Source organism: Massilia rubra, from assembly GCF_011682065.1.
Lineage (GTDB): Bacteria > Pseudomonadota > Gammaproteobacteria > Burkholderiales > Burkholderiaceae_D > Telluria_A > Telluria_A rubra.
In genome coordinates this window covers 171,973-229,643 of sequence record NZ_VUYU01000001.1, presented here as the reverse complement: position 1 = coordinate 229,643, position 57,671 = coordinate 171,973, and the positions used below count along the sequence as shown (strand labels likewise).

General features: G+C 61.5%; 37 protein-coding genes and 1 pseudogene (1 of these 38 running past the window's edge). 25 read left to right on the top strand and 13 right to left on the bottom strand.

What is annotated here, in order from left to right; genetic code table 11:
• The 3 genes from F0185_RS00975 to F0185_RS00965 form a co-directional block, all read right to left on the bottom strand.
• On the bottom strand, positions 1–1,452 hold the 5' portion of the coding sequence (locus F0185_RS00975) for a type I secretion system permease/ATPase (RefSeq protein WP_167220771.1). The gene continues 372 nt to the left of window position 1, outside the view; the window shows 1,452 of its 1,824 coding nt (coding positions 1–1,452); its start codon is at positions 1,450–1,452; the stop codon falls past the left edge of the window.
• A 347-nt stretch (positions 1,453–1,799) separates the two neighbouring features.
• A complete protein-coding gene (locus F0185_RS00970; RefSeq protein WP_167220769.1) occupies positions 1,800–6,113 on the bottom strand; it encodes a DUF4214 domain-containing protein in 4,314 nt (1,437 codons plus the stop codon).
• 525 nt (positions 6,114–6,638) lie between these two features.
• Positions 6,639–8,006, bottom strand: coding sequence for a FecR family protein (locus F0185_RS00965; protein WP_167220767.1), 1,368 nt, complete (start codon positions 8,004–8,006; stop codon positions 6,639–6,641).
• A gap of 358 nt (positions 8,007–8,364) precedes the next feature.
• Between F0185_RS00965 and F0185_RS00960 the strand changes: the two genes are divergently transcribed.
• The 7 genes from F0185_RS00960 (at position 8,365) to F0185_RS00930 (ending at position 19,662) form a co-directional block, all read left to right on the top strand.
• Positions 8,365–10,128: a CHASE2 domain-containing protein gene (locus F0185_RS00960; RefSeq protein ID WP_167220765.1), complete on the top strand. Its 1,764-nt coding sequence runs from the start codon at positions 8,365–8,367 to the stop codon at positions 10,126–10,128.
• Positions 10,125–11,432 carry a tetratricopeptide repeat protein gene (locus F0185_RS00955; RefSeq protein WP_167220763.1) on the top strand — a complete coding sequence of 436 codons (1,308 nt, stop codon included), beginning with the start codon at positions 10,125–10,127 and terminating at the stop codon, positions 11,430–11,432. Before F0185_RS00960 ends, F0185_RS00955 begins: the two co-directional genes overlap by 4 nt.
• A 77-nt stretch (positions 11,433–11,509) precedes the next feature.
• Positions 11,510–11,839 carry a VanZ family protein gene (locus F0185_RS00950; protein WP_167221292.1) on the top strand — a complete coding sequence of 110 codons (330 nt, stop codon included), beginning with the start codon at positions 11,510–11,512 and terminating at the stop codon, positions 11,837–11,839.
• Between the two features lie 12 nt (positions 11,840–11,851).
• Entirely contained in the window at positions 11,852–12,628 is a 777-nt protein-coding gene (locus tag F0185_RS00945) for a Crp/Fnr family transcriptional regulator (RefSeq protein ID WP_229476650.1), read from the top strand.
• Between the two features lie 266 nt (positions 12,629–12,894).
• Entirely contained in the window at positions 12,895–14,112 is a 1,218-nt protein-coding gene (locus tag F0185_RS00940; protein ID WP_167220761.1) for an alginate O-acetyltransferase AlgX-related protein, read from the top strand.
• Between the two features lie 92 nt (positions 14,113–14,204).
• Positions 14,205–15,623, top strand: coding sequence for an MBOAT family O-acyltransferase (locus F0185_RS00935; protein WP_167220759.1), 1,419 nt, complete (start codon positions 14,205–14,207; stop codon positions 15,621–15,623).
• 232 nt (positions 15,624–15,855) lie between these two features.
• Positions 15,856–19,662 carry an Ig-like domain-containing protein gene (locus tag F0185_RS00930; protein ID WP_167220757.1) on the top strand — a complete coding sequence of 1,269 codons (3,807 nt, stop codon included), beginning with the start codon at positions 15,856–15,858 and terminating at the stop codon, positions 19,660–19,662.
• 36 nt (positions 19,663–19,698) lie between these two features.
• Here the strand turns inward: F0185_RS00930 and F0185_RS00925 are convergent.
• Positions 19,699–21,048 (bottom strand): annotated as a pseudogene (locus F0185_RS00925) (IS4 family transposase).
• A gap of 526 nt (positions 21,049–21,574) precedes the next feature.
• On the opposite strand from F0185_RS00925, the gene F0185_RS00920 reads away from it, so the two are divergent.
• The 18 genes from F0185_RS00920 (at position 21,575) to F0185_RS00835 (ending at position 47,189) form a co-directional block, all read left to right on the top strand.
• Positions 21,575–22,759 (top strand): type II secretion system F family protein, encoded by a 1,185-nt coding sequence (locus tag F0185_RS00920; protein WP_167220755.1) that lies wholly within the window; start codon positions 21,575–21,577, stop codon positions 22,757–22,759.
• Positions 22,756–24,444: a GspE/PulE family protein gene (locus F0185_RS00915; RefSeq protein WP_370663953.1), complete on the top strand. Its 1,689-nt coding sequence runs from the start codon at positions 22,756–22,758 to the stop codon at positions 24,442–24,444. Before F0185_RS00920 ends, F0185_RS00915 begins: the two co-directional genes overlap by 4 nt.
• Positions 24,425–25,240: a hypothetical protein gene (locus F0185_RS00910; protein WP_167220751.1), complete on the top strand. Its 816-nt coding sequence runs from the start codon at positions 24,425–24,427 to the stop codon at positions 25,238–25,240. Before F0185_RS00915 ends, F0185_RS00910 begins: the two co-directional genes overlap by 20 nt.
• Positions 25,237–25,806, top strand: coding sequence for a hypothetical protein (locus tag F0185_RS00905; RefSeq protein ID WP_167220749.1), 570 nt, complete (start codon positions 25,237–25,239; stop codon positions 25,804–25,806). The genes F0185_RS00910 and F0185_RS00905 overlap by 4 nt, the downstream gene beginning before the upstream one ends.
• A 106-nt stretch (positions 25,807–25,912) precedes the next feature.
• Positions 25,913–26,476: a hypothetical protein gene (locus tag F0185_RS00900; RefSeq protein WP_167220747.1), complete on the top strand. Its 564-nt coding sequence runs from the start codon at positions 25,913–25,915 to the stop codon at positions 26,474–26,476.
• Positions 26,473–27,018 carry a hypothetical protein gene (locus F0185_RS00895; RefSeq protein WP_167220745.1) on the top strand — a complete coding sequence of 182 codons (546 nt, stop codon included), beginning with the start codon at positions 26,473–26,475 and terminating at the stop codon, positions 27,016–27,018. Before F0185_RS00900 ends, F0185_RS00895 begins: the two co-directional genes overlap by 4 nt.
• A gap of 8 nt (positions 27,019–27,026) precedes the next feature.
• Positions 27,027–29,276, top strand: a complete 2,250-nt coding sequence (locus F0185_RS00890; protein ID WP_167220743.1) for a secretin GspD/PilQ domain-containing protein — start codon at positions 27,027–27,029, stop codon at positions 29,274–29,276.
• Positions 29,277–29,292: 16 nt separating this feature from the next.
• A complete protein-coding gene (locus F0185_RS00885) occupies positions 29,293–29,757 on the top strand; it encodes a type II secretion system protein (protein ID WP_167220741.1) in 465 nt (154 codons plus the stop codon).
• Positions 29,757–30,140, top strand: coding sequence for a type II secretion system protein (locus F0185_RS00880; protein WP_308622550.1), 384 nt, complete (start codon positions 29,757–29,759; stop codon positions 30,138–30,140). Before F0185_RS00885 ends, F0185_RS00880 begins: the two co-directional genes overlap by 1 nt.
• The gene (locus F0185_RS00875) at positions 30,137–30,607 is read left to right on the top strand and encodes a type II secretion system protein (RefSeq protein ID WP_167220737.1); all 471 of its coding nucleotides are present in this window, start codon (positions 30,137–30,139) and stop codon (positions 30,605–30,607) included. Before F0185_RS00880 ends, F0185_RS00875 begins: the two co-directional genes overlap by 4 nt.
• Positions 30,608–30,610: 3 nt before the next feature.
• Positions 30,611–30,931: a hypothetical protein gene (locus F0185_RS00870; protein ID WP_167220735.1), complete on the top strand. Its 321-nt coding sequence runs from the start codon at positions 30,611–30,613 to the stop codon at positions 30,929–30,931.
• A 767-nt stretch (positions 30,932–31,698) separates the two neighbouring features.
• Entirely contained in the window at positions 31,699–34,704 is a 3,006-nt protein-coding gene (locus F0185_RS00865; protein ID WP_167220733.1) for an FG-GAP-like repeat-containing protein, read from the top strand.
• Between the two features lie 87 nt (positions 34,705–34,791).
• Positions 34,792–38,484: an RHS repeat-associated core domain-containing protein gene (locus tag F0185_RS00860; protein WP_167220731.1), complete on the top strand. Its 3,693-nt coding sequence runs from the start codon at positions 34,792–34,794 to the stop codon at positions 38,482–38,484.
• On the top strand, positions 38,484–38,837 hold the full coding sequence (locus F0185_RS00855) for a hypothetical protein (protein ID WP_167220729.1): 354 nt from the start codon (positions 38,484–38,486) through the stop codon (positions 38,835–38,837). The genes F0185_RS00860 and F0185_RS00855 overlap by 1 nt, the downstream gene beginning before the upstream one ends.
• Before the next feature lie 1,119 nt (positions 38,838–39,956).
• Complete coding sequence (locus F0185_RS00850; protein WP_306667689.1) at positions 39,957–40,757, top strand: ABC transporter permease; 801 nt, start codon at positions 39,957–39,959, stop codon at positions 40,755–40,757.
• Positions 40,757–41,977, top strand: coding sequence for an ABC transporter ATP-binding protein (locus F0185_RS00845; RefSeq protein ID WP_167220727.1), 1,221 nt, complete (start codon positions 40,757–40,759; stop codon positions 41,975–41,977). The genes F0185_RS00850 and F0185_RS00845 overlap by 1 nt, the downstream gene beginning before the upstream one ends.
• Positions 41,974–43,410, top strand: coding sequence for a class I SAM-dependent methyltransferase (locus F0185_RS34265; RefSeq protein WP_187362408.1), 1,437 nt, complete (start codon positions 41,974–41,976; stop codon positions 43,408–43,410). Before F0185_RS00845 ends, F0185_RS34265 begins: the two co-directional genes overlap by 4 nt.
• Entirely contained in the window at positions 43,410–47,189 is a 3,780-nt protein-coding gene (locus tag F0185_RS00835; protein ID WP_167220725.1) for a glycosyltransferase, read from the top strand. Before F0185_RS34265 ends, F0185_RS00835 begins: the two co-directional genes overlap by 1 nt.
• 77 nt (positions 47,190–47,266) lie before the next feature.
• Here the strand turns inward: F0185_RS00835 and F0185_RS00830 are convergent, their stop codons facing one another.
• The 9 genes from F0185_RS00830 to F0185_RS00790 form a co-directional block, all read right to left on the bottom strand.
• On the bottom strand, positions 47,267–47,689 hold the full coding sequence (locus F0185_RS00830) for a hypothetical protein (RefSeq protein WP_167220723.1): 423 nt from the start codon (positions 47,687–47,689) through the stop codon (positions 47,267–47,269).
• Between the two features lie 122 nt (positions 47,690–47,811).
• Positions 47,812–49,011: an alginate O-acetyltransferase AlgX-related protein gene (locus F0185_RS00825; protein WP_167220721.1), complete on the bottom strand. Its 1,200-nt coding sequence runs from the start codon at positions 49,009–49,011 to the stop codon at positions 47,812–47,814.
• A gap of 1 nt (position 49,012) precedes the next feature.
• Entirely contained in the window at positions 49,013–50,428 is a 1,416-nt protein-coding gene (locus F0185_RS00820) for an MBOAT family O-acyltransferase (protein WP_167220719.1), read from the bottom strand.
• A 100-nt stretch (positions 50,429–50,528) separates the two neighbouring features.
• A complete protein-coding gene (locus F0185_RS00815) occupies positions 50,529–51,731 on the bottom strand; it encodes a hypothetical protein (RefSeq protein ID WP_167220717.1) in 1,203 nt (400 codons plus the stop codon).
• Position 51,732: 1 nt separating this feature from the next.
• A complete protein-coding gene (locus F0185_RS00810) occupies positions 51,733–53,163 on the bottom strand; it encodes an MBOAT family O-acyltransferase (protein ID WP_167220715.1) in 1,431 nt (476 codons plus the stop codon).
• A gap of 133 nt (positions 53,164–53,296) precedes the next feature.
• Positions 53,297–54,499: a hypothetical protein gene (locus F0185_RS00805; protein ID WP_167220713.1), complete on the bottom strand. Its 1,203-nt coding sequence runs from the start codon at positions 54,497–54,499 to the stop codon at positions 53,297–53,299.
• On the bottom strand, positions 54,496–56,241 hold the full coding sequence (locus F0185_RS00800) for a hypothetical protein (protein WP_167220711.1): 1,746 nt from the start codon (positions 56,239–56,241) through the stop codon (positions 54,496–54,498). The genes F0185_RS00805 and F0185_RS00800 overlap by 4 nt, the downstream gene beginning before the upstream one ends.
• Before the next feature lie 20 nt (positions 56,242–56,261).
• Positions 56,262–56,654 carry a GtrA family protein gene (locus tag F0185_RS00795; RefSeq protein WP_167220709.1) on the bottom strand — a complete coding sequence of 131 codons (393 nt, stop codon included), beginning with the start codon at positions 56,652–56,654 and terminating at the stop codon, positions 56,262–56,264.
• 48 nt (positions 56,655–56,702) lie between these two features.
• On the bottom strand, positions 56,703–57,647 hold the full coding sequence (locus F0185_RS00790; RefSeq protein WP_167220707.1) for a glycosyltransferase family 2 protein: 945 nt from the start codon (positions 57,645–57,647) through the stop codon (positions 56,703–56,705).
• Between the last annotated feature and the right edge of the window lie 24 nt (positions 57,648–57,671).

Below are 57,671 nucleotides of genomic sequence, written 5' to 3'. Positions count from 1 at the left end.
GCCATACAGGGCGCGGGCCAGGCCCAGGCGCTGCTTCTGGCCGCCGGACAGGCCGGCGCCGCCGTCGCCGAGCACGGTATCGTAACCGTTCGGCATTTTCAGGATCATGTCATGCACGCCGGTGCGCTTGGCGGCCAACACCACCTGCTCCGGATCGATCTCGCCGAAACGGGCGATGTTTTCGCTGACCGTGCCGCCGAACAGTTCAATATCCTGCGGCAAATAGCCGAGGTGAGGGCCGAGCTGGTCTTTGTTCCAGTGGTAGATGTCGGCGCCATCGAGGCGCACCTTGCCGATCAGGGCCGGCCACACGCCGACCATCAGGCGCGCCAGGGTCGACTTGCCCGAACCGCTGGGGCCGACCACGCCGAGCACGTCGCCCGGAGCAATCGCGAAACTGACGCTTTTGAGCACAGGGTGGGTCGCGCCCGGAGGACCGGCCGTGATGTTGTCGATCAACAGGTTGCCGACCGGTGGCGGCAGGGGCATGCCTTCCTTGCGCTCTTCATTTTCTTCCAGCAAGGTGGTCAGGCGCTCGTAGGAACTGCGCACGCCGGCCACCGATTTCCATACGGCAATCACTTGCTGGACCGGCGCCATGGCGCGGCCCACCAGAATTGAAGCGGCGATCATCATGCCGGGCGTCAGTTTGCCTTCGATCACCAGCAAGGCGCCGAGGCCGAGAATGAGCGATTGCAGCGAGGTCTGAAAGAATTTGGTGACGGCGCCGACAGTACCAGCTTTTTCACTCGCTTCAGCCTGCAATTGCAGGAATTTGCTGTGGACTTTGTACCAGCGCGCCTGCAACTGCGGCAGCATGCCCATCGCTTCGATGACTTCGGCATTGCGCAGGTTGTTGGTGGCCAGGTTGCCGGCCACGATAGACATGGTGCTCGCTTCGGCCAGCGGCTTGTGCGAGACGCGCTCGTTGATGATCGCCAGGATCACCAGGATCACGGTGCCGCCCAGGGCGAACCAGCCCAGCAGGGGCTGGAAGAAGAAAATGACGACCAGATACAGCGGAAACCAGGGCGCGTCGAAGAAGGCGAACAGGGCGCTGCCGGTGAGGAACTGGCGCACATTGGTCAGGTCGCTCAAGGCCTGGCCGGCATTGCCGCCGGCCTTTTTCAGGTTGCGCTCGAACGCGGCGGTGTACACGCGTTTATTCATCTTCATGTCGAAGCGCGCGCCGACCCGCACCAGGATCATGCTGCGCATGAATTCCAGGGCGCTCATGAGCACATAGGCGCCCAGCATGAGCAAGGTCAGCATCAGCAGGGTGATTTCGTTCTGGCTGGCCAGGACGCGGTCATACACCTGCAGCATGTACAGGGACGGCACCAGCATCAGCAAATTGGTGATCGCGCTGAACACGCCGACCGTATAGAAGGTGCCCTTGAACGCGAGCAGTGCCTGCGCAATTTCGTTCTGCTTGTCGAGAAGTTTTTTCATTAGAGACCAACACAATTCATTAGTAATTCACGAGGGGACAGCGCGGACGGCGGCAACTTCCCGATCCTGGTGAGCGCTACGCCAGCCGGTTTCACAGCGAAACTCGGCAAAGGCGACAGGATGTCAAAAAAATCCGCTTGGAAATGTGATGTGGATCACAAGTTCGAAAGGTTAGCATAAAGCAGGTTTTTACACCAGAGAAGATTAACTGAACGCGGCACTGGCGCCGCAGTTTTCGCCGGCACGAACGGCGGCGGATGAAAAAAGGCCAGGCGGTGAAGCCTGGCCTTTCGGTTGCATCGAACCACAGGCCGAAGCCTGCGGTTCTTTGCTACTTATAACAACAATTAAGCAGCGATTACCAGCGAACCTGCACCGAAAGCGGTGTTGAAGGTTGCGACGGTAGCAGCTGGGTTGGCGCCGATAGCAACATCAGCACCACCAGCAACACCGGTCAGGTGAATCGTGGTGGTGGTAGCACCGTTCACAGCAACGATGTCAACGATACCGTCAGCGGTGCCGACGTTGTTGATGGTCACAGCGCTGCCGTTGATGAAGCTCAGGATGTCGCCAGCCGCGAAGTTCGCCACGTTAGCGGTGTAGGTACCGGTTGCAACGTTGAACTGGAAGTTGTTGTTCAATGCATCGAAGTTCAAGTTGCCGGAGTTGACTGCAACAGCCGTCGTCGAATTGTCAACCAGCGAACCAGCGCCGAAGAACGCATTGAATGCAGCAGTACTGTTCAATGGGCTAGGGAAGACTGCTGGGCTCTGAGTCTGAACGGTAACGGTCGAGGTGAAAGCACCGTTCACGCCCGTCACAGTGACGACATTGTCGCTAGCGACGCCGTCAGCCACGGTTACAACCGTACCTGGAGCGAATACCAGCTTGTCGCCGGCAGCGAAATTGCTGATTACCGACGAGAAGTTCTGGTTCGATGCAGCCGTGAACGTCACGTTGGTGTTGTTACCAGCGTTGTAGCCAGGAACCGTGTTGTTCAGTGCAACAGCGACGCTAGCCGTTGGGAGGGTCACGACCGTAGGTACGAAGCCCGAAGCGCCTTCCAGCAGGTAGTAGTTAGCAGCCGACGAGTTGACGAAATGAGCCTGGGTCAGACCGGCCCAGTTGTTTGCGCCAACCAGTGCATTACCGGTCGAGGCCAGGTCGATCGTGCCTTCCAGGGTAACCGTTGCGTTCGCAGCACCGATCGCGTCAGCGATCGAGTACACGGTACCGACGTGGGTCGTCGAATCAACAGCAACGTACACGTGGGTCTGTGCAGCAGCGTTGTCAGCGGTGTACAGGGCAGCGATAGCGGTCGTAGCCAGTGCGGTAGCTGCGGTCGTAGGCGCGCCGATCGTGATCGACTTGTTGGTCGTCACGGCACCGGTCAGGACATTACCACCGATAGCGGTGAAGTCCAGGTGATCGATGCCAGCACCGATGACGTCGAAGTTGACGATCGTGTCGTTGCCGAAGCCAGCAGCGTAGACAACGGTTTCGTTATCCGAAATAGCGTAGTCAGCAACGGTAGGAGCCAGGATCTGAGCGCCAGCGTTCAGAGCTTCGTGGTTGCCCAGAGCGATAACGTCATTGCCCGAACCTGGGGTGATGATGTTGTCGCTGACTGCGGTGCTTTCAGCGCCGGTCAGTTGACCCAGGGTGATCAGGGTGTTGTCGGTGTAAGCAGTTGCAAAGTTCGAAGCGTAGTCACCGTTGGTGCCGTAGGTGGCCAGTGCAGCGACCATTGCTGCGTAAACACTGCTACCGTCAGCTGCTGGGCTGGTGATGCCGTAAGCGGCAGCAGCAGCGGCCAGGTCGCTGATCGACAGGGCGTTCAGCGCGCTGGTTGGAGCAACCAGACCAACGGTCAGGTCACCAACAACGTGCAGGCCGTCGGTCAGTGCGGTAACGGTCAGGGCGCCCGATGGGGAGTCCGTCGCGACCAGCAGCTTGCTCAGAACTGGGCTGTCGGTGATGATTTTCTTGATAGCCTGGTTGATCTGCAGATCGGTCGTTTTGTACGAACCATCGGAGATCAGCAGCGAGCTGGTGATACCTTTGTACGTGACGTTGACGGTCGTGTTGTACAGGAAGTAGCTGTCGTTGAAGTCCGAACGCATGTTGCCTACGAAACGGTCAGCAGGAGCCACGGCAACTTGGTCGGTCGTGTTGAACGCCCAGGTTGCAGTGGTGCCGGCAGGGATCGCACCAATACCAGGAACCGCAGGCACGCCTGGAACAGCAGGAGGACCAACCACTGGTGGAACAGCAGGGATACCTGGAATAGCAGGGGTACCGTAAGCAACGGTGTACAGGTTGGTCGCGCCGGTGTTTTCGCTGTAGATGGTGTCATCGCCAGCGCCGCCGTCGATGCGGGTGTCGCCATCGCCCAGTTTGCGGATGGTGTCGTTGCCGTCGCCGCCGCTGATCGAGATGTTGTTGTTCAGATCCTGATTGCTGTTCCAGAAGGTACCGCCACCAGCGACAGCAGGAACGATGCGCAGGGTCAGCGCGTCGTTACCCGAGTTGCCGTTCAGGTTGAACGTGAAGTCTTCCAGGCCGCTGATGATCTGGCTACGGCTGCCTGCAACGCCTGCGTCGAGGTCAACGACGATGGTGTCGTTGTTCAGGCCGCCGGTGTACGAGAAAGCAACGTTGTCAGCTGCCGAGTTCGATTGGGTATCGATCTTGTTGATGTACTTGGCAACCGAACGGTCGGTGATGACAGCGGTCAGGGCCAGGTTACCGACCAGGGTCGATGCATCGATCAGGCGAACGTCATGGAAACCATACTGGTCGCCGTGCTGTTTGCCGCCGTTGGTGGTGTCGGTACCTGGCAGTGGGGTGTCCACGCCGAGGCCTGGCAGGGTCACCTGGCCGCCGCTAGGAGCGGTACCACCGATCGAAACTGCTTTCAGGTTGGCATTGCCATTGACGTACAGGTCGCCTTTGGTGGCGCCGTTAACCAGGATAACTTCTTGCAGGAAGTTGTCGGTCGAGTTGATGGTTTGCAGGCGGCTGGTGCGCTCAACGGTGATTTCGAAACGCTCAACGCCTTTCGAGGTCGAGGTGTCGCCGATCGACAGGCCACCGATGACCAGGTCGCCACCGTTCGAACCACGGCCCACGTCGTCCAGGATGACGGTGCTGGTGATTTTCGAAACGACAGCGGTTGGGTTGCCTTGCAGAATCGCGGTGTGCAGACCCGAATCAGGTGGAACTGCAGCTTCTGCAACCCAGCCCGAACCTTTTGGCAGGGTGATGGTGCCTGCGCCTGGGTTGGTGATGACGATTTCGTTACCGGTTTGTGGCTTGCCGGTTTTGGTATCCGCAACGATGAACGCATCGCCGAGCCTGACCGTGAAGTTTTCGATGCCTGGGGTCAGCTTGATTGCGGTTTGCAGTGCGGTAACCAGTTCAGCGTACGACTGAGCTTGGTCGATTGCTTGCGAAGCGACTTTGATTGCTTTGCCGTTGAAGCTGAAGATGAAGCCGTTGTACGGATTGTCCAGCAGCTTGGCCAGGCCTTGCTCACTAGCACGGGTGTCCATCAGTTGCAGGCGCAGGGTGGCGCCCGACGCTGATACCGGCGCTGCGCGCAGGGAGTGCTGGTCGAACAGGACGCCGAAGTCGACGTTACCGGCATCGGTTTGCACCATGGCGATGGTGATGTCTTTGGTGATCTGCGAGTCGAGGATACGGATATCTTCGATGACCAGGTCAGCGCGGCTGTTGCTGTCTTCGAAACGGGTAACGCCTTCCATGCGCTCTGCGTCGATCTGGACTTCAACGGTGCGTGCGGTGTTGTTGTCGGTTGCGTCAGGGCCGATGGTCTGTGCGCTGATGATGACGTTTTCAACGCCGGTGGTTTCTGCACGGAAAGCGAACAGCTGCGATTTGCCCACGTCAGCGCGCAGGGTGTCGTTGCCGCCGCCAGCTTCGATGCGATCGCCGCCTTGCAGGGTGTTCTGGTTGTCGAAGATGGTGCCCTGGAAGATGTCATTGGCATCGGTGCCGATCAGGGTGTCACGCTGTTCGGTCAGGCGCTGGGTGGTACCTGGGGTCGAACCCAGAGCCAGGCTTGCCAGTACCGAGTTCACGGTTGCCTGGTAGACGGTTGCGTCGGTGTTCGCGTTAACGTTCGACAGCAGCTTGCGTGCTTCGGCAGCGGCGAAGTTGCCGTCGTAGCCTTTGACTTCAGCTGGGGTGTCGATAGCGGCGGTGAAGGCGCTAGCGATGACAACTTTCTTGGCCACGGTCAGTGCGTCAGCACCTTTAGCGTCGATAGCGCCGGTCAGGATGTTGTAAGCAGCTGCGCCTTTGCTGACGACGCCGGTGTCGATCTGCTTGGTCCAGTAGGCTTGGCCTTCTGCATCAGGAGCGCGACCGAACAGGTTCAGGTAGACACCTTTCAGGAAGTCGGCGGTCGAGCCTGGGTACAGAGCTGCGGACTCGGCGCTGTTGCCGAAGTTGTCCATCAGCTGTTTCACAGCTGGGTTGGTGTTGTAAGCAACAGCCAGGCCAGCCGTGTCCGTAGGAGCTTTAGCAGCGGCCAGGGCTTCGGTCATGCTTTTCAGACCGGTCGAATCAGCTGGACGGCCAAAATAGGAGAGGTAAAGTTCTTGTGCTACTTTTGTGTACTCGGTTGCTACGGCCATGATTGATCCTTTAGTTGAACTTAGATATAACCAAATTTCTGCGGCCCGGCGGGGTTAAATAACCCTCGCCTGAGCCCTTTTTTGCAGAACAGGGAGTATATTGCCACATCGTGGGGCGCGGGTTGTGATCACCATCACAAATCGCGGTTTATTCCGCTTTTTTTCCGACTATTTGATGAATTTGTTTTGATACTGAACATGTTTCTGCCTGTTTCTTGAGCACCTGCCGCCGAATTGGGCAATATTCCTCAGGATTGGCTTCTGGCGCTTGAATGAGGAATCGGGACAATATGCGCGGCCCGATTATGTCCGCCGGCATCCGCTTTTACCGGAAAGCGCGCCGCCCCCTAATCCAGGGCCGGCGCGGCGCCATGCAACCTTATATATGTCTATATATATGCACGGTGCGCGCCGCGCGCGCCCCAAAAGAAAACGGCCGCCATGCCGGCAGCCGTTTTTTACAGATCATCGCTCCCCTACCGGCGCCGTTTGCATGGGCGCCGGCGCAATGGCATTACAGCGGCATTAACGGGTCCAGCGCGCATAGCCCTGCGCGGTCCAGCCCTGCGCATTCCAGATGTCGCCATTAATGCTCTTGAAAATGAATTCCGCGCCATTGACTTTATCGCCGCCGGTCAGGTAGCCGCTCAGGGCGGTGTTAGAGTCCGGACCATGGGCCAGGGTGCCGTTGGACCACACCTGGCCGACGGCGCGCACCAGCAATTCACCTTCATGGCTGCGCACCAGCATCTTGGTCTCGAAACTCTGGGCGCCGAAGTTCACGTTCAGGCTGCCTTCCTTGATGGCGGCGGCCTGGGCGTCCCCCCCCTTGCGCGTCAGGCTGGCCGTTCCCTCGGCCAGCGCGAACGAAGCCTGTCCTTCGGACGGCAGGACCATTTTGGCGTCGAGGCGGCGCTTGATCGCATACGAGCCGACGAAGTAACCCTCGTCATAGGCCGGGTTCTTCAATTTGGCGACCACCTCCGGATCCGACACCGTGCCGGCGATGCGCTCGTAGCGCCCCCACAGCACTTCCGGGCCTTTTGGCACTTCCGGCACCGGCACCACCGGCACCAGGACCACCGGCGGCACCGGCGGCAGCACAGGGACCAGCGGCGGCTTGCTGATCTGGTTGATGGCGTCTTTTTTAGGGTCCAGGTTAACGGTCGTGCCGGGCAAGGCCGGTACCGTCGTGGCGGCCCCGACTGCGCGCCCGCTCGGCTCGTCGCTGCGCGGAGGCACCGCCTGGTCCGGGCTGTTGCCCGGATTGTTCAGCAACTTCGGCACCAGCTGGCCCTTCTCGACCTGCAACAGCATGCCCGGCTGGCCGGCGAACAGTTCGCGGCTGCTGCGCCCTTCGCACGGCCCGCCGCCTTCCGGCCCGCAGGCGCCGGCAAAGCCCGAGACCACCACGCCGCCGGAAACCACGGCCACGCGCGTGGTCAGCTGGTCGGTCGAGACGATAAAGTCGGTGCCGCGCACGCCAATGGCCGCCACCGGCGTATTGAAGCGGTAGTTCTGGCGCGACAACTTGACGCCCTGCCCCGAAATGCTGCGCGCCACCCCGTTGAGCAGCTCGAGCTTGACCCGGGTATTGGCCGGATTGTCAGCGTCGATCTTGTAGGCGATGATGCGGGCACGGCTGTTCGGACGCAAGATCAGGAAGCCGCCGTCGACGGTCTTCATATACACGTAACCCTGGGCGCCGGTACTGAGCTCGTCGCCCTCCTGGACCGCCGAATCGAGCACGGCCGCCTTGCTGGCGACCTGCACCTCGCCGGTGACGAACACGATGCGCCCCGCCTCGGCGGCGCCAGCCTGCCCGGCGGCGGCGAACGACAGCGCCAGTGCGAGGGGCAGATAGCGGAATGTGGCAATGGATTGATTAAACATAAATTCTCCCTGATGCCGGATTATGCGCCCGCAAAACCCTTCAAAATGTGTTGCTCGTCACATTATTGCATTCTGATACAAATCTTGGACGGTTCAGCAACATCTCTTGCGCCCTTTGCGGCCTATGATGAAGCTGCACCCTCGTACGTACGCGACATTGCGTTGAGAGTAATGTTGCAAAAAAACTTGCTTTGGTAGTATTACTGCCACTCTGGCGTTATACTTGCGTCATTTTCCAGGTCGCGCACCTGCGTCGGGAGCACCAATCCCGTCGGTCGGCGCGCCATACTCATTGGTCCACTTGCGCTCCTTCTCTCCCCCTCCCCTGCTGCACCTGTCGATTCCGTTGGCGGCGCTGATGCTCGCTGCCTGGGCACAACTGCCGCGCGGCGCCTCGGGGCTCGACGCCGCCGACGAATGGCTGCGCGACCGTTTCGTGGTGGCGCAGGCGGTCGATACGCCCGAGCAGCGCATCCTGGTGGTCGATATCGACGAGACCAGCCTGGCCACCCATCCCTGGCCCTGGTCGCGCGAGCGCCTGGCCACGCTGGTGGAAACCCTGATCGGCGACGGCGCGCGCGCGGTCGCGCTCGACATTTTGCAAGGCGAACCGGGCGACCCCGCCGGCGACATGCGCCTGGCCGTGCTGGCCGGGCAAGGCCCGCTGGTGCTGGCCCAGCTGTTCGACTACGAACAGCGCCCGCAAGCGCTGCGCTTCGGACGCCCCGCCGGCGGCGCGCCGTCGGCGGCGCCCGGCGCCGCCGTGCCGGCCTACGGCTTCATCGCCAACCATGCCGGGCTGGCGCAGGCGCCGCATGTGGGCAATATCGGGGTGCGTCCCGATTCCGACGGCGTGCTGCGCCGCGTCCCTATGTATACCTGGTTCGAACAGCGCCGCTTTCCAACCCTCTCGCGCGCGCTGCTCGACTGCTGCGCCGCAAGCGCGACGGCGACGGCGCCGGACCAGCGCGACGGCTACCAGCGCGTGCCGTTCAGCCGCTCGCTCGACGCCTACACCGTGGCCAAGGCCGGCGAGATCCTCGACGGCCGGCTCGACCCGGCGATGGTGGCCGGGCGCCTGGTGCTGATCGGCTCGTCATCCCTGAGCATCGGCGACCGCGTCGCCACCCCGCTCGGGCGTTCCAGCCCCGGCTTGCTGGTGCACGCCTCGATGCTCACCACCCTGCTCGACCAGCAGGCCGGCCTGGCCCCGGCGCCCTGGCCCGGACGCCTGATGGCGGTGCTGTTCGCCAGCGTCGTCGTGGTGCTGGCCGGCTACACCTTCGCGCGCCTGTCGGCCGCCGTCAATGTGCTGATGCTGGCGGCAGCCTCGCTGACCTGGCTCATGCTGGCCTACGGCCTGTCGGCCCACGATCCGGATTTTTCGGTGAGCGGCCCGCTGCTGTCGATCGGGTTCTTGCTGGCGGTGGGCGTGCCCTTCCACTGGCAGTTGGCCCAGTCCGGCTCGCGGCGCCTGCTCGACACCATGCGCCGCTACGTGGCCGGGGAAGTGGTCGATGAATTGCTGCGCAGCGGCCTGAAAGACCCGCTCGCCCCGCGCCAGCTGCAAGTGACCACCCTGATCGCCGACATGCAAGGCTACACCACCCAGGTCGAAGCGCTGCCGGTGGAAGAAGCGGCCAGGCTGACCACCGATTTTCTCGATTGCCTGACCCGCCCTGTGCTGGAAAACAAGGGCACGCTCGACAAATACACGGGCGACGGCCTGGTCGCCTTCTGGGGCGCGCCGATTCCGAACGCGCAGCACGCCGACCTGGCGCTGGACGCGGCCGCACGCATCCTGCGCGAAGTCGCCATCCTGAGCGCGCGCCGGGTGCGCGCCGGCGGCCAGCCGCTGCGCGTGCGCATCGGCATCGAAAGCGGCCTGGCCATGGTGGGCGACTACGGCACCTCTTTCCGCAGCATCTATACGGCGGTCGGCGACAGCGTCAACACCGCGTCGCGCCTGGAACAGGCGGCGCGCGACTTCCCGCACGATGTGATCATCGGCCAGGGCACGGTCGGCTACGCCACGCGCCACCGCTTCCTCAGCCTGGGCCGGCATGCGCTGCGCGGCAAGGAGCATCCGATCGAACTGTTTACGCTGGAGCAGCCGGCATGAGGCGCCCGACCCTGGCACTACTGCTGGCGCTCGGCGCCCTGGGCGCACTGGCCCCGGCGCGCGCCCAGCAGGGCGATGCGCCCGAGACGGCGGCGGCCGAGACGACGGCGGCGGCGGAGGCCCCGGCCCCGCTCAGCGACGAGCAGGCGGCCGAGGAAGAAAAACTCTACCTGGAAGCGCTGCGTTCGCTGTCCGAAGGGCGGCCCGACGAAGCCACCACCAAGCTTGGCCGCCTGCTGGAAAAGAACGCCCTGCACGCCGGGGCCTGGCTCGACCTGGCCATCAGCCATTGCGAACTGGGCAACAAGGCCGAGGCCGAGCGCCTGTTCGGGCAGATCGTGCAGCGTTTCCATCCGTCGGACGCGATCCTGGAACTGATCGCGCACTACCGCACCTCGGGCTGCAAGGGCCAGCGCGCCCATCCGCGCTCGATGTCGTTCAAGCTCGGCGCCGGCTACGACACCAACGTCAACCAGGGCTCGAGCAGCAGCGTGGTGCAGATCGGCGGCGCGGGCAATCTGAAAACCTACGATCTCGGCCCCGACTCGCTGCCGCGCGCCGATCATTTCAAGGTGCTCTCGGGCGACTTCAACCAGCCGATCGGCAGCCGCGGCATGCTCCTGATCGCCCAGCTGCGCGCCTTGCGCTACAACCAGGTCAAGAGCCAGGACACCGATTCCGTCCTGCTGGGACTGGAGAGCCCGTGGAGCGGCGCCGGCTGGACCGGGCGCGCCACCGCCGCCTACGGCCTGGTGCGCCTGGGCGAGGAGCTGTATCAGCGCCAGGCCCAGGTACTGCTGCGCGCCGTGCCGCCGGTCGACCTGGGCGAGTCGCTCGGCTGGTCGCTCAGCGCCGGCTACAGCAGCGCCATCTATCCGACCCGGCGCTATTACGATGCGCGCACGCTCGACCTGGGCACCAGCCTGGCGATCCGCAGCAAGCGATCGACCGTGGTCCTGTCGGCCGGCCTGCTGGCGGACCGGGGCAAGGAAGCGCGTCCCGGCGGCGAGCGCGACGGCTGGTACGGCGGCGCCAACCTGGTCGCGCTGATGGGCGATAAAGCCATCGGCGAACTGGGCGTGTCGCGCCAGTCGTGGCGCGGCGATCGCATCTATTCGAAAGACTTCATCGAAATCAAGCGCCAGCAAGACACCACCCAGCTGCGCGCCAGCCTGCTGTTCCCGGTCGGCACCCACAGCGCCGTGCAGCTGGAAGTGCGGCGCACCTTCAATCGCGAGAACATTCCCCTGTTCCAGTACGACAGCCGTTGGTTCCAGTTCAGCTGGCGCACCGACAACTGGTAAGATACCGCTCCAGCACGTTTGCTGGCGCTGGTACGGTACACGCCGGCGCCGGCGGAACGACTGTTGATGTGGATAAGATGACTTGGGAATTGATTGTGTTTTTACTGGCCACGGCCGGCATCGTGGCGGGCTGCCTGGTACCGAACGAATGGCTGCCGCCATTGCCGAACGATAAGCTCATGCATTTCCTGGCGTTCGGCCTGCTCGCCCTGTTGCTGGCACGCATGGTTCCGGGCGGCTGGTTCCTGCAACTCTGCCTGCTGGGCTTGCTGGGCGCCGCCCTCCTCATCGAAATCCTGCAAAATTTAGTACCCGGAAGAAAGTTTTGCTGGCGCGACATGGCGGCCAATGCCGCCGGCATCGCCACGGTGGCGCTGTGCGCGCCGCTCGCGCATGCCTATTTATGACGGAAACAGTGCATGAGTACAAATAATTTCATCGTTACCGCGACCAAGAACGGGGTCCCGCTCGGCCCCGAGGATGCCTCGGTGATGCCGGTGCCCAAGGATTCGCAGAACAAGGTCAGCGTTCAGATCCACCTGCGCAAGATTCCCCTGCTGGCCCAGCTGAGCGAGGATGAAATGCGCCAGGTCATGACCGACCTGCGCATCCGCACCTACGCCAAGCGCGACGTGGTGCTGCAAAAAGGCGCCAGCGGCGACAGCCTGCTGTTTTTGCTGTCGGGCCAGTTGCAAGTGATCGACGTGACCGAGGACGGCCGCGCGATCGGCTTGCGCATGCTCGCGCCGGGCGACTTCTTCGGCGAAATCGCCGTCATCAACGGCTCGACCCGCTCGGCCTCGGTCGTCGCGCTCAGCCCGGTGATGGTGGCGCTGCTGCCGCGCCTCACCGCCCTGCACCTGTTTTCCCATTCGCCGTCGGTGGCCAAGCACATGCTGCGCTTCCTGGCCGAAAAAGTGCAGCGCGACTCGCAATTTCGCGCGCTGCTGAGCATCCACAACACCGCCAAGCGCATCTACACCTTCCTCGAACTGATGAAGGAAAAGAAGGAAGGCGATGTGGAAGTGGTGGAAAACCTGCCGACCCACCAGGATATCGCCAACATGATCAACACCAGCCGCGAAACGGTGACCCGCACCCTGCTCGCGCTGGTGCAGCAAGGCATTGTCGAAAAGGGCACGCACCGCCTGATCATCCTCAACCCGGCCGAGCTGCACAAGCTGGCGCAGAACTGAGGCGCACCAAGGCCTGGCGCGATGGCGCCGCCGCCGCCGGCGCCAGCTTTGACTGGCTACCGCGAACTGAAATATTGTATACTGCGTATCGTTTTATCCGGTACATCAGGCGCAAGCGGCAGCGCGACCGAGCGCCGCCCACCCTGGCCAGGACGGCGCAACGCTTCCCGGCGGGCCAGCCATCGATGCGGGTCCACCAGGGCGCGTGCGCCACAGCAGCCGGGCCATCCCCCTGCCCGACCAACCCGCAAGGAATCGCAGCACCCATGAACGACTCTTCTTCCCCAGCCGTCCAGCCTGCGCGCGTGTCGCCGGGACGCGCCCAGTTGCCGGCATGGCGCCGGCGCAGCCGTGGCGCGCGCCATCTGCTGCGCCTGCTGCTGGTGGCCCTGGTCTTTACCGTCAGCCTGGTGCCGGCCCTGCCGAAACTGGCAGGCTGGCACAGCGCCAAAATTCCTCCAGTGGAAGAATTGCGTCCACTGGCGGCCTACCCGACCACCTGGGAAGGCGGTCTCTTCGATACCGACAAGAATTACGCGCGCTTTGAAAAAGCCTTCGCCGATCAACTCGGCTTGCGCAGCCTGATGATCCGCGTCAAGAACGAAATCGACTATCGCCTGTTCCGTACCTCGCGCCGCGTGTATTACGGCAAAAAGGGCGAACTGTACGGCCGCAGCATCGCCGAGGTCGAATTGCCGCTGACCGAGAAAATCCTCGGCACCCAGGCCGCGCAGGACGCCGCCCACGAAGGCGTGCTGGGCCTGGCGGCGCGCCTGCGCGCGGTGGGCGTCACCATGGTCCTGATGACGCCGGTCCAGAAACAGTATTTCACGCGCGAGCGCTTGCCCTTCTTCGCCCCGCGCGTGCCCGACGACTCGCATTTCATGCACTTTTACCAGCGCCTGAAAAGCACGCCCGAGCTGCATTTTGTCGATGTCGTCGGCTTGATGCGCGCCAACGAGGACAAGTTCGCGCCGTTTTTCAAGCAGGATTTTCACTGGTCCGAACCGATGGCCATGGCCACGGCGGCCGACGCGGTGCGCGTGATCGCCGAACTGGAAGGCTCGCCCGTGCGCTGGCGCCACCGGCTCGAACTGGACGTCAAGCCCTTCGTCGGCGTCGAAATGCGCTTTGCCGGACGCCTGAACATGCACAAGGACGTGCTCGAGCCGCAACTGAAGACAACGTGGACCGCGCTGCACCAGCGCCGCCAGTTCGATCCCGCCGCCACCGGCCTGGAATTCGATACCGCCACCGTGGAGCGGGCCGACCTGCTGCCGCCGACCTGCATGTACGGCAACAGTTTCAGCGACGGCATGCTGGTCGCCGGCCTGATCGAGCATTTCCAGAAATTCACCAAGATCAGCCGCGCCCAGGAGCTCAAAGAGGTCGCGCCGCTGATCGCGGGGCGCTGCAAATACCTGATCGTCCAGGTGCTCGACATCCAGGCCGACCGCTGGGCGGCGTTCACCGTCAAACGCTGACACCACGACCGGCCTTTCCCTTCGGCGCACAAAGGCGCTGACCGATAACTCTTTTGCCGCGCGGGCCACAGGCCCGCGCCCACGGATCACCCATGGTTTTTTCTTCTCCCGGCTTCCTGTTCCTGTTCTTCCCGGTGTTTTTCGCCTTGTACTTCGTGCTGCCGAGGGCTGCCCGCAACAGTTACATTTTGCTGGCCAGCTTCGCCTTCTACATCCTGGGCGCGGGCGCGCTGACCGTGGTGGCGCTGGTGCTGCTGCTGCTGAACTTCATGCTGGGCCAGCTGATCGGACGCCTGCGCCGCGCCGCAGCGGAGCGCGCCGCCACACTGGCGCTCGGCGCCGGCATCGTGATGAACCTGGCGCCCTTGATCTTCTTCAAATACCTGCTGTTCCTGGCCCAGGTGCTGCACGACATCTCCGGCGCGGCGCCGTTCGCCACGGCGGCCACCTGGAAGATCATCCTGCCGCTCGGTATCTCTTTCTACGTGTTCCATTTCCTCTCTTACCTGCTGGACGTGCATGCGCGCCGCATCGAGGCCGAAACCAGCATCCAGAAGTTCGCCATCTACATCTTTTTGTTCCCCCACCTGATCGCCGGCCCGGTGGTGCGCTACGCCGAGGTGCGCGAGCAGCTCAACCTCAAGTACCGGCGCCTGGTCGGCAGCGACGTATTCTGGGGCATGGTGATCTTTTGCATCGGCCTGTCCAAGAAAATGCTGATCGCCGACCCGCTCGGCGCGGTGGTGGACGTGGTGCACGGCCCCACTGTGGCGATGAGCACCTACGCCGCCTGGCTCGGCGCGCTGTGCTACTCGTTCCAGATCTATTTCGATTTTTCCGGCTACACCGACATGGCCATCGGCATGGCGCGCATGATGGGGTTCCGCTTTCCGCGCAACTTCAACCGCCCGTACGCGGCGGCCAGCATCACCGAATTCTGGCAACGCTGGCACATGACCTTGTCGCGCTTTTTCCGCGACTATGTCTACATTCCGCTGGGCGGCAACCGGCGCGGCAACCTGGCGACCTACCGCAACAGCTTCATCGTGTTCGGCCTGTGCGCGCTCTGGCATGGGGCCGCCTACACATTCCTGATCTGGGGCCTGGGGCACGGCGCACTGCTGGCGCTCGAACGCGCGGGCGTGCTCAATTCGGCGCGCTGGCGCCTGGGCAGCCTGCCGGTGTTCGTGCTGGCCACCTTGCTGTGGGTGCCGTTCCGCGCGGTCGACCTGGGCCAGACCGGCAAGCTGCTCGGCGCCATGAGCGGGCTCGATCCGGCCGTGCCGCTGTGGCAGGACGCCAACCGGGTGCTGGCGGACCCCAAGGTGATTTTCCTGCTGGCGCTGGCCGGCGTGATCTGCCTGCTGGGCGACAAACCATTCCAGCGCCTGCGCCGGCGCAGCCTGCGCCAGCCCTTGATGATGGGCCTGTACGCCTGCCTGCTGTATGCGCTGTCGTGCCTGGCGGTGGTCGAAGGCGGCTTCAATCCGTTTATCTACTTCCAGTTCTGAGCGGGGCGGCGGCGCGCCGCCACACGCCGCATTCTGAACTTGCAGAGAATCAATGTCCGTGGAAAACGAGAAAGCCGGCTTGTGGCGGGAAAACATCGTCCATCCACCCTGTTCAATTGTGCGGAGAAAGCAACGGTTTTGTCGGGTGTAAGATGAATTTGCATCTCAACCCCGCTGGAGAACCATCAGCAGTGCGCGGGGCGGCCTTACTCACAAGCAAGGAGACCGTTCAATGCCTCAACCGACCTATGCCAGCGCGAATGGCTATATCAGCGAAAATTTTTTCAGCATCATCTTTGACACCGAGCTCGATGCTGCCAATCCGCCGCCAACGAGCGCCTTCCTGGTCCAGATCAACGGTAGCGGCGCCGCAGTATCGGCGGTGTCCGTCGACAGCGCTGCCAAGATGGTCAGGCTGACCTTTACCGCAAACGCCCTGACCGCCGGCGACATCATCGAGTTCAGCTATACCGACCCGAGCGGCGGCAATGACGTCAACGCCGTGCAAGGCCTCGATGGCACCGACAGCGCGACCTTCTCCAACACCACCATCGTCTTCGGCGGCCGTCCCGGTCCGGCCGCGCCGCCCCTGCCGTCGCTGGCGAGCGCCAGCGACAGCGGCAGCCTCGGCGACGGCATCACCAATATCGGCACGCCGACCCTGAACGGCACCGCCCTGGCCAACGCCACGGTCAAGCTGTACGACACCGACGGCACCACCCTGCTGGGCAGCAGCACGGCCGACGGCAGCGGCAACTGGAGCATCACCAGCAGCCTGCTGGGCGACGGCAGCCATACCTTGAAGGTGACCCAGACCAACGGCGCCAACGAGACCTCGGCGCTGAGCGCCGGCCTGAGCCTGACCATCGACAGCGGCGCCAATGCACCGGCGCAACTTGCGCTGCAGGCAGGCAGCGACAGCGGCACCATCGGCGACGGCATCACCAATGCCGGCACCCCGGTCATCACCGGCACGGCCGAGGCCAACGCCACCGTGCGCCTGTACGACAGCGACGGCAGCACCGTGCTGGGCACGACCACAGCCAACGGCGCCGGCGCCTGGAGCATCACCAGCAGCAACCTGCTGACCGGATCGCACACGCTCAGCGCCAAACAGACCGACGCCGCCGGCAACGTCTCGCCCGCCTCCAACGGCTTCGCCTACATCCTCGACACCATCGGCCCGGTCGGCATGGCGCTGAGCACCACCTCGGTCGACGCCAGCAGTGCCACCAACGGCAGCACGGTGGCCACGCTGTCGTCGACCGACATCACCAGCGTACAGTACGGTTTTGCGGTCGGCAACGGCACCATCGACGCCGACAATGCCAAGTTCAGCATTTCCGGCACCAGCCTGGTGGCCAGCCAGAACCTGCCCATGGGCGCGTACCACATCTACCTGAAGGCGACCGATGCCGCCGGCAACGACGCCTTCCAGATCTTCACCATCAACGTCACGAACACCCCCAGCGTCAGCGCCATCGTGCGCGCCGGCGGGGCCGCCGTGGCGGTACCCGCGGCTGATACCGCGGTCAGCTACGCGGTTACCTTCAGCCAGAGCGTGACCGGGGTCGACGCGAGCGACTTTACCCTGGTCACCAACGGCACGGCCGCGGCGGGCATCACCTCGGTCACCGGCAGCGGCGCCAGCTACACCGTGACGGTGGGCGGCCTCGGCGGCGACGGCAGCGTGCGCCTCGACCTCAATCCCAGCGGCACCGGCATCGAGAATGCCAACAATGTGGCCATTGGCGGCGGCTACGACGGCGGCGAAACCTATGTGCTCGACCATACCGCCCTGGCGCCCACGGTCCCGGCCATGACCAGCGCCACCGACACAGGGGTCTCGGACAGCGATGCGATCACCAGCAACGCCACCCCCGTATTCGAGGGCAAGGCCGAGCCGGATGCCACGGTCAGGCTGTACGATACCGATGGCACCACCCTGATCGGCACCGTCATGGCCGACGGCAAGGGTAACTGGAGCATTCCCAGCAGCATGCTCAGCGCCGGCCAGCACACCGTTACCGCGCGCCAGACCGATCTGGCCGGCAACGTGTCGTCCGCCAGCGGCGCGCTGACCGTCGTCATCGATACCGGCGCGGCGCCACTCGGCGCGCCGCTGCTCACGCCCAAGAGCGACAGCGGCGTCGCGGGCGACAACCTGACCCGCTTCGCCACCCCGACCCTGAGCGGCAGCGCCGAAGCGTATGCCAGCGTACAACTGTTCGACAGCGACGGCACCACCGTGCTCGGCACCGCCATTGCCGATCCGAATGGGGTCTGGAGCATCCCCACCAGCGTACTGGGCGACGGCAGCCATACGATCACCGCCAGGCAGACCGATGCGGCCGGCAATATATCGGATGCCAGCGCCGCGCTGACCTTGATGATCGACACCGAAGCGCCGGCCGCGCCCGCCGCGCCCAGCCTCGCCCCAGCCAGCGACAGCGGCACGCCGGGCGACCTGGTGACCAATGTGAGCACCCCGCGGCTGACCGGCAGCGCCGCTCCCAACGCCAGCGTCACCTTGTACGACGGCGATGGCGTGACGGTGCTGGGCACCGCGCTCGCCGACGCCGGCGGCCAGTGGAGCATGACCACCCTGCCGCTCTCGCTCGGCTACCACGCGCTCACGCTCAAACAGGGCGATGCGGCAGGCAACCTGTCGCCGGCCAGCCCCATCATGGGCCTGCTGATCGAGGCGCCGCCGCTGCCGCCGGTCATTCCGGTGCCGCCCACGCCAACGCCACCGGTGCCCGTGGTGGCGACGGTCGATGGCGTGCCGGTCTCGACCGTTGCAGTGACCCTGCCGGGCGGCGCCAGCGGAACCCAGACCGTCATTCCGGTGGTGAGCGGCGAGCGCGCGGAATCGAATGGCGGCGCCAGCACGGCCGACATCGCGCTGGCCACCAGCAGCGGCGGCAACCTGCTGCTGGCCCAGCTCGCAGCCGGCGTCGGCCTGACTGCCAGCGGCGGCCCGAGCCAGGCTGCCGGCAATTCGACCGAGCACCTGATCCAGGCCATCCTGGCGTCCACGCCGGGTCATCCGGCCGCCGACCAGTCTCACCTGACCGGCAACGGCGTGGTCTTCCTGGGCAAGCTGGGCGCCAGCCTGCCCTTGCTGGTCGAAACCATCGTGGCCGTCGGCGGGGCCAACAGTGCATCGGGCGCCCTGACCCTGACCGGCACCAGCAGCGCGACCCAGGCGACGGCGCTGGTGGTGGACGCCACCAAGCTGGCGGCCGGCAGCCAGATCGTCTTGAATGCGGTTGACTTCGCCGCCATCGTCGGCGCCGCCAATGTCAGCGGCAATACCGAGGGCCAGATCCTGACCGGCGACGCCGCCAGCCAGACATTTAGCACCTCGGCCGATACCGCCTATATCTTCTCGGGAGGCGGCAGCGACAGCCTGCGCCTGAACTGGGCGGTGGGCAGCGCCACCCGGGCGGCGGCGGCCGAGCCGGCGGCCACGCCCTTGCCCACCATCCTGCATGGCGGACTCGATGCGGACGCCGGGGTCTTCATGGGCAACAGCGGCGACTACACCATCGCGCGCCACGAATCGTACGTGGCCATCACGCCCAAGGACCAGCCGCAGCACACGGCCCTGGCGATCAACCTGGAAAGCCTGGTGTTTGCCGACACCACCATCGCGCTCGAGCACCGCGGCGAACAGAGCGCATTGGCCGGACTGTACAAAAACGTGCTGGGACGCCAGGCCGACTACCAGGGTTTCGAGTTCTGGGCCCAGGCCGAGAAGAGCGGCGTAACCCTGGGCCACATTGCGCTGGAGATCATCAGTTCGCCCGAAGCGCAGTTGCTGAACAAGGCGCCCTTCAACGGCTTCATCGAGCATGATCTCAATCTGCTCTACCAGAGCATCTTCGGCCGCCAGAGCGATGCGCCCGGACTGGCCTTCTGGCGCGCGGCCATGGAGCAAGGGGTGAGCCTGGAGCATGTGGCCGACGAGTTCCTGCATTCGCCCGAAATCGCGGCGCATGTGGTGGCGCCGCTGCAGTGGGACTTTATCGTGTAGGTGCCGCCATTGTCCGAGGTGGGTAAGCCCATCTCGTTATACACAAGTCTCCTGACCTCCTGATCGGCGCATGGCACGCATCATTTTTACCGCAACATGGACGTCCTTCAGTCCGAGCCAGATTGTTTTGACGCCGGGCTCCCCGTCGCCTTTGCGAGCAAGAAAGCCGCCGATGCATGCGATCCGACGCAGGACCTCGTTGAGCGTCGGCTTGGCCGGCGGGACTTTATCGTGCAGCAGGTAGGCAGCTTGAATTTCGTCGGGATCGAAGAACAGTTCCGCATCCAGATCAGGGCAGGTTCTGCCCAATCTCATCAGATGGGCGATTCGCCATGCCACCACCATGAACAGTGCCAGAGCGCGTTCCAGCTTTTCCATCGAACCGAGCTGAAGTGCTTCGACCTTGCAGGCATTTTTCAGGACGTTGAACAGGATTTCGATTTCCCACCGGGCACGGTACCAGTCGATCAGTTCGACCACAGCGGCCAGCGTGCCGGCTTCCCGGTTAGTGAGCAAGCGCCATTCAATCGCTTTGGTGCCTTGCGGCGCATCGGTTTCGCGTGCGATCAGGCAGGTTGCGCTGACCGTTTTGCCTTTGCCGGCGGGAAGGTCGACCTTGCGTACCCACAGTTGCTGGCGCACCGTCCGGGCCTTGACGCCGTGGCGCGCCGGCATCGCAAACGCTATCTCGCCGATCGGCTCACCGGCGCCAGTGTGCTGCCAGAGCTTCTCGCCATCGGCCAGGCAGCGATTGTGCGAGGCACGCACCAGTCAATCCGCTGGCGTGCCCAGTTCCTGCGCCCGCAGCATCAATGGCATTAGATCTGCTTCCCGGTCTGCCACATACACCAAGCGCGTTTCCGGCAAGTGTGCGGCCATCTCGGCGATACGCTCGTACCCCTCGATCCAGCGCAGGCTTTCTTTTGGCCCGCCACGAATCCCGGACTTATCCTTTTTTTCGCGTGCCCACATCCATGCATCCATGATGCCCAGCGGTTCGCGCTCAGGCGTGACTGCGTAGGTCGGGTGCAAGTACATGCCACGCTGCGCTTCGTAACTCAACGGTCCGAGGCCAAAGGCGTCCTGACCGTTGAAATCGAGTTCGGTCGTGTCCTGCAAGCACAGCACTACCGGCTGCGCCGCCATGCGCTGCTCGGTTTGTTCCCAGTGTGGCGCCATGATCGCGCGCCAGTCGATGCTGGCGTTGTCGAAGAAGCGGTATGCCGCCATCGTTTCGCCCCAGCCCCGGCACGCCTTCGGTACACTGGCCGTCGGATCGGCCGTAAATCGCTCCATCAAGATCCTCGCTCGCTTGTTCAGGCGCGCATCACCCAGGTCGAGTTTTGCAAATTCTGTCTCAGTCCAGGGTGCCGGTGCGGTAGCCAATTCGTTCACTCAAAAGACGAGAGTAAACATGAAACGGCCTCAGTTTACAAGAGCTGCGGTAAGTTGTTGAATGTGAACGAGTTTTTCCAGGTCGGTCGGCGGTCAGTCGGACTTGTGTATAACGAGGTGGGGTAAGCCGGCCTCGCTCAGAGCGAGGCTGCGCCAGCAATGGCGAGCGCCCCTTTGCGCCGGATCCACTCCGGCGTAGCGCTCTCTCCGGACTCACGTGCATCTGTACGGCACCGGATTAGTCGCGGCGCACCCACCATCGAACCGAGTGGCGATTCGTCAGACGTATCTGCTCCCATGTCGACTACATCGATGCCAAGATGTGCCTGCAATGGCCCCTATTCAAAGCGCAATGCGAGCCTACCTCCCATGGCTGCCGGCGTTTTGCGCATTCTCGCAAATGAGAAATACGCGAAGACGCATCCCGGCCTCCAGATGGTCAACATCACAAAAATATGCCGCCTAACACCGTATAATACTCAACTTGTCTCTGCGAAATCCTACAATAGCTATCCTGATGTACATCGATCTAAAAGTTTTCGCATCCAACAATGGCGTAACGCTCCTTCGTCTTGAAGCCCGGAGCATCGAAGAGGCTCGGAAAAAAGCGCTTGCACAAGGATTTCAGGTCATTAGTGCACGTCGCTCATGGGGGCGCCTTGCGACCAGGACTCCCGTGTTTTCCGTCCCTCTCTTCACACAGGAACTGGTGTCGTTGCTGGACGCAGGCTTAAGCTTGATTGAAACGATCGACATCCTGACGCGAAAATCCAAACACGCCGATGGCCGGACTGTACTCCAATCGATATCCCGGCATCTTCAGGAAGGCTTGTCGTTTTCGAGGGCCTTGGAAGAATTACCGAAGATATTTCCCGTTCTATACATTGCCACAGTACGCACATCTGAACGAACTGGCGATTTAACCGAAGCGCTAAAGCGATTTTTGCTTTATCACAGACAACTCAATACTGTGCGCGAGAAGGTTGTTGCTGCGGCCATCTATCCGGCGCTCCTCCTCGCAGTCGGGTTCATCGTCGTTCTCTTTTTGCTGGGCTACGTCGTTCCACGATTTAGCCTAGTTTATCAAGATCTTGGTGAAAACCTTCCCTGGATGTCGCAGGCGCTCATGATCTGGGGCCAATGTATATCGCAGTATGGGTGGCAAATGTCCGGTGGACTGGTCGGCGTGAGTGCATGTCTTTGCTACGTCGCTACCCGCCCGCTGCTGATGGCGCGCTTCCTCCAGTTACTGTGGTCGATACCGGCTGTCGGTGAAAAACTGCGCCTGTATCAATTGGCGCGCTTTACGCGCACGCTTGCAATGCTATTAAAAGGTGGCATTCCATTTGTCATGGCACTGGACATGGTAGGTGATCTTTTGAAACAGCCGGCGCTGCAGTCAGGCTTGCTTCAAGCCGCCAGCCTGATTCGCGAAGGACGAACCGTATCGGAGGCGTTTTCCGCACATTCGCTGGCGACTGAAGTGGGAGCGCGACTGATCACGGTCGGCGAACGCTCGGGCGAAATCGCGCAAGCGATGGAACGCATCGCCACGCTCTACGACGATGAAATTTCCAGCTGGGTGGACTGGTTTACAAAACTGTTCGAACCCATCCTCATGATCATCATTGGCGTCGTCATCGGTGCGATCGTTGTGCTCATGTATCTACCTATCTTTGAACTCGCGAACAGTCTCCAATGATTCCCGCACCCGTTATGGCGCCAAGCGAAGCGATTCCAACAGAGCTCCTAAAAAATGCGCGCCTGCATGCAGCTTCCGCAGGCCGGAGCATGGCCGATATTCTGGACGAAGACCTGTCGCTTCCTCCTGACCAATTTGTGGCATGTCTGGCGCGAACCTTGCATCTCGATATTGCAACAATGGACGTCCTGTATAGCTTGACGCCGGCGTTCGAACTCTTGTCGTTCCGCGACTCTTACAAGCGCGGCTGCTTCCTTGCGTGGGATGGTGCCGTACTGGTCTGTGTGGTGGCCGATCCTTTCGATCTGGCCTTGCAAGCCTATGTTGACGCGATCGATCAAACGGTGTCGTGGCGCCTCGCACATCGGCATGACCTGTCCGCGTTTTTCGCAGTACATGAAGACAGTCTGCGTGCGATCGACACTGCCATTCACGGTGCCGACCAGGATGCCGTGGTTGCCGAAAAGTTTCAAGACCTGTCCCTCGCATCGATTGACGAAGACACCAGCCCGGTAGTTAAATTAGTCAATTCTACTATTTACGATGCCCTAAAAATAGGTGCAAGCGATATTCATCTCGAAACGACAAACACTGGCCTGCAAGTCAAATATCGGATTGACGGTGTGCTTGCGAGCATTATTAACGTGACCGGTAACGCGATGGCCGAGCAAGTGGTATCGCGTATTAAAGTGATGGCCGAGCTCGACATTGCTGAGCGCCGCATTCCGCAGGACGGCCGCTTCAAACTTTCGGTCAAGGGACAAGAGATCGATTACCGGGTCTCGATTATGCCGAGTTTGCTCAGCGAAGACGTTGTCATTCGTATCCTCGACAAGCGCAGTCTGACTGACCAGATTCAAGGTTTGCGCCTGGACCTGCTGGGATTCGATCCCGCGTCCTTGCTGAAAATACGTCAACTCGCCACCAAGCCCTATGGGATGCTTCTTGTGACCGGTCCCACTGGAAGTGGCAAGACCACCACGATGTACGCCGCCCTCTCGGAAATCAACAATGGGCAAGACAAAATCATCACCATTGAAGACCCGGTCGAGTACCAGTTGCCTGGTGTGCTGCAGATTCCGGTAAATGAAAAGAAGGGCCTGACGTTCGCACGAGGACTGCGGTCCATTCTTCGCCACGATCCGGACAAAATACTTGTGGGCGAGATTCGCGATCCGGAGACTGCGCAGATCGCCGTCCAATCAGCCCTGACCGGGCACCTGGTTCTCACAAGCGTGCACGCAAATAACGTACTCGACGTATTAGGCAGATTTTTACACATGGGAGTCGACACTTATAGTTTTGTTTCTGCGCTTAACGGTATTCTTGCGCAGCGTCTGGTGCGCTTGATCTGCACGCATTGCAGCGAACCCCATGCACCCGCCCAGGACGAATTGCAGGTGTCAAAAATTAGTATCGAATTGGCCTCGACAATGGCGTTCAGAAAAGGCCGCGGCTGCGCTCACTGCCGCGCCAGTGGATACAAGGGCAGGCATGCAATCGGAGAAGTCCTCATGCTCAACGACGAATTGCGGGAACTCATCGTTTCACGTGCCCCCATTCGCAGCATTAAGGAGGCTGCGCGCAGTAACGGGACAATTTTTCTGCGCGAATCGGCGATCGCACTGGCTGCAGCTGGAAGAACTACATTGGAGGAAATAAATCGTGTTACGTTCGTTGACTAGCCAGTTGGAGGTTCACTTGCATTCTCATTGCGTGGCCATCGCGACAAAGCGCCTTGGCAAGCGCGCCGAGGCGCGTCAACTTATTGCTGTCGCGCCTCCTTCGGGTGCGCACGTTGCAGGGTGGGTCGCATCGCTCACCGTGCTAGATGCCTGCCTGGATGCCGCTCCCCAGAGCGGAGCGAGCGTGGAATTTGTCGTCTCCGATCACTTTGTCCGTTATGGATTGATCCCGTGGTCTCCCGACGTGCAGTCATCCAATGAATTCAATGCCCTGGGGGGAGCAGCATTGCATGCGATATATGGTGCCATGTCCGCCGAGTGGGAAATTCAGGTCGAGCACGGCGGTTACCGTGCAGCCGGCCTTGCGTGCGCGATGGAACAAGCGCTGATCTCGAAAATAGCCCAGTTATGCGACAAGCACGCGCTCAGATTAAGAAAAATGCAGCCATTATCGACGCAGATATTCAATCGTTTGCGTCGGACGACGGGGAATGACGGGCTAGTTGCGGTTGTCGAGCACAATAGATGCATACTGGCGTGCATTCGCAATGGCGCCTGGCATAGCATCCGCGCCTTATCGGTCGGTCTTGGCGCAGCGAACGCACTCGATGTCTTGATCGAACGCGAACTCGTTCTTCAAGGCCTGGATCAGGATATCCCCATCCATGTTCACGCCGTGGCCGGGACCGATATTTCGGCGACATCGAGGTTTTTCAACGCCGTGCTGACGCAAGATTTGCACTGGCAGGTTCCGGCCGCAGCGCCAGCGATGGATGCACAGTCGGCGCAAGCATGATGCGCCTATTGCACTTTAATTTTGCGCCAAAGCCGCGCCAGCCTTATATTGCTTATGCTTTTCTGGCCGCCGCTCTTCTTCTCGCTTCCTACACCGGATGGTGCTATTTGACCGGGGCTGCGGCGCAAACATCAGCCGATGCACGGTTAAGCAGAGGAGTTGGTGCGTTATCCGCTGGAACGGTCGAATCTGCCGCCAAGCCAATCGCCGCCCAGGAATCCAGCGACGACCTTGCCTATGAACGCGATGTGAACGACAGGCTTTCAGTCCCCTGGGACGCGTTATTCAGAGAGATCGAATCATCCGTCGACGATGAGGTGGTCCTTCTTGGCGTTGAATCGAACAGCGGGCGCGGCACTGTCAGCTTTATTGCCGAGGCGCGCAGCTTGAACGCCATGATCGCGTATGCGCGCCGGCTTCGAACGGGAAACCTGTTATACGAAGTGGAAATAATGAGCCATAAAATCATAGTCCAGGATTCGCTGAGACCGGTGAGATTTGTTGTCAATTCGCGCTTGCGAGCGCGTGCCCAGACGCGACCTGCCGCGCCAACAGCGCCGGATTAAGGGCGGCGATTATTAATCATGGCGTCGGGCATTCGGTTATAATCGTGCGCTCGCGATTAACTCCTCCACCAACGCGAAACGTAAGATATTTGCGACCGGCGTTCCCATGACCCCTCCTACATTCGCTCAAATTCTTTGGACAGTCAAGCGTCTTGTCTTGTCACAGAGCTGGGCTACTGTTGCGGCGGCCATCGTGTTGCTGGGGTGTGCCATGGTCATGGGCACGCTCGTGATACCGGCCGATGGCAAGCTGCGCGCTACTGAATTGAGGATCGCTGCCCTACGCGCCGCGCCGGCAATGGGCCTAACGCCGCTGCAACAGGGCAAAATCGATCGTCAGAACGACGCCGCCGAGTTCTATCGGATGTTCCCGCCACGTGATGCGGAACTCGATGCGATGGGCAAGATCTACAGCGCCGCCGAGTTTTGGAAAATTGAACTGCACGAGGGAGAATATCGCCGTATTCCAGAGAAATCGGGCAGATTGAGCAGGCTGGAAATCGTCTTGCCGGTCAAGGGTAACTATATTGAAATCCGAAAATTTCTCGCACAAACGATGACCGACGTTCCCACCTTGTCCCTCGATAGCGTCAATTTTCATCGCGAAAAAATTGATGATCCAAACCTTGAGGCGACATTGCGGTTCACTCTTTTCCTGAGTAATCAGTGAGCCCAGGCCGTCGTCGCGTCGCATTGTACGGGGTACTGCTGCTGTGCCTTGCTGCCGCGCGCTTGCTCGTGCCTGATCCGGCGCGGGAAACAAGCCTCACCGCGCCGTCGAGCCGCTCTGGCGAGGAGCGTGCGCGCCAGCGACCGCTTGACCATCGATCGACGAACGTGAACGAGCTCCAGGCAATGGCGTGGCCAGACCGCTCGCGGGGTGCGCTAGCGCGCGACGACAAAAATCCCTTCGACGTCAAAACATGGGCGGTGGGGCCCAGCGCAGCAAGCACCCGAGACGCGTCCCCACCGCCTGCCCTTGCTCCCCAGCCAACCGCACCGGCGCTGCCATTTTTATTCGCAGGAAAACTTGAACTCGCACCAGGCAAATGGCTGGTGTATCTCACTAAAGGTGAGCAATCGATTGCGGTGGAAATGGGAGAAACCTTCGAGGGTATTTATCGATTCGAGGGGATCGAGAACGATCACATTGTCATCGTCTACTTGCCGCTTCAAACAAAACAATTACTGCCGATGGGTAGTGCATCATAGGGATACCGATGGGCCGATTTGAAATGGTCGTGCTAGCCACGGCAGTGACGCTGATGACGGCATGCACCGGCAGCAGACTGCATAGCCAGGGATTGAACTTGCTCGAGGATGGGAAAGTCGAAGAAGGCATTCGCCACCTTGAGCAAGCAGTGATCGCCGAACCTCGGAATGCCGAGTTCAAGACGGACCTGATACGGCGCCGCGCCGAAGAAGTCAACCGGCTGCTGGTCACGGCGGAGGCGGCGCGGGCCGCTGGCCAGTTCGATGCATCCCTGGGCTTTTACAAGCGCGTGCAGGAGGTGGAGCCAGGCAATATGCGTGCGGCCCAGGGTAGGGAGGCGGTCGAGCGCGAGCGGCGATCCGGATCGTTGCTCGAGCAAGCGCAAGCGGCATTCAAACAGGGAGAGATTGAAGCTGCCCGCTTTCAGGTGAGGGCCATTCTGGCCGAACATCCGAACAATGCGGCCGCACTCAATTTGAAGCGCGAGATTGACAATCAGGCAGTCAAGCTGCAGGCAGCGGAGGTGCCGCTCGTCAGCTCCACCAACCCGATCACGCTCGAATTCCGGGACGCCAGCCTGAAAATGGTCCTCGACGGCCTGTCGCGCGCGACGGGCATCAGTTTTATGCTCGACAAGGATGTCCAGCCGGATCTGCGCACGACCATCAATTTGCGCCAGGCTTCACTGAGCGACGCGCTCGACACCATCTTGCAGAGCACGCGGCTGGAAAAGAAGGTCATCACGCCCACATCGATTTTGCTCTATTCCCGTACCCCGGAAAAACTGAAGGAGCATCAGGAATTGCTGGTAAAGGGGTTTTATCTGGCAAATGCGGATGTGAAGCAAACGCAGGCAATGTTGAAAGAATTGTTGAAGGCCAAGGATGTGTTTATCGATGAAAAACTCAACTTGCTGGTCATGCGCGACACGCCCGATGCCATCCGACTTGCCGAGAAATTGATCGGCATGCAGGACTTGAGCGAACCCGAAGTCATGCTGGAAGTCGAGGTGCTGGAAGTAAAACGTTCGCGCTTGACGGAACTGGGGGTTAAGTTGCCAAACCAGCTGACCTTGACGCCGCTGGTGGATGGGGCGACGGCGACCCTGAACGAACTGCGCCGTCTCAATTCGGACAATATCGGCTTAGGCCTGCCCACCGCGACCCTGAATCTGCGCCGCGAAATTGGTGACGTCAAGATTCTTGCCAATCCGCGCATCCGGGCGCGCAACCGGGAAAAGGCCAAAGTCATGATTGGCGATAAAATCCCGGTCGTGAGCATCACGACGACGTCGAATGGCGTTTCCTCGGAGAGCGTGCAATACCTCGACGTCGGCATCAAACTCGATGTCGAGCCGAATATCTATCTGCAGGATGAAGTAGCGATCAAGGTGGGGCTGGAGGTCAGCTCGCTGGTGCGCGAAATTCGCACACCGGCCGGCTCGCTCGCTTATCAGATCGGATCGCGGGCGGCTTCGACCGTGCTGCGCTTGAAAAATGGAGAAACCCAGGTATTGGCTGGCCTGATCAATGATGAGGAGCGGCGCACGGCCAGTCGCCTCCCCGGGGTCGGCGATATTCCCGTGCTCGGCCGCTTGTTTTCGAGCCAGAAGGACGAGTCCGAGCAGACAGAAATCGTGTTGTCGATCACACCGCGCCTGGTGCGAAATATCAACAAGCCGGAGGCGATCGACCGCGAATTCTGGTCCGGCACGGAGGCATCGCTTCGCTCCAAAAAACTCGCTACCGCGCTCGCTGATGGCGCAGCGGAGCCGCTGCGCGCTGCCGGCCCAGCGCCAGCTGCGGCGCCGGTCAAGGATGCCAGCAATCTCGCGCCGACCGCCTTGTCCCTGAGTTGGCAGGGGCCGGCACAGGCGAAGGTTGGCGAGCTGTTCAAAGTCGCCATCATGCTCAAGGCCGATGGCGGTGTACGCAGCCTGCCGTTTCAACTCGGTTTCGATCCGGCGGTCCTGCAAATTATCGAGATCACCGAGGGGAATTTTTTCAAGAAAGGTGGCGCCAGCACGAGCATGTCCAACAATGTCGACCAGACATTGGGCAAGGCGTTTGTGAGCGTCATTCGCTCCGGTGCCGACGGCGCTTTCGGTGAGGACACCGTGGTCACGCTGACCCTGCGTCCGCTTGCCGTCAAAGCGCAGTCCGAGCTGAAGTTTCTGATGAGTTCACCAATTTCGATTGGCGACAAGCAACTCGTACTAGCGCCCCCAGCTCCGCTGACGATTAACATTGTCAACTGAGCGTGACGTTCCTCACATGAAAAACGGTTTCACGATTGTCGAATTGCTGGTTACCATCGTTATCGTTTCCATCCTGGCGACGGCGGCCGTTCCAATGGCGGAACTGGGGATCCGCCGCAGCAAGGAACAGGAGCTGCGCCTCGGATTGCTTCAAATCCGCGAGGCGCTCGACGCGTACAAGCAGGCCAGTAATCAGGGACATATTCAAGTCAAGTCGGGCAGTTCTGGGTTTCCGCCCAGCCTGGACGCACTGGTGGAGGGGGTCGATGACGCTAAGAATCCGGCCGGTGCGAAAATATTCTTTTTGCGCCGCGTGCCGCGCGATCCGTTTGCTGCAAAAGGCCTCCCGCCGGCGGCGACCTGGGGAAAGCGTAGTTATGCCTCGACAGCGCAGGCCCCCAAGGAAGGCAGCGATGTATATGACGTCTACTCCATGGCCAGCGGCCATGGCGTGAACGGAATTTTGTACCGTGAATGGTAATGACTAGACATCGACGACCTGCCGGTTTCACCCTGATCGAACTGCTTGTGGTGATGGCCATCATCGCGGCGCTCTTGTCCCTGGCGGCGCCGCGCTATATCGGCAACGTCGACAAGGCACGCGAGGCGGTCCTTCGTTCCAACCTGGCCAGCCTGCGCGACGTGCTGGACAAATACTATGCAGACAATGGCACCTATCCGATGAAGCTCGACGACCTGATCCAGGGCAGATATCTTCGCAGAATCCCCCAGGATCCATTTACCGAGAGCGAGTCGACATGGATCGTCTTGCCGCCTGCAGATAAAGAAAAAGGCGCCGTTTTCGATGTTCGCAGCGGCGCTCCCGGCAAGGGGGCTGACGGCAAGCCGCTGCGTGAGCTGTGACGGCCATACAGCGCTCACAGGGCGGATTTACCTATCTCGCGCTGCTGTTCATGATTGCCATCATGGGGGCGGTGTCGGCTGTTACCGGCGTACTCTGGTCGACCTCCCAGCAGCGAGCCAAGGAGCGCCAGCTGCTTTTCATCGGAAATGAATTTCGCAAAGCGATCGGCGACTACTATGAGCGCTCGCCCGGTGCCGTGAAACGCTACCCTGCAGATCTCAAGGCGCTGTTGTTGGACGAACGTCACGTGGGAACTGTGCGTCATCTGCGCCGCATTTACATGGATCCGATGACATTGGATCAGGAATGGGGGTTGGTGCGCGCGCTCGATGGTACCGTGATGGGCGTCTACAGCACCTCAAGCCTAAGCCCCATAAAAAAGCGTTTTTCAGAACACAATGCCGGTTTCGAAAACGCCTCGGCTTACTCGGAGTGGAAGTTTGTTTATGTCCCGCGTGAGCGCTAAGGCATGCCATTCACCGTATCCGTCAGCGCTTTTCGCCGATTGACCAATAGCGTCGTTCGCTTCCCGCTTGGCGCGCCAGGATCGGCGCCGCCGTCACCGCTGTTGCGCATGCGTGAGGCGTGGCGCTGCGATACACGCCCGTCGCGCCGCGCACTTCTGGCTAGACCGGCCGGGCTACCACCTCCTGCCATCCTGGGGAAATCCCCTGATCGACGCCGCACAAGCGTGAATTTCGAGCTAAAAATGGCGTGGCGATTAAAACACAATAGTCAAGAAAATAATATTTTGAAACATTTTTTCCGCGTGGAATTTTTTCGCGCCTGATATATTCCCCACAAATTTCCTGAATACCTTGAACCGCACGCGCAATCGTCGGATGAACCGGCCATAAACAAGCCGCCAGCGGCGCCGCGACCACTCACTACGCTGGTCCGAGTCTGACCAGCACCGTGAGCAGTGACGGTATAGGGCAATCCACCACGCTGACCTATTGGCCGGCGGATCTGAATAACTGGATTGTCGGCGCTTGAAACGTTCGGTGGGCACCAGCAGCAGTCCTTAATTGCGTCGGTTGATCTACACCGGTCCTGGAACGGCGTTCCAGAAATCAGCTGCAAGCGATGAGAGCAAGAAAACGTATGTATTCATGACGGCCGTCGGCATTACACAGTGCCCTTTGCTCTCAGAGCAGAGGACGCATGCCAAGCAATCGATCGTTGCGACAACGCGGCGATTTAAGAGTAGCAAACTCGTCGTGTCCTTAACGTACCGTCCACACTATTAGATGGCCTAGGGCCAGCTTTGCCAACAAAAAATCGAGCGATATTTACGAGCAATTTCATTGCCTGGGGCTCAGTCGATCCGAGCCCGGCTGTGCGGCATAAAGACATCGAAAAATAGTCAAGAAATTAATTTTGATTTTAAAAGATATTTTACTTGGCGCAACTTTTACAATTTGATATATTTTCGCAGCAATATTTAGGTTTTAAGGCTGTTTCCTCGCATAGGAAAACGGCAGGACTTGGCATTGCTTCTGCAACTTCAAAGCAAAGCTGCCTCTCCAGTTGAGCAACCCCGACATACGAATTTCGATGGTAGGCATCGAAGCTTTTAACAGTAATCTTGATCGATCGGCGAAAAGAACCATGCTTCAAGTAAGATATCCCATTCGCGCACGGACGCGCGATCAATTGTCCCGTGCAGTGGCGTTGGCTTGGGCGGTCGTTGTACCCGGTGCCGCTTTCAGCGCTCAGTCGCAAACGATTGGACTGGCGACGCCACCCGGTCAATTCGCGGTTTCTCAAGACGGGGGCGCGTCTTACTTCCTCCCGTTGAAAGTGGGGCCAGGTTTGGCGGGCATCGCTCCGGAGCTCGGCTTAAGCTATCAGAGCCAGTCCTCAAGCGGAGACGGCTTGATGGGCATGGCCTGGAATCTGACCGGATTGTCCTCCATTGAACGCTGCGCGAATACGATGGTTCATGACGGTCTGCAAAAACCGGTGCAGTTTCTGGACTCCGACAAGTACTGTCTCGACGGTCAGCGTTTGCTGCTAGTCAGCGGAACCTATGGCCAGGACGGTGCCCATTATCGAACCGAGATTGATTCGTTCAGCAAAATAGTTGGCGTTGGACGCGCGGGCAATGGAGCGGCTTCATTCAAGGTATGGCCCAAAAACGGGACGGTCAGGGAATATGGCAGCAGCACCGACTCCCGCATTGAAGCAAACTTTCGACCAGGTACCGCGCCTTCGCCATCTGCTTCCACAGTTCGGGTCTGGGCGTTAAACAAAATTTCCGATGCAAAAGGTAATTACCTCACCGTCAGCTACAACAAGGATACTGTCAACGGCGTATACAGTCCCGCGCGCATCGACTATGCAGCTAATAATGTGGCCAATACACAGCCGCAAAGTTCGGTGGTGTTCAGCTATATTGCACGGGTGAATAGCATACCGAAATACAATGCCGGCACCATGTCGAAGCGAATCACTACATTAAGTGAAATCAGCACATATTACCAGGGCACCACCTTACTCAGCAAGACGAAATTGGCCTACCAAAACGCTGGGCCAACGCTGACTCCCCGGCTGAACTCCGTCCAACATTGCGATGCCGCTGATAATTGTTTGCTTCCGTTAAATATGCAGTATGCAACCCAGTTAAACGGGTTCGCCAGTACAGGCACGAACTGGCCTTTGCCTCTTGGGCATGCGCAAGGGGAATCCAGTTTTACTGAAACCAACGGTACAGCGACGACCGTTAGTCTTGAGGATATGAACGGCGATGGACTACCGGATCTATACACCACGAAAAATACTTACGAAAATGGCGTGATGGTCGGTCCCAGAGTCTATCTGAACTCGGGTAGGGGCTTCTCCAGCCCGAAAAACTGGCCATTGGGGCAAGGAGCATTTGCACAAGGCGAGGCATCTGTAGGAATTTACGCTGGATTGACGACGAATTACACCACTGTGGATCTAGTCGATCTCAATGGCGATGGCTTACCCGATTTGTACGTCTCCAAACAGACTTATGAGAACGGGGTGCCGGTCGGCCCGCGGGCCTATCTGAACTGGGGCGGCGGCTTTTCCGCAGCAACGAATTGGCCATTGGCAGGGATAGCTCAAAGCGAGTCCAGTAGTTCATCAAATGGAAGTCAGACAGCAGTAGGACTACATGATTTCAACGGCGACGGTTTGCCAGACCTGTATATCACGAAAAACGGCGTCGACGCCAACGGTACTCCGGTAGGCCCGCGCGTGCATTTCAACAGCGGCGCTGGGTTTTCCGGCGCTGCGACGGCTTGGCCATTGCGGCCAGGGGTTTACGCGCAACATGAGTCCCACAATGGCGCTACGATGGTAAGTCTGGTCGATCTGAACGGGGATGGCTTGGCGGACTTGTATCTCACGAAAAGCGGCGTTGACGAAAACGGCACCACCTTAAGGCCAAGCGTCTATTTCAATACCGGAAATGGATTCTCCACCGTATCGACAAGCTGGCCATTGCAGGCTGGCGCGTTCGCTCAAGGGGAGTCTTACTCTGGCAATACCACGACAAGTCTGGTGGATCTGAATGGTGACGGATTGCCGGACTTGTATGTGACAAGAAGCGGCGCTAACGAAAACGGTACCGCGTACACCCCTGTGGTTTATTTCAATACTGGTAACGGTTTTTCCGGCATCGCGACGCCTTGGACTTTGCCAGGTGTAGTCGCGCAAGGTCAAACCCTTACGCAGACTAGCGATGAAGTAAGCAATAGTACGACGACGGTGAGCCTGAGGGATTTCGACGGGGACGGCATGCCGGACTTGTATGTCAGTACGGCCGGTGTCAACGAGAGTGGCATCCCCGTTAGCCCTAAGGTTTTTTTCAATCAAAGCCGACCGTTGCATCTGTTAACCCAGGTTGGCTCAAGCATCGGCGCCAATACCACCATTTCCTACGGCACCCTGGCCAATTCTGCTCTGTACACGAAGGATAGCGGAGCTAGCGCAGCGGCCTTCCCGAAAATCGACATGCTGAGTGCTGCTCCTGTCGTCGCCACTGTGGCATATGACAACGGCATCGGTAGCGCCAACACCATTGCCTATACTTACGGCGGCTTGAAGAAGGATGTCGGGCCGCGGCGTGGAACACTCGGTTTCCGCTGGATCAAGAGCAGGAACGTCGCGACCGGGGTTGAGCAATACAGCGAATACCGCCAGGATTTCCCCTATATCGGGATGCTGGCCAGGAGCGAAATGCGCCTGGCAGCCGCCGGTAACTCGGGCGTGCTGAAACGTACTACCAACACCGCCGCGTGCCATATCGCCTCCACTGGCGCGGCCTGCACGCCCGCCACTGGCGTTATCTACCATCCATATTTGGCCAGCGTGGTGGAAGAAAACTGGGACCTGAACGGCGTAAGCATGCCCGGATTTACTCACACAACCCAGTACACGAGCTTCCCTCATTACGGCGATCCGAGTCAGACCAGCACCGTAAGCAGTGACGGTATCGGTAAAACCACCACGCTGACCTACTGGCCGGCGGACCTGAACAACTGGATTGTTGGACGTTTAAAAAGTTCGGCTGTAACCAGCAGTAATCCATGATTCAGGGTATCTGAACTGCTACGCCCCTGGAAGGGGCATGGAATCCATTCGCAGTAGCCTATAACGACACAACAAAATAGAGCCTTTATGCCGTCTTCTATCAATTTACAGCGCCGCCTACGGCCCTTTATGTACACGGCACTAAGCGGTTTATTCCTCGCAAGCATGGCGCATGCGGGAACAACCACGCGCACTACAAACTACGAATACGAGCAGGCCACGGGATTAATGACTGCGCAAGTGCAGGAACCCGAAAATGCACAACTGAATTTGCGCACGCAATATACGTATGGACAATTCGGCAATTTGTTAACGACCCAAGTATCGTCAAGCGCAACCGGTTTAGGCGCTATTCCGGCACATACCACCAACACGCTACAGTACGATGTCAACGGCGTGCTGCCGACGAGTACTACAAACGCTTTAGGCCATGTCGTCCAAGCGGCCTTCACGCCGTCCAGTCTCCCGCTATCCCATACGGATTCAAATGGCTTATCGACGACATGGCAATACGATAGCCTGGGTCGTAAGACGCAAGAAAAGAAGGCTGACGGAACGATAATGCGCTGGCAATACCTGCTGTGTGGAGCTGGCGCAAGCTGTACAGGACAGGCAAGATATCTCGTGCTGGTGAGCCAATTCGCGGCTGACGGTTCGACCACGAATGGCCCATGGGTCAAGACCTACTTCGACCGCCTGGACCGGGTTGTTCGTGTAGAGACAGACGGTTTCTCGGGCGTGAGCATTGTAGATACCGAATACGACGGACAGGGGCGTATCGCGCGCGTCAGCCGTCCTTATTTTGCAAACGCCCCCATTCAGTGGGCTGTCAACAGTTACGACGTGTTGGGGCGATTGCTCAGCACGACAAGCCCTGACAATAGCGTTATCAGCAAATCCTACAACGGATTGACGACCACGACGACCAACGCCTTGAAGCAAACTCAAACCTGGCTAATCGATAGCCAGGGGAAGGTTCTTAAGGTCACGGATGCACAAAACAATGTGCTGAGCTACAACTACGATCCGCTCGGCAACCTGACGAAGACGACCGACCCCAAGGGCAACACGATCGTCATTGTGTATGACGCGCTCGGTCGTAAGACGTCGTTGTCCGATCCTAATCTGGGAACGATGTCTTTCTCTTACGATGCCTTAGGCCGGGTACGCCAACAGACAGATGCGAAGAGCAAGGTCACAAGTATGACCTATGACCTTCTCGGCCGCATGCTAACCCGGGCGGAGGCTGATCTGGTCAGTACATGGACGTACGACAGTTGTTTCATGGGCAAGGGGCGCATGTGCAGAGCAAGCGCCGACAACGGATATAAAATCGACTACACGTTTGATAGCGCAGGGCGACAGACTCAGAGCACGACCAAGATTGATAGCGACTACGTGTCTGCGGTAACTTACGGTACCGATGGCCGCGTTGCTACCATCGTGTATCCTACCGGCCTGACTCTGAAACACCTTTATAGCCCTTCCGGCTATCTAAAAGAGATCCGAAACAACGCAACCAACGCCATGTATTGGCAAGCAAATGCCGTTGATGCACAGGGACACCTGCTTCAGCAAACCTATGGTAACGGAGTGGTTGTACAGCAGATTTTTGATATCGCTACGGGTCGAACAAAGAACATCTACGCGGGCCCTGGAAACGCGGTCCAGAATTTGTCGTTCACCTACGATCCACGCGGGAACATGTTGACGCGTAACGACGCGAATCAAAACCTGTCAGAAACGTTTTTATATGATCCGCTCAATCGCCTGACGAGCAATACCGTTAACTCGCTCGGTGCTGGCGTGTCGACGCAAACTTATGGCTATGACAGTATCGGTAACATTACTTCACGTTCAGACATGGGTAATTACACTTATGGTGCTGTGAACGCGCGCCCGCATGCGGTCGCAGAGATTAGCCTGGCGGGCGGCGGCAAGCGTCTGTACACCTATGATCAGAGCGGCAACGTGATCAAAGAGGAGCAACGCGACAGCGCTGGAACAGTACTCGCGTCGAAAGGCCGTAGCGCGTCGTATACCAGTTTCGACATGCCTACTACGCTGGCTAACCCCGCTACTACCATCAGCTTCGTGTATGGCCCAGACCACCAGCGCGTTAAACAAGTATCGCCAGCAGCCACGACCATATACGTGCATCCAGATAATAATGGGGGGCTGGCATACGAAAAAGATATCAAGTCCGATGGCAGTATAGAACACAAGCACTTCATCACAGCGCCCGATGGCGTTGTCGCACTCGTCACACAGACGACTTCAGGAACCAACACGCTGTATATGCATCGCGATCAACTGGGATCAACCAGTGCCGTAACCGATGCGGCAGGCGCAGTCGTGGAGCGAATGGCTTACGAACCGTTCGGCAAACGCCGTGCACCTGCAGGAATAATCGACACAAACAACACCATTGTGGGCAAACTGACAGACCGTGGCTTTACAAACCACGAACACTTGGACGAACTCGGCTTGATCCATATGAACGGGCGTGTGTATGACCCTGCCATCGGCCGTTTCATGTCAGCCGATCCATCTGTACCGTACCCCACCAATATCCAGTCATACAATCGCTATTCCTACGTTCGAAATAATCCGCTGGTAATGATTGATCCGAGCGGTTTCTGCGACACAATAGGGAAAAACCCGTGTGATGAAGATGCCTTCAGTGGAGATGGCGGTGGCGGCACGCAGGCGGACGCGAATCAAGTTGTCGGCGCTACTCAAACTACCCCCGAAGGCTACGGAATCGTTATTATCAAGGCAAGTGATCAAAACCGGGAACCAGAACTGCCACGAAACTCACCATCAGACTTCGGACCGTCGGCGTTAAATTACAGCCCTAGCGATAATCACATCAGCATCGGTGGAGGTTCAGGCGGCCCATCGCCAGCCGAGAGGGACCTCGGCACCATGGCGGAGATTGCGTCAAACGGCCTTCCGCTGCCTGGACTCAAATTTGGCAAACTCTTGGGATTTTTCAGAGGAGCCGAGAACGTCATCAACGCATGCTGCTGCTTCCCTGCTGGAACGCCAGTGGAAACAGAATTCGGCCCCGTGCCAATCGAGCAGATCCGCGTAGGGCAGATGGTCTATGCGCGCGATCCGGACACTGGTGAAACGCGGTTGAAAGCAGTAACTCAGGTAATGATCACGCAACCGAAGGCACTGTACGAGCTGGTCACCCTTGATTCCAAAGGAAATCAAGAACGTGTGGAAGTCAGCGATAATCATCCGTACTGGGTCCTGGGCAAGGGATGGGTTGACTCCAAAGATCTTACCACTAGCATGACATTGCAGAATCTGTCTAATGAGCAACTGATAGTAGTGTCGCTGCGCCCACTCGGCAAGAACGAAGTTACGTATAATTTCACTGTTGCTGACTTCCATACTTACTTTGCCGGGAAGCAGAAGGCATTTGTTCACAATTGTGCTTGTGCGGTTGTAGCGAAAGACATTGTTACGGCAGCAAGATACACCCAACCGGGTTGGATACAGAAAGATTTGTTCTCGACGCTCACTAAAATGGCCGATAAACATGAACTTCCAAAAGGCGCGCTTGATAAAATGACCAAAGCCTTGAAAACGTTCACCAGTGGCGAAGGTGGGCAGGGCATTAAACACCTGGGGGGAGGAAAAACGGTCGGCGGCACCAAGTATCTTTATGAGCTAAAAATTTTGGGAGATTCGGGTGGGTACAGACTCTATGGAAATATGGGGGAAGAAGGGCAAGTTATTTTCGAAGCTATGAGAAAGGGCCATTAATGAAAATACATGATTTAGAACATCATATAAATCAGTCGCTTTCTGTTGAAAAAATCACTAGCGATTTTTATGTACGGGCTGAATTTTGCGGCATGAAAAGTGGCTCCAATATAATTTGCTCAATTGATGATGAAAATTTTGAGGTTCCCATCGGCACCCCTCTCGAAATTATTGCTCGAGTTATTCAATTCAATTATTTCCCTACATTCGTGGAAATAAGGGTAGTAGCAGCGGTGGGTGGAATTATTGACGAAGGTAAGGTTTATGTACCGCACGCAAAATATTTTTTCGCCAAGATGTACTACAATGAAGACTTAGAATTATGCAGCACAGACTTGGAGAAATTTCAGTAACTATCTATGATTTAAAATAGTAGCGAAATGAGAGCTTCAAGTCGTTGGGCGATTAATATTCATTGGAGATATCGTTTACAACGATGAAATCGATTGATGAATGCTCTGCGGCCAGGATAACGAATACATACTGGCCGCAGGTTGCATGAATACATAATGGAACGTTATCGAGAGAGTTCAAAAATCCAATCGACACCCTCGTGCGCTTTGATGAGCGACTAGTGTTAAATCGGCATGTGGTCAGGAAATTTTGCTATCTGGCTATGGGCGAGCAAACCGGAACCAGCGAACCGCTTTTGACCAGCCGGATGAGCGCAAGCTTTTATACGGTGGTATCTTAACAGCGACATGCCATTTTTTGAAAGCCATGGCGAATCGCAGGCAACTGCCCGACACATATTCCAGCTGTCACCGCCAAGTCTTCGCCAAGCTGCGCAAGTTGCCATCACAGGTGGCAAAAGCAGCCGCAGCGCCAAGTAGATTTTCTGACGAAGTGGTAGATCGATCGGTGGGGTTTGCATATCGACGGCATACACGGGCCCCGGTCAGGCGCGGGAATTTTGCGGAACAAGAGGTGCTGCTAATGCTAGAACAGCACCGCCAGCGCACCTGCGAAACGCAATAGGTCGATCCCCGCTATGTTGATTGGCAGCGGGTGGAAAAGCGTTCATGTGATTGCCCATCACAGAAAATATGCTAAGTAAGTGTGCAGAAATTATTGTGATTTATAGCGAACAGAAGCGGATGCCTTGCAAGGCGCACGCCGCGACGCAGTGCGAGCACTGCTAGCGGTGGGCAACACAGCAAGGCGCCGCTTATGGAAGCTAGAAATTACAAGAATTTATGCGCACTTACTTAGTCATTACACAGTCCCATCACTGCACCATCGCCCTCCCCACCCTCCTTTTTGCCCCGTTGTGGTCCAAAACCTGCATGCTATAATCTTCCGCCCCGCAGCCCCGGCAAGCCAAGTTAACTTCCAGGCGCGGCGCGGCCGCTTGCGGCCCCGAGCTGTTATTTCCCAACTGCCTGATAAACGACCCACACCATGACCTTGCCGTTCGCCGCCCGTGCGCCTGCGCTTCCCACCAGAGACCACGCGCCCCGCGCCCCGCGCGCATGATCTCGCTGTCGATGTTCCGCGGCGTCTGGCGCTACCGCGGCTTCGTGCTCGGCAGCGTCAAGCGCGAATTCCAGTCCAAGTACCGCAATTCCCTGTTCGGCGCGCTCTGGACCATCCTCAATCCGCTGGCCATGATCACCGTCTACACCGTGATCTTTTCCGAAGTCATGGGCAGCCGCCTGCAGGGCGTCAATTCGACCTTCGCCTACAGCATCTACCTGTGCGCCGGCGCGCTGACCTGGGGCTTGTTCGCCGAAATCACCACGCGCGCGCAGACGGTGTTCATCGAAAACGCCAACCTGATCAAGAAGCTGCAGTTTCCGCGCATTTGCCTGCCGATCATCGTGGTGCTCAACGCCTGCGTCAACTTCGCCATCATCTTCGGCCTGTTTACCGCCTTCCTGGTCTGGTCCGGCACCTTTCCCGGCGCGGTCTACCTGCTGCTGTTCCCGGTGCTGGCGCTGCAGATCCTGTTTTCGATCGGCCTGGGCATGGTGCTCGGCGTACTGAATGTGTTTTTCCGCGACGTCGGCCAGTTCTTCGGCATCCTGCTGCAATTCTGGTTCTGGTTCACCCCCATCGTGTACCCGGTCACGGCGCTGCCGAAACCGATCCGCGAACTGCTGGTGTTCAATCCCATGGCCGCCGTGATCGCCTCTTACCAGACCATCCTGGTGCATGGCCGCGCGCCGGACTGGGCCAGCATGCTGCCGATCCTGGTCCTCACCGTGCTGTGCTGCCTGATGGGTCTTTTACTGTTCCGCAAGCGCTCCGGCGAAATGGTGGATGAACTCTGATGGGTACCATACGCGTCAATCAACTGGGCAAGGCCTACAAACAATACGGTAACCGCTGGGGCCGCCTGGTGGAATGGGTCCTGCCCTTCCTCGGCCAGCGCCACCGCCTCAAATGGGTGATCCAGGATGTCAGCTTCCAGCTCGCGCCGGGCGAAGCGGTCGGCATCATCGGCATCAACGGGGCCGGCAAGAGCACCCTGCTCAAACTGATCACCGGCACCACCACCCCGACCACCGGCAGCGTGCAGATCACCGGCCGGGTGGCGGCCCTGCTCGAACTGGGCATGGGGTTTCATCCCGATTTCAGCGGACGCCAGAACTGTTTCATGGCCGGCCAGCTGATCGGCCTGACCGTCGATGAAATCAGCGCCCTGATGCCCGAGATCGAAGCCTTTGCCGACATCGGCGAGTACATCGACCAGCCGGTGCGCGTGTATTCCTCGGGCATGCAGATGCGCCTGGCCTTCAGCGTGGCCACCGTCAAGCGGCCCGACGTGCTGATCGTGGACGAAGCGCTGTCGGTCGGCGACGCCTACTTCCAGCACAAGAGTTTCGAGCGCATCCGCCAGTTCCAGAAGCTCGGCACCACCTTGCTCATCGTCAGCCACGACCGCGCCGCGATCCAGTCGATCTGCGAACGCGCCCTGCTGCTCGACGGCGGGCGCCTGGCTTCCCAGGGCAGCCCGGAACAGGTGATGGACTACTACAACGCCCTGATCGCCGCGCGCGACGGCGCCGGGGTCGAGCAGGTCGTCACCGAGGCCGGCCGCACCCAGACCAGCTCCGGCACCGGCGAGGCGAGCGTGACCCGCATCACCCTGGAAGACGAGGCCGGGCGCGCGCTCGAGACGGTCAATGTCGGCGCCGCCGTGACCCTGTGCATCCAGGTCAAAGTGCACCGGCCGGTTGCGCGCCTGGTGCTCGGCTACATGATCAAGGACCGCCTCGGCCAGCAGATGTACGGCACCAATACCCACCACATGGACATGGCGCTGCACGACGTGGCCGCCGGCGAAGAGATTACCTTCCGCTTCGCCTTCCCGCTCAACCTGGGCGAAGGCAGCTATTCGCTCACCACCGCGCTGACCAGCGACGAAACCCATTTGGGCGGCAACTACGAATGGCGCGACCTGGCCTTCCTGTTCATCGTCATGAACATGAACCGCAAATACTTTGTCGGCACCAACTGGCTCGAGCCGCGCGTGGAGATCCTGCGATGAGCGACAATTTTTACCGCGCATTCGAAGACCGCTACCGCGGTTCGCGCGAATTGATCAAGTCGCGCCTGACCGCGTATCAAGCGTTCTACGGCCCGCTGGCCGCGCGCTATCCGGGCGCCACGGTGCTCGATCTCGGTTGCGGGCGCGGCGAATGGCTCGAACTGCTGGGCGAGCAAGGCTTCAAGCCGTTCGGCGTGGACCTGGACGACGGCATGCTGGCGGCCTGCCGCGAACGCGGCCTGCACGTCGAACTGACCGACGCCCTGTCCGCGCTGCGCGCCACGCCTGACGCCAGCGTGGCCATGGTCTCGGCCTTCCACCTGGTCGAGCACATTCCGTTCGAGATGGTGCAGGACCTGATCCGCGAAGCGCGCCGGGTGCTGCTGCCGGGCGGCCTGTTGGTGATGGAAACGCCGAATCCCGAAAACCTGGTGGTGGGCGCGTCCAGCTTCTACATGGACCCCTCGCACCTGCGTCCGATTCCGCCGCCCCTGCTCGAGTTCGTGGTGGGCTTTGCCGGCTTTGCGCGCCAGAAGGTGCTGCGCCTGCAGGAAGCGGCGCAGCTACACGAGGGCAAGCCGATCGGCCTGATCGATGTGCTCGACGGGGTCAGCCCCGATTACGCGGTGGTCGGCCAGAGCAATGCGCCGGACGAGGTGCTGGCGCCGTTCGCCGCGCCGTTCGCCGCCAGTTACGGCATTTCCCTGGCCGACCTGGCGCTGCGCTTCGAACACCAGGACAGCGTGCGCCGCGCCGAACTGCACCAGGCGCTGGGACAACTGGGCGACCGGGTCGGGCGGCGCGAGCAGGCCGACATCGAAGCGCTCGACATCCTGCACAAGGGCCTGGCGCGCATCGCCGAGGGCGTCGAAGACAACCGCCGCCGCCACGACGAGGCGGCGCCCACGCTGCACAGCGTGCCGCACCTGCAAGCCCGGTTGGTGGAGCAAGCGCAGCTGGCCGAGCAAACCCACGCGGCGGTCCAGGAAAAATTCGATGCGCTGGCCCACCGCATCGGCGCGGCCGAAGAGCGCGCCGCGCAGCACCAGCGCCGCGTCGAGGAACTGCTCGATAGCACCTCATGGCGCGTCACCGCGCCGCTGCGGATCGTCACCGGCTACGCCTACCGCCTGCGCAACGCCGTGCGCGACGGCCGCATCGGGCCCGGCATCAAGCGCCGCGTCACGCCGCCGCTGCTGTCGCTGATGCGCGCCCTGCTGCGCCGTCCGCGCGCCAAGCGCACCGCACTGGCCGTGCTGCGCCGCTTCCCCGGCCTGCACGCGCGCCTGTACGGCGTGCTCAGGCGCGGCAACAACCCGCCGCCGCCGCCCCCGGCGCCGTTCCCGCCCAGCACCAGCGTGCTGGACCTGACGCCGCGCGCGCAACGCATCTACCAAGAACTCAAACAAGCTATCGACTCAAGGAAGAACTGATGCGCATTGTGATCGACCTCCAGGGCGCCCAGTCGGAAAGCCGTTTTCGCGGCATCGGCCGCTACTCGCTGGCCCTGGCGCTGGGCGTGGCGCGCAACGCCGGCGAACACGAAATCTGGCTGGTACTCAACGGCGCCCTGGGCGCCTCGATCATCGACCTGCGGCGCAGCTTCGCCGGCCTGGTGCCGCCCGAACGGATCCGCGTGTTCGACATCGCCGGCCCGGTGGCCGAAATCGACGCGGGCAACAGCCCGCGCGCGCGCGCCGCCGAACTGACGCGCGAACACTACATCGCCCAGTTGCGCCCGGACGCGGTGCTGGTCACCAGTTTGTTCGAAGGCTTCGTCGACGACGCCGTGGTGTCGGTCGGCGCCTTCGCCGGCGCCGCGCGCACTGCGGTGGTGCTGTACGACCTGATTCCGTTCTTGAATCCCGAGGCTTACCTCGGCAGCGCCATCCAGCGCGCCTACTACGAGCGCAAGATCGCCTCGCTGCGCAGCGCCGGCCTGCTGCTGGCCATTTCCGACTACTCGCGCCAGGAAGCGATCGACGCGCTGGCGCTGGCGCCCGACTCGGTGCACGCCATCTCCACCGCGGTGGACGACACCTTCTGCACCGACGCCGCGCAAACGCCGGAGCAGGTGGCCGAGTTGCGCGCGCGCTTCGGCATCAAGCGCGGCTTGCTGATGTACGCGCCGGGCGGCTTTGACGCGCGCAAGAATATCGATGGCCTGATCACCGCCTACTGCCTGCTGCCGCCGGCCCTGCGCGACAGCCACCAGCTGCTCATCGCCAGCAAACTCGGTGAGCGCGACCGCGCCGACCTGCTGGCCCACGCGGCCAAGCGCGGCATGGAAAAGGATCACCTGATCCTGACCGGCTACGTCAGCGACGCCGACCTGATTCGCCTGTACCAGATCACCGACCTGTTCATCTTCCCCTCGCGCCACGAAGGCTTCGGCCTGCCGGCGCTCGAAGCGATGGCCTGCGGCGCGATCGTCATCGGCGCCAACAACACCAGCATTCCCGAAGTGGTGGGCTGCGAGGAAGCGCTGTTCGACGCCGACCGCCCGCAATCGATCGCCGAAAAAATCGGCCAGGTGCTGCAAGACCCGGCCATGCGCGAACGCCTGCGCGCGCACGGGCGCGCCCAGGCCAAGCGCTTTTCGTGGGACGAGAGCGCGCGCAAGGCCCTGCGCGCGATCGAGCGGCGCTTCGGCGCGGCGCAGCCGGTCGCGCTAGCCGACGCGGTAGCCAATGCCCCGGCACGGCGTCCGCGCCTGGCCTTCGTGTCGCCGCTGCCGCCCGAGCGCACCGGCATCGCCGACTACGCCGCGCAAGTGCTGCCGGCCATGCTGGAGCACTACGAGATCGACCTGATCGTGCACCAGGATAAAGTCGCGCTGCCGCCGGCCCTGGCCGACCTGCCCCGGCGCGACCTGGCCTGGTTCGAGCAGAACGCCGGCCAGTTCGAACGCATCGTCTACCAGTTCGGCAACAGCCCCTTCCACAGCCACATGTTCGGCATGCTGGCGCGCCATCCGGGCGTGGTGGTGCTGCACGATTTCTTCATCAGCAGCGTGCTGGCCTACGAGCAGCTGGCCGGCGGGATTCCCAATGCCTGGACCGACGCCCTGTTCCACTCGCACGGCATGGCCGCGCTGCTGGCCGGCCTGAAGGTCGAGCGCGCGCTGGAAACGCGCAGCCTGTATCCGTGCAACCTGACCGTGCTGCAGCAGGCGCGCCGCGTGGTGGTCCATTCCGAACACGCGCGCAGCCTGGCGCGCCACTGGTACGGACCGCTGGCGGCGGGCGACTGGAGCGTGGTGCCGCTGCCGCGCGCCCTGCCCGCGCCGGGCGACCGGGCCAGCGCCCGGCGCGCGCTCGGCATCGGCGACGAGGTGTTTTTGGTGTGCAGTTTCGGCTTTGTCGCCAACACCAAGCATAGCCAGGAATTGCTGGACGCCTGGATGGATTCCGGGCTGCACCGCGACCCGCGCTGCGAACTGGTGCTGGTCGGCGCCAACGACGGCGGCGAGTATGGCAAGCGCGTGGCCGCCACCTTGTCGGCCGGCGGCAAGCGCATGCGCGTGGCCGGATGGACCGACGAAGCGGTCTACCAGCAGTACCTGCAAGCGGCCGATGTCGGCGTGCAGCTGCGCTGCCTGTCGCGCGGCGAAACCTCGGCCGCGGTGCTCGACTGCCTCAATTACGGTTTGCCGACCATCGTCAACGCCAACGGCTCGATGGCCGAACTGCCGGCGGACGCGGTGTGGGGCCTGCCCGACCTGTTCACCCAGGACCAGTTGCGCGAAGCGCTGGAAGGCTTGCATGCCGACCCGGCGCGCCGCGCCGCGCTGGGCGAACGCGCGCGCGCGCTGCTGCACACGGTGCACAGCCCGGCCCATTGCGCCGCCCTGTACGCGGTGGCCATCGAAGAGGCGTATGCCGGCGCGCCTGGATCGCGCGCGGCCCTGATGAGCGCGCTGGCGGACCAGCCGGCGCTGCGGCATGACGACGCGCTGGTGCGCATGAGCGCCCAATGCATCGCCGCCGCGCCCGAGGCGCTGGCGCCGCGCCAGTTGCTGGTCGACGTCACTTCGACCGCGCGCCATGGCCTCAATACCGGCATCGAACGGGTGGTGCGCATGCAGTTGACCGAACTGCTGGCGCGCCTCGAACCGGGCCTGCGCATCGAACCGGTCTACCTGGCCGAGCACAATGGCCGCACCGAATACCGCTATGCGCGCGAGTATGCGCGCGGCCTGTACGGCATCGATTCGCCGCTGCCGTCCGACGAAGCGGTGGAAGTGAACGCGGGCGACCGTTTCTACTGCGCCGACTATGCGCCCGGCGCGGTGCTGGCGGCCGCGCGCGAAGGCCTGTTCGCGGCCTGGCGCGCGCGCGGGGTCGAAGTCACCTTCTTGATCCACGACCTGCTGCCGGTACTGCGTCCCGAATTCTTCCCGGAGGGCGCGGATGCCGGCCATGGCGCCTGGCTGGCGTGCGTGGCCGCCAATGCCGACCGCCTGCTGTGCATTTCAGGCGCGGTCAGGAGCGAACTGCAGGACTGGCTGGCGCAGGCGCGCCTGGAACTGCGCGGCCCGCTCAAGCTGGCGGTGCTGCACCACGGCGCCGATATCGGCGCGCAGGTGGCGCCCGTGGCTGGCGCCGCGGCGCGGCGCGACGGTCCCGCCACCTTCCTGATGGTCGGCACGATCGAGCCGCGCAAGGGCCACCTGCAGGCGCTCGACGCGTTCGAGGTGCTGTGGCGCGAAGGCGTCGACGCGCGCCTGGTGATCGTCGGCGCGGAAGGCTGGACCCCGCTGCCGGCGGCGGCGCGGCGCACCATTCCGCGCATCGTCGAGCGCCTGCGCGGCCACGCGGAACTGGGCAAGCGCCTGGAATGGCTGCAAGGGATCGGCGACGCCGAACTGCTGGCGCTGTACCAGTCCAGTTCCTGCCTGCTGGTGCCGAGCGAAGGCGAAGGTTTCGGCCTGCCGCTGATCGAAGCGGCGCGCTACGGCTTGCCGCTGCTGGCGCGCGACCTGCCGGTGTTTCGCGAGGTGGCCGGCACGCACGCGGCTTACTTCAGCGGCATGCACGGGACCGAGCTGGCGCAGGCGCTGCGCACCTGGCTGGCCCAGCGCAGCGCCGGCACCGAGCCCGATTCGGCCGGCATGCCGTGGATCACCTGGCGCGACAACGCCGGCCAGCTGCTGGCGGTGCTCGACGGGCGCGGCGAAGATCTTCTGTGGAGCGAGGGCGACAAGGGATAGAACGATCAACGCATTGCGATAGAGCGTTATGCGGCGACGATGCTATTTGCCGGTGGCCCGAGCGGGGTGGCGGCAACTCAGCGCTCCATGAATCCGGCTGCCGTTATCAGCACGGCTCGCAGTTCACCCTGCTGCAACGCCTGAAGCGCAGTGAGGCCGCTCAGGGAAGCCTTGGGCGTGGTAAAGAATTGCCATTTGCTTGACGCCGGTATGTCGCCCAACGCGCGCGTCACCGTCTCCAGATCACGCCGCGACATCGTCTCGTCAGAATAGAATGCGGGATACAGAAAGCGGCCGCCTCCGCACTCGAGCGCAAACATCCGCCCTGCCTTGAGGGCCTTGCTGACGGCCTGCGGCGACAGTGTCAGACGATCAGCCAGATCCCGGGCCGCGATCAACTCCCCGCTGCCGGCCAGATCGGCACGCCGCGCCTGTTCCTGACTCGCCATATTGCGCATGAAAGCGTCGTTGTCGGCGGGCCGCTTCAACAGTTCCTTCACACCAGTCACAGTGCCGCCATGATTGCTCTTTCGGGAGCTTCGATTGTACGCCTCTCCGGTTTTCAATCAACCGAATCAAGCAGCAAGCCAAGCAAGCCCATGGATAAGCTAGCGGACAAACACTAAGCCTTGGGCGGCGGCAACAGCCGCTCGGTGCCAAAACGCAGCACGTCGAACATGGCGCCGGCGTCGTGATACAGGATCAGGATGTCGGTATTGCCGGGGTCGCGGTACAGATAGTTCGTGAGGATCAGGATCTGTTCGGGCGTGAGCTGGTCGGTGTTATTGGTCGCGAACTGCTCCACCGTGCCGTAATAGCGCGCATACCAGGCCGACACCTTGGAGCCGAAGGAGTCCGAGATGATCAGCAGGCGCCGCGCGGGCGCCTTGGGATTGCTGAAGCGGCTGATGTCGCGCAATTTTCCCGCCACCGCCGCGATTTCGGGATAGCAATCGCCACCCCAGCAGCCCTTGACCTGCGACGCTTCCAGGTCGGGTTCGATGATCTCGCTTTCCAGCAGCACGCCGTCGAACAGGTGCGACACGTCCGAGTGATGCATGTATTTTTTGGTCGCCAGGACCGGCGCCTGGTCGAGCGGACGCTGCCAGAAATGGGTCAGGCTGGCGCGCGCCACCTGGTCCAGGCCGTCGCCGGTCCAATGGAACCAGGTTTTCGGAAACAGCACCGCGCTCTTTTTGATCTCGCGCATTTCGCGCACCGGATAATACATATTTTCCCTGGCCGGTTGCTCCAGTTGCGGCGACGCCAGCACGCCCGCGGTCGGCGTGTCGGGGCTGGCGCAGGCGCGCTCCAGGAAGCGCGGCACGTCTTCCGGATACACCACCGGCGCCGAGGGCACCACCATCAGCTTGGGCGAAAGGCCGGCCTGGTGGAAAGCGCTGAACATGCGGTTCAGGTGCGGGATGGTCGAGGCGCGCGCGGGCGTGCCGCCGCAGGCGGCCATCACCGCCTGGAACGGCGGCATGTTGGTGCCGTGTGCCGCCAGGAAGTAGCGGCCGTGGCGCCCGGCCGCCATCTGCACCGTCGGAAATTCGCGGAACAGCTTGAAGCGCATGCGGTTGTTCAACTGGAGCAGGTCGACCCGGTAGCCGAAATGGTCGTTGATCCAGGCGTCGAGCTTGGGCGGCGCTTCCAGCAATTGGGCAGTGGTCGCGGGGCGCGCCGGCAGCTGCGCCAGGTTGGGGTCGGGCGGCTTGGTGCGTGCGTTGTACAGCGACATCACGGCCGGCACCGACAGCAGGGCCACCACGGCGAACTTGCCGGCATTGCGGCCAAGCATTGCGAGAACAGGGTTGCGCATATCAGAAGCGGAAATAGATGAAGGGATTGTAAGTGCCGGCAGCCAGGCTGGCGATGCACAGCAGCGCCAGCGACGCGGTCAGCACGGCGTGGCCGCCATGCACCAGCACGGCCGGCAGGCGCGCGGCCGGGGCCGCGCTCGCCGCCCCGGGCGACAGCGCGGCGCGCCAGCGCCAGCAGGCCAGCAAGGCGCCCACCACCAGCGCCAGCAGCGCACTGTGGCCGACATCCATGCGCCACGAATGCGCATGGGCCTGCTCGACGTGGGCGCCGAACATGCTGCCCAGGTAATTGAGCGCGTGCGGCACATCGTTGGCGCGGAAGAACACCCAGCCGATCATCACGCACAGCAGGGTCCAGGCCTGGCCGACGATGGCGGGCAGGCGCGCCAGCAGGGCCGCGCCGCCCAGGCGCTCCAACACCAGCAGGGCGCCGTGCCACAGGCCCCAGATGACAAAGGTCCAGGCCGCGCCATGCCACAGGCCGCACAGGAAGAACACCAGCGCCAGGTTGAAGTAAGTGCGCAGGGGCGAGCCGCGGTTGCCGCCCAGCGGAATGTACAGGTAGTCGCGGAACCAGCTCGACAGGCTGATGTGCCAGCGGCGCCAGAAATCGGTGATCGAGGTGGCCGAATACGGACGGTTGAAATTGGGCGGATAGCTAAAGCCGAGCATGTGGCCGATGCCGATCGCCATGAGGGAGTAGCCGGCGAAGTCGAACAGGATCTGGATCGAATAGCAGGCGATGCCGATCCAGGCCGCCGGAGCGTCGAGCTGGGCGGGATCGATGGCGAAGACGTGGTCGGCAGCCTGTCCCACGGAATTGGCGATCAGCACCTTTTGCGCCAGGCCCAGCACGAACAGGCGAAACCCCATCCACAGGCGCGCGTTGCTGATGGTGCGCTGCTCGACTTCATGGGCAATCTGGCGGTAGCGCACGATCGGGCCGGCGATCAGTTGCGGGAACATGGCCTTGTACATGGCGAAGCGCAGGAAGCTGCTTTGCGCGGTGATGTCGCGGCGGTACACGTCGATCAGGTAGGAAATGCCCTGGAACACGAAAAACGAAATCCCCAGCGGCAGCACGATGGCCGGCAGCGCGCCTTCGCGCAGGCCGATGGCGTTCAGGATGCCGGCGAAAAAGCCCAGGTATTTGTAATAGCCCAGCATCGCCAGGTTCAGCCCGATCCCCAGGCCCAGCAACGCCTTGCGCTGGCCGCCGGCGCGCGCGATCAGCCAGCCGAAGCTGTAGTTAAGGAAAGCCGAGAGCATCAGCAGCGGCACGAAGCGCGGCTCGCCCCAGGCGTAGAACACCAGGCTGCCGATCAGCAGGACGGCATTTTTCCACGGCAGCAGGTAATACAGCAGCAGGAAGCAGGGGAAGAAGTAGAACAGGAAAACGGCTGAACTGAAAACCATGGGTGTCTCGTCAGAAGAAAACCGTGGCGGCGGCGGCCCGCTCGGGGCGCGTCGCCTGGCATCGGCATGGTGCTAAACATCGACCCGGGCGGACCCGGGGTCAGGGCTTGGCGGCCGGCGCGCCCGGCAGGATCGGCTCGGTCCCGAGGCGCAGTACGTCATACATGGCGCCACCGTCGTGATACAGGAGCAGGATATCGGTGTCGGCCCGGTTGCGGTAGATATACGCCTTCATCGCTTCGACCTGTTGCGGCGTCAGCTTGGCGGTATGGCTGGTGCAAAAATGCTCGACCTCGCCGTAATAGCGGGCGTACCACTGCGAGGCCTTCTGGCCGAACGAGTCCGACAGGATCAACAGGCGGCGCTTGGGCGCGTTCGGGTTGTGGAAGCGGCTGATGTCGCCCAGCACGCGGCCGACGCCGTCCATCTCCGGATAGCAGTCGGGGCCGAAACAGGGCTTGATGCCGGAGGCTTCAAAGTTCGGCTCGATCAGTTCGCTCGTGAGCTTGATGCCGATGATCATGTGCCCGAGGTCCGAGTCGCCGATGTGCTTGTACACCTTGAGCGGCGGCTGGTCCAGCGGGGTCTGCCAGAACGCGGTCAGGGACAGGCGCGCGACCTGGTCCAGGCCGTCGCCGGCCCAGTGGAACCAGGTCTTGGGAAACAGGGTCGTGTTCTTGGCGATCTCGCGCATTTCCTTGAGCGGATACAAGATCGACCGGCGCGCTTCGGGCAACAGCTCGGGCGAGGCCAGCACCCGCGCGGCGGCCGTGTCGCTGCTGCTGCATTCCGCCACCAGGCTGCGCGGCACGTCCTGCGGATACACCGCCGGGGACGAGGCCACCACCAGCAGTTTCGGGTCCAGCCCGGCCGCGTGGAAGGTGCTAAACAGCTTGTTCAGGTAGGGAATCGTGGCGTCGGTGGCCTTGCCCTTGCCGCACACCGCCGTCATGGCCTGGTAAGGGCCGGCGTTCTTGGCGTGCGCCGCCATGAAATAGCGCCCGTGCTGGCCGTACGCCACCTGCACCGTGGGAAACTCGTGGAACAGCTTGAAGCGCACGATGTTGTCGGCCATGATGAAGTTGGCGCGAAAGCCGAAGTGATCGCTCACCCACGCCGTCACCTTGGGAGGCAGTTCCACCAGTTCGCCGAAGGTGTGCGGACGCGCCGGCAGCGGCGTCAGGTTGGGGTCGTCCGGCAGGCGCAGCGCACGCAGCGACAGGCAGGCCGGCACGGCCAGCAGGGCAATAATGATGGCCTTGGCGGTGTGCCGGCCGATGCGCGCAAACACAGTCGGCCGCATGTCAGAACCTGAAATAGATGAAGGGATTGTAGGTGCCCGCCGCCAGGCTGGCGATGCACAGCAGCGCCAGCGCGGTGGTGGCCAGCACGCTGGCGCCGTTGACCAGCACGCCGCTGCGCGGCGCCACGATGGCCGGCACCGCCTTCGCTTCGTCCTTCTCGCCCGCCTTCGGACGCAGGCGCCAGCAAGCGAGCACGATGCCGATCGCCAGCGCGCACGCCGCGGTACGGGTGAGGTCATGCTGCCACGGGTGCAGCACGGCCACGCCATCGTAGGCGCCGAACATGCTGCCGAGGTACTTGAGCGCGTACGGCACGTTGTCGGCGCGGAAGAACACCCAGCCGATCATCACGCACAGCATGGTCCAGGCTTGTCCCACCACACCCGGCAGGCGCGCCAGCAGGGCCGCGCCGCCCAGGCGTTCGAGCACCAGCAGGGCGCCGTGCCACAAGCCCCAGATGACGAAGGTCCAGGCCGCGCCGTGCCACAGGCCGCACAGGAAGAACACCAGCGCCAGGTTGAAGTAAGTGCGCACTGGCGAAGCGCGGTTGCCGCCCAGCGGAATGTACAGGTAATCGCGGAACCAGCTCGACAGGCTGATGTGCCAGCGGCGCCAGAAATCGGTGATCGAGGTGGCCGAATACGGACGGTTGAAGTTGGGCGGATAGGTAAAGCCGAGCATGTGGCCGATGCCGATCGCCATGTTGGAATAACCGGCGAAGTCGAACAGGATCTGGATCGTGTAGCAGGCGATGCCGACCCAGGCGCCGGGCGCGTCGAGCTTGGACGGGTCGACGGCGAAGATGCGGTCGGCCGGCAAGGCGACGTAATTGGCGATCAGCACTTTTTGCGCCATGCCCAGCACGAACAGGCGAAATCCCATCCAGATCCGTTCATTCGTGAGCGAGCGCTGGTCGACTTCGCCGGCGATCTGGCGGTAGCGCACGATCGGGCCGGCGATCAGTTGCGGGAACATGGCCTTGTACATGGCGAAGCGCAGGAAGCTGCTTTGCGCGGTGATGTCGCGGCGGTACACGTCGATCAGGTAGGAAATGCCCTGGAACACGAAGAACGAAATCCCCAGCGGCAGCACGATGGCCGGCAGCGCGCCTTCGCGCAGGCCGATGGCGTTCAGGATGCCGGCGAAAAAGCCCAGGTATTTGTAATAGCCCAGCATTGCCAGGTTCAGTCCGATCCCCAGGACCAGCAACAGCTTGCGCTGAGACTGGGCAGCGGCGCGCGCGATCAGCCAGCCGAAGCTGTAATTGAGGAAGGCCGAGAGCATCAGCAGCGGCACGAAGCGCGGCTCGCCCCAGGCGTAGAACACCAGGCTGCCGATCAGCAGGACGGCATTTTTCCACGGCAAAACGTAATACAGCAGCAGGAAGCAGGGGAAGAAATAGAACAGGAAGACGGCCGAACTGAAAACCATGAGATGTCTCGTCAGATAAAAACGGCGGCGATGGCGGCGCCGGATAAGCGCGCGATTATAGCATCGCCTTGTTGTAAAAAATCAAAAGTTGCCAAATCGCAATCACGAAAATGACGCGTCGGCAAGCTTGATGTCAGCCCTGCTTCGGCAGCGCCGCCGGCAGCATGCTGTCGGTCCCGAGGCGCAGCGTGTCGTACATGGCGCCGCCGTCGTGGTACAGGATCAGGATGTCGGTCTGGGCCGGATCGCGGTACAGGAAGGTTTTCAAGTCGGCAATTTGTTGCGGCGAGAGCTGGTCGACCCGGTTGGTGGCCATGTGCTCGACCTGGCGATAGTAGCGCGCATACCAGGGCGCGATCTTCACGCCGAAGGAGTCGGAAATGATCAAGAGGCGGCGCGCCGGCGCCTGCGGATTGTCGAAGCGGCTGACGTCTTGCAGGATGCGCGCGGCCGCCACTTCGGGAAAGCAATCGAGCCCGAAGCAGGCCTTGATGCCGGACCCTTCCATGTCGGGCTCGACGATCTCGCTTTTCAGGGTGATGCCCTCGAACAGGTGCGACACGTCCGACTGCGCCACGCTTGAGCGGGTGCGCAGCGGCGGCCCCTGGTCGAGCGGGCGCTGCCAGAAATGGGTCAGGCTCAGGCGCGCCACCTGGTCCAGCCCGGCGCCGGTCCAGTGAAACCAGGTGTTGGGGAACAGGGTCGCGCTTTTCTTGATCTCGCGCATTTCCTTGAGCGGATAAAACATATTTCCCGAGGCTTCGGCTGCCAGTTCCGGCGCGGCCAGCACGGTGCTCACCGCGGTGCGCTCGCTGGAACACTCGGCCACCAGCGCCATCGGCACGTCTTCCGGATACACCGCCGGGGCCGACGGCACCACCAGCAGCTTGGGCTGCAGCCCGGCCGCATGGAAGGCGCCGAACAGCTTGTTCAGGTAAGGAATCGTGGTGGCGTTGGCCACGCCGTTGCCGCACACCGTGGTGATGGCCTGGTATTGGGCCACATTGGTGCCGTGCGCGGCCAAGAAGTAGCGCCCGTGCTGGCCGGCCGCCATCTGGATCGTCGGAAATTCATTGAACAGGTGAAAGCGCACGAAAGTGCCGAGGCGGATGAACAACTTGCGTCCGCCGAAGTGGTCGTCGACCCAGGCGGTGAGCTTGGGCGGCGCGGCGGTCCAGTCGGCCAGGGTGCGCGGCTTGGGCGGCAGTTGCGTCAGGTTGAGGTCGGCCGGCTTGTTCAGGGCGCGCTCGAGCGACAGCACCGCCGGCAGCGCCAGCAGGAACACGATCACGATCTTGGCCGCATGGCGGCCCGGGCGGGGGGAAATGGCGCTCATGGCAGATGTCCTACTTCGCACAGTTGATAAGCATCGCTGGCGCCACCGCCGAAACGGGCGTCGTACACGACGCAGCTCGCTTCGTTGAAGGTGAGCCGGTAGCGCTGGAGGACCTTGTGGCCGGCGTCGTACAGGCGGCGCTGGCGCTGTTCGGTGTCGGCGTCGGGCGCGGCGGCGCCGCGGCGCGGTCCCAGCGGCAAGCCGCCGCCGGTGAGCATCACGAACAAGGGACCGCGGCGCGCGGCCACCATCTGGGCGACGCGCTCGGCGAAGGCGGGCGACTCGGGAAAGCCCGAACCGAGCGCGGCGAACGCCAGGCGGTTCGGAAAATTCGGCACCAGCCACGACATCGGCGGGTCGCCATGGACGGTAAACACCATGCTCTGCTCCGGCTCGGCAAACGCCGGCACCTGCACCGTGAAACTTTTCTCGCCATTGTAGTGATGGCCCCAGTCCACGCGCGGCAGGCCGGCAATGGCCGAGAGCACGATGCACCAGGCGCCGATCGCGCGCGCCACCGGCAAGGTGCACACGCGGTGCAGCAGCAGCCACAGCACCAGCGGCGCGAGCAGTTCGAGCGGCACCATGTAGCGGTAAATGCCGAACAGCTTGAGCCAGATCAGGTAGGAGAGCGCGAAAAACACCAGCAGCAAGCGTGCGCCGGGGGCCTCGCCGTGCGCGACGATGCTCGTGGCGGGCGCGGGCGCGGCCAGCCACAGGCGGCGCAGGTGCTGCGCGATCAGCGCGAGGAAGGCGATGTAGACCAGCGGCCAGATGATCTGGGTCATCGGCAGCTCGATCACGCGTTTCGAATTGAAGGTGAAGATGAAAGGCCACAGCAGCGCTTCGAGCGCGCTCTTGGGCACCCAGCCCATGTCGGCCACGGCGATCGGCGAGGCCAGCGGCGCCTTGAAGATATTGTTAAATTGGGGAAACAGGGGATTGCCGAACTGCTTCCACATCAGCCAGTACCAGTGGCCGGCGGTGGCGCCGATGCCGGCCAGGGTGCCCAGGCCGAACACAAAGGCCGTGGTGAAGCGCCGCCACAGGGAGACGCGCAGGGTCAGCAGCGCCAGGCACAGGGCCAGCGCATAATTCGCATTGGTCAGCTTGAGCCCGGTGCCGGCGCCGATGATCAGGCCGGCGAGAGCGGCGATCAGCGCGGCGCGCACGCCGCCGGCCAGCAGTTGCGGCCACTGGCGCAGCAGCAGCGCAATGGCGCCCAGCACGGTGAGCGAGGTGAGGTTGTCGCCCATGGTGTTGCCGAGCTGGGTCAGGAAAGAAAAGCCCATGCAGCCGGCCACGCCCAGCAGCAGCGGCAGGCGGTAGCGCGCGGTGGCGAACGCGGCCGGCTCGCCGGCCACCAGGACCTGGCGCACGATCACGATCAGCAGCACGAAATTGAGTCCGTGCAAAAAGCCCATCACAAACCCGGTCACGCGGGTCGGAAAATGCGATGCCAGGCCGTAATACAGCAGGTCGATGGTGGGATTGAAATAGCTCTGGAACTGGCCCGGATTGAGATCGAAGCCGATCTTGTCGTTCAGGAAGGCGTACGGGTTATACCAGTGATAGTTACGCAAGTCCCAATTGGCGTCCTGCCCCAGCAGCACCGACACCAGGCCGGCCAGCAGCGGGACGAGCCACATGGACAGGCGCAGCAGCTTGACACGGTCGAGCCCATCCCACAGGCGCAGCACGCCGGCGTCCACACGCGAAATTGCCCGAGTCACGACATTCATGCGATTCCTGCGATAAGTAATTACGAATTACGTTGAAAAACAAACCAGCGCGCGCCGATGAAATTGACCGTCATGCCGGCCAGCGAACCGGCGCACACGCCCCAGTAGGGGCTGTACGGCAAGGTGGGAAAACACCAGACGATGGCGCTGTAGGTGGCAAAATTGACCAGCCCGCCGCCGCTCATGGCCAGCAGGTAACGCCACCATTCGGTCCACAGCGAGATGCCGGCCGGATGGAAGGTGTAGCGACGGTTGATCTGCCAGGTGGCGAACACGGCGCACAGGAAGGAGAGCGCGCGCCCGGCATACGGATCGAGGCCGGCGCCGCGCGCCAGCGCCAGCACGCCCAGGTCGACCAGCAAGCCCGCCACGCCGGCCACGCCGAAGCGCAGCAGCTGGACCCCGAGCTTCATGCCCGTGGCGCGGCGGCGGTGGCGGAGGCGCCGCCATGGGCGCCCCGCTCAGACATGTTTGACACGCGGCGCCGAGATGGCCAGGTAGGCGAAGCGCTTCTGTTCGATGCGGCCCTTGGTCACGGTGTCGAGGATCAGGCCGCAGTTGAGCGAGATCACGCCGAACAGGCTCAGCGCGACCGACAGGATCGCGGTCGGCAGGCGCGGCACCAGGCCGGTCGCCAGGTAGGTCTGCAACAGCGGGACGGCAAAGCCGACCGCCGCCAGCATGAAGGCGAAAAACGCCAGCGAGAAAAAGGCCAGCGGCTTTTCGGTCTTGAACAGCTTGATGATGGTCCACAGGATGCGCACGCCATCGCGGTACGTGTTGAGCTTGCTGACCGAGCCTTCCGGACGCGAGCGGTAGATGGTTTCCACCTCGGCCACCGGCATGCGCAGTTCGAGCGCGTGCACGGTCAGCTCGGTTTCGGTTTCGAAGCCGGCCGAGTGCGCCGCGAAGGACTTGGCGTAGCGCCGCGAAAACACGCGGTAGCCCGACAGCATGTCGGTGAAGGTATCGCCGAACACCGCCGCGACCGAACCGGTCAGCAGGCGGTTGCCGAAGCGGTGGCCGAAACGGTAGGCTTCCTGCTCGGTCGACACGCGCGTGCCGACCACCATGTCGAGGCCTTCGTCGACCAGCTTTTCGGCCAGCTTGGGCGCCACGCTGGCGTCGTAGGTATTGTCGCCGTCGACCATGATGTAGATGTCGGCGTCGACATCGGCGAACATGCGCCGGATCACATTGCCCTTGCCTTGCAGGGGCACATTGCGCACCACGGCGCCGGCTTCGCGCGCCAGGCGCACGGTGGCGTCCTTCGAATTGTTGTCGAACACATACACCACCGCCTGCGGCAGGCAGGCATTGAAGTCGCGAACAATCGCGGCAACCGTCAGTTCCTCGTTATAACAAGGCACGAGGATGGCGATGCTTTGATTAATTAGTTTGTTCATCGTTTTACAGTGATAAAAAAGAGA

Excerpts from the sequence above, each read along its gene's own strand:
- F0185_RS00970 (WP_167220769.1), bottom strand. The coding sequence starts at position 6,113 with ATGGCCGTAGCAACCGAGTACACAAAAGTAGCACAAGAACTTTACCTC.
- F0185_RS00965 (WP_167220767.1), bottom strand. The coding sequence starts at position 8,006 with ATGTTTAATCAATCCATTGCCACATTCCGCTATCTGCCCCTCGCACTG.
- F0185_RS00960 (WP_167220765.1), top strand. The coding sequence starts at position 8,365 with ATGCTCGCTGCCTGGGCACAACTGCCGCGCGGCGCCTCGGGGCTCGAC.
- F0185_RS00955 (WP_167220763.1), top strand. The coding sequence starts at position 10,125 with ATGAGGCGCCCGACCCTGGCACTACTGCTGGCGCTCGGCGCCCTGGGC.
- F0185_RS00950 (WP_167221292.1), top strand. The coding sequence starts at position 11,510 with ATGACTTGGGAATTGATTGTGTTTTTACTGGCCACGGCCGGCATCGTG.
- F0185_RS00945 (WP_229476650.1), top strand. The coding sequence starts at position 11,852 with ATGAGTACAAATAATTTCATCGTTACCGCGACCAAGAACGGGGTCCCG.
- F0185_RS00940 (WP_167220761.1), top strand. The coding sequence starts at position 12,895 with ATGAACGACTCTTCTTCCCCAGCCGTCCAGCCTGCGCGCGTGTCGCCG.
- F0185_RS00935 (WP_167220759.1), top strand. The coding sequence starts at position 14,205 with ATGGTTTTTTCTTCTCCCGGCTTCCTGTTCCTGTTCTTCCCGGTGTTT.
- F0185_RS00930 (WP_167220757.1), top strand. The coding sequence starts at position 15,856 with ATGCCTCAACCGACCTATGCCAGCGCGAATGGCTATATCAGCGAAAAT.
- F0185_RS00920 (WP_167220755.1), top strand. The coding sequence starts at position 21,575 with ATGTACATCGATCTAAAAGTTTTCGCATCCAACAATGGCGTAACGCTC.
- F0185_RS00915 (WP_370663953.1), top strand. The coding sequence starts at position 22,756 with ATGATTCCCGCACCCGTTATGGCGCCAAGCGAAGCGATTCCAACAGAG.
- F0185_RS00905 (WP_167220749.1), top strand. The coding sequence starts at position 25,237 with ATGATGCGCCTATTGCACTTTAATTTTGCGCCAAAGCCGCGCCAGCCT.
- F0185_RS00900 (WP_167220747.1), top strand. The coding sequence starts at position 25,913 with ATGACCCCTCCTACATTCGCTCAAATTCTTTGGACAGTCAAGCGTCTT.
- F0185_RS00890 (WP_167220743.1), top strand. The coding sequence starts at position 27,027 with ATGGGCCGATTTGAAATGGTCGTGCTAGCCACGGCAGTGACGCTGATG.
- F0185_RS00885 (WP_167220741.1), top strand. The coding sequence starts at position 29,293 with ATGAAAAACGGTTTCACGATTGTCGAATTGCTGGTTACCATCGTTATC.
- F0185_RS00880 (WP_308622550.1), top strand. The coding sequence starts at position 29,757 with ATGACTAGACATCGACGACCTGCCGGTTTCACCCTGATCGAACTGCTT.
- F0185_RS00870 (WP_167220735.1), top strand. The coding sequence starts at position 30,611 with ATGCCATTCACCGTATCCGTCAGCGCTTTTCGCCGATTGACCAATAGC.
- F0185_RS00865 (WP_167220733.1), top strand. The coding sequence starts at position 31,699 with ATGGTAGGCATCGAAGCTTTTAACAGTAATCTTGATCGATCGGCGAAA.
- F0185_RS00860 (WP_167220731.1), top strand. The coding sequence starts at position 34,792 with ATGCCGTCTTCTATCAATTTACAGCGCCGCCTACGGCCCTTTATGTAC.
- F0185_RS00855 (WP_167220729.1), top strand. The coding sequence starts at position 38,484 with ATGAAAATACATGATTTAGAACATCATATAAATCAGTCGCTTTCTGTT.
- F0185_RS00850 (WP_306667689.1), top strand. The coding sequence starts at position 39,957 with ATGATCTCGCTGTCGATGTTCCGCGGCGTCTGGCGCTACCGCGGCTTC.
- F0185_RS00845 (WP_167220727.1), top strand. The coding sequence starts at position 40,757 with ATGGGTACCATACGCGTCAATCAACTGGGCAAGGCCTACAAACAATAC.
- F0185_RS34265 (WP_187362408.1), top strand. The coding sequence starts at position 41,974 with ATGAGCGACAATTTTTACCGCGCATTCGAAGACCGCTACCGCGGTTCG.
- F0185_RS00835 (WP_167220725.1), top strand. The coding sequence starts at position 43,410 with ATGCGCATTGTGATCGACCTCCAGGGCGCCCAGTCGGAAAGCCGTTTT.
- F0185_RS00825 (WP_167220721.1), bottom strand. The coding sequence starts at position 49,011 with ATGCGCAACCCTGTTCTCGCAATGCTTGGCCGCAATGCCGGCAAGTTC.
- F0185_RS00820 (WP_167220719.1), bottom strand. The coding sequence starts at position 50,428 with ATGGTTTTCAGTTCAGCCGTTTTCCTGTTCTACTTCTTCCCCTGCTTC.
- F0185_RS00815 (WP_167220717.1), bottom strand. The coding sequence starts at position 51,731 with ATGCGGCCGACTGTGTTTGCGCGCATCGGCCGGCACACCGCCAAGGCC.
- F0185_RS00810 (WP_167220715.1), bottom strand. The coding sequence starts at position 53,163 with ATGGTTTTCAGTTCGGCCGTCTTCCTGTTCTATTTCTTCCCCTGCTTC.
- F0185_RS00805 (WP_167220713.1), bottom strand. The coding sequence starts at position 54,499 with ATGAGCGCCATTTCCCCCCGCCCGGGCCGCCATGCGGCCAAGATCGTG.
- F0185_RS00800 (WP_167220711.1), bottom strand. The coding sequence starts at position 56,241 with ATGAATGTCGTGACTCGGGCAATTTCGCGTGTGGACGCCGGCGTGCTG.
- F0185_RS00795 (WP_167220709.1), bottom strand. The coding sequence starts at position 56,654 with ATGAAGCTCGGGGTCCAGCTGCTGCGCTTCGGCGTGGCCGGCGTGGCG.
- F0185_RS00790 (WP_167220707.1), bottom strand. The coding sequence starts at position 57,647 with ATGAACAAACTAATTAATCAAAGCATCGCCATCCTCGTGCCTTGTTAT.